This window comes from Kluyvera sp. Awk 3, assembly GCF_028069715.1.
GTDB lineage: Bacteria > Pseudomonadota > Gammaproteobacteria > Enterobacterales > Enterobacteriaceae > Kluyvera > Kluyvera georgiana_A.
Genome location: NZ_JANEWH010000001.1, coordinates 57,672 through 115,342, shown reverse-complemented (window position 1 = coordinate 115,342; position 57,671 = coordinate 57,672). Strand labels below are relative to the sequence as shown.

The following is a 57,671-nucleotide window of genomic DNA, read 5'->3' as shown; positions in this document are numbered from 1 at the left end:
CAGAAGCGCTCTGTACATCAAAGGTCGCGCCCGCGGAACCGCGAGAAGCCTGTGCGTCGCTGGCGTTCTTATCCAGACCAGCGGAAATCACGTTCAGCATTTCGGCGCTATAGCGCTGTAAAGAAGCGCGATCGGCCACCGGTTTGCCCGCCTGTTCCAGGTTAACCAGCTTCACCATCACCGCCTGCTGGTAGCCCTGAGGCTGCACGGAGATTTGATAGCGACCACGATACTGCTGGTCTTCATCAAGGCGATTCCACTCGACCCAGTCCGTCGTCAGCGTTTGGCTAGCATCATCACGTTTGGTGATGGTGTAGTTTTTCCCCTGAATTATGCTGACCACCTGCGGCCACAGAGAGCCGCTACGGCTATTTTCCACCAACAGCGTGGCGGTGTCGCCCGTAAACTGGGTACGCGCACCAGCGACCAGCGCCAACGGCTGAGCCGGCGGACGGATATCCAGCGCTTTACCGACGGCACCGCTGCCATTGGCGACAGGAATGTTGTAGTCGCCATTTTCGATCGGCAGGATCATGCCCGCAGGGGCGTGAAGTTCACTTAACGGCGTAGCGTCCAGATAGGACTCATCGCCGCTCACCTGGCGCTTATAACGCGAGTCGGAACTACAGGCCGCAAGCAGTAAAACCAGCGATACACCCGCAACCTTGGCCAGGCGCGACTTCTGTACTGAGTAAGCCATCAAATCTCCCTAAACTTTACAGCAAACCGGCATGCTTCAGTGCGGATGCCACCACGTCACGACCGTGGTCGGTAATCGGTGTCATCGGCAAGCGCATGGTGTCGGTCGCCACAAGCCCCAATTCCTTACATGCCCATTTCACCGGGATAGGATTGGGTTCGACAAATAATTTATTGTGCAGCGGCATCAAACGCTGGTTGATGATGCGCGCCTGCGCGAACTCTCCAGCTGCGGACAGTCTGCACATTTCCGCCATATCACGCGCCGCGACGTTCGCCGTTACCGAAATAACGCCTTGACCGCCGAGCTGCATGAAGTCCAGACCGGTTGCATCATCACCGCTGAGCAGGATGAAATCGTCTGAAACCAGCTCTTTGATCTGATGAACACGGCTTAAGTTCCCCGTGGCTTCCTTAATCGCGATAATATTTTTAATTTTCGCCAGGCGACCTACGGTTTCCGGCAGCATATCGCAGCCGGTACGGGACGGCACATTATACAGGATTTGCGGCAGGTCAGTATGCTCGGCAATCGCTTTAAAGTGCTGGAACAGACCTTCCTGAGTCGGACGGTTGTAGTATGGGGTAACGGTCAGGCAGCCAACGACGCCGCTGTCGTTGAAACGCTGGGTCAGGCTAATCGCCTCTGCGGTTGCATTTGCCCCCGTTCCTGCGATAACCGGAATACGGCCATCGGCCAGTTCCAGGGTAGTTAAGACCACATCGCCATGCTCTTCGTGGCTAAGCGTTGCTGACTCGCCGGTAGTCCCTACCGACACAATCGCCGAGGTTCCGTTGGCGACATGGTAATCAATCAGTTTTTTCAGGCTTGAACGGTCGACATTACCTTTTTCATCCATCGGCGTGACAAGCGCTACAATACTTCCCGTGAACATGGGCCATCCTCTGTGCTGACGTGCGGACATGAAACTCAATGGTACGTTTGGTACTGTAATAAAAGCAAGAGACTGAGGCCCTTCAGAATGTTGTATGCCGGTTTTTTTTATGCTTTCCTAGGGTATACCGCACCTTTTTAAAGGAAGAACAGGTTTGACAGCCTCATTACAACACTATCTGGTCATAACAGCCCTGGGCGCGGATCGCCCTGGCATTGTCAATACGATCACTCGTCACGTGAGCAGCTGCGGCTGTAATATCGAAGACAGTCGGTTGGCGATGCTGGGAGATGAATTCACTTTTATTATGCTGCTGTCCGGAACATGGAATGCGATTACGCTGATTGAGTCCACCTTACCGCTGAAAGGTGCGGAGCTGGACCTGCTGATCGTCATGAAACGAACCACCGCCAGCCCGCGTCCGGCCATGCCGGCTACCGTGTGGGTACAGGTGGAAGTTCCTGATTCACCGCATATTATCGAGCGTTTTACTGCCCTGTTTGACAGCTGGGAGATGAATATTGCCGAGCTGGTGTCGCGTACCCAACCGGGCTCCGATGAAGGGGCTGCGCAGTTGTTTATTCAAATTACCGCCCACAGCCCGGCTACGCAAAATGCATCAAATATTGAGCAAGCGTTCAAAGCCCTATGTACAGAATTGAAAGCGCAAGGCAGTATAAACGTGATTAATTATTCACAGCATGATGAACAGGATGGAGCTGAGTAATGAACCCACTGAAAGCCGGTGATATCGCACCGAAATTTAGTTTGCCCGATCAAGACGGCGAGCAAGTAAATTTGACCGACTTCCAGGGACAACGTGTTCTGGTCTATTTTTACCCGAAAGCGATGACCCCTGGCTGCACCGTGCAGGCATGCGGCCTTCGCGATAATATGGACGAGCTGAAAAAAGCCGGCGTTGAGGTTCTGGGTATCAGCACCGATAAACCGGAAAAACTCTCCCGCTTCTCTGAAAAAGAGCTGCTGAACTTCACCCTGCTTTCCGATGAAGATCACCAGGTCTGTGAACAATTTGGCATCTGGGGTGAGAAAACCTTCATGGGGAAAACCTATGACGGCATTCACCGCATCAGTTTCCTGATTGACGCCGACGGTAAAATTGAACACGTCTTCGATGATTTCAAGACCAGCAACCACCATGACGTGGTGCTGGGCTGGCTACAGGCTAACGCCTGATCGCCACCGCCTCACGGCGCCGGTTCTCCGGCGCCTTCTTTTTGTGAGAAAGCTCACATCGCATTTTCCCTTCCGACACTAGTGCCGAACCTTCGCCGCCCCCTTTCTCCCGACATCATCACTTTTGTTCGGCTCCAGGCGAGAAAAACACATATCACATTGATTTAAAACAACTTTAAAGATTGGCATTACTTATGCATTAGGCGATGCAGATTCCGCTTTTGTCTCAAGGAAATGTCATGAATCGCTTTGTGATTACCGACCCGCAATGGTGCATCGGGTGCAATACCTGTCTTGCCGCCTGCGCGGACGCGCATAAAACGCAGGGGCTACAACAGCATCCGCGGCTTGCCCTGACGCGTACCGCCACGCAGACCGCGCCCATTCTCTGTCGCCACTGCGAAGACGCGCCCTGCCAGCATGTCTGCCCGGTGAGCGCTATCAGCGTCGTTGATAGCGCCGTGCAGCTCAACGAGAGCCTGTGTATCGGCTGCAAACTTTGCGCGCTGGTCTGCCCGTTTGGCGCGATTACGCCCTCCGGCAGCCAGCCGGTAAGTACCCCAGCCCACTTTCAGCATCAGCCTGCTACGCCGCTGCACAATACGGTAGAAAGCGCGCCCGAGCTTCATCCTCTGCTGCGCTGGGATGTCGGTATCAAAGCCGTCGCCGTGAAGTGCGATCTTTGCTATTTCCTGCCCGCCGGTCCGGCCTGCGTACAGGCCTGCGCCACTCAGGCGCTGCACCTTGTCACCGAAGCGTCGTTACAGCAGCGGGCGAAACAACAGCAGCGGCTCGCGGCAGAGTCGCTCCCCTCCCTTTCCCCTCTCCAGGATCAACGTTAATGGATGCCCTACAACTCCTGTTATGTTCCCTGACGCTGTACGTGGCAGGCGGCCTGGCTTCATTGCTGCTTTCCAGCCGAGAAGCGCTGGCCATCAAGGCCGCGGGCATCCCGGCCCTGCTGGGCGGCCTGGCGGGCATCGCCAGCGCCGTTAGCCAGCTCAATGACGGCGCCACCCTTTTCTGGCGTGTATCAACCCCGTTTGAATTCGCCGACCTGAGCGTGCGGATGGACAGCCTCAGCGCGTTTATGGTGCTGGTTATCTCGCTGCTGGTCAGCGTCTGCGCACTCTATTCTCTGGCCTATATGCGTGAATACCTCGGAAAGGGGGCGGCGGCAATGGGGTTCTTTATGAACCTGTTTATCGCTTCAATGGTCGGCCTGCTGGTCATGGACAACGCGTTCTGGTTTATCGTGCTGTTCGAAATGATGTCCCTGGCCTCGTGGTTTTTAGTCATCGCCGAGCAAAACGACGAATCGCTGCACGCCGGGATGCTCTACTTTTTTATCGCCCACGCCGGTTCCGTCCTGATCATGATCGCCTTTTTCCTGCTCTGGCGAGAAAGCGGCAGTCTCGATTTCAGTAGCTTCCGCCCGCTGACGCTCTCCCCGGCGCTCTCTTCCGCGGTGTTCTTGCTGGCCTTTCTCGGCTTCGGCGCCAAGGCGGGAATGCTGCCGCTGCACAGCTGGCTGCCGCGCGCGCACCCGGCAGCGCCCTCGCACGCATCGGCATTGATGTCCGGCGTGATGGTGAAAATCGGTATTTTCGGCATGCTGAAAGTGGCGACCGACCTGCTGTCCCATAGCGGTATTTTGCTGTGGTGGGGGGTACTGGTGCTGGCTGTCGGCGCCATATCGGCGGTTATTGGCGTGCTGTACGCGCTGACCGAGCGCGACATAAAACGCCTGCTGGCGTGGAGTACGGTGGAAAATGTCGGCATTATCCTGCTCGGCGTCGGCGTCGGCCTGATCGGCCTGGCGCTGCGTCAGCCGGTACTTGCCGCCGTTGGCCTGCTGAGCGCGCTCTTTCATGTGCTCAACCACGCGCTGTTTAAAGGACTGCTGTTCCTCGGCGCCGGGGCGATTATCTGGCGGATGCACACTCGCGATATGGACCAGATGGGCGCACTGGCGAAGCGCATGCCGTGGACCGCGGGAGCATTCGCCATCGGCTGCCTGGCGATCTCCGCGATGCCGCCGCTGAACGGTTTTGTCAGCGAGTGGTATATCTATCAATCGCTGTTCGCCATGACCCATTTCAGCGATGTGGCGCTGCGCCTTGCCGGACCTGTCGCTATCGTCACGCTGGCGCTGGCCGGCGCGCTAGCGGCCATGTGCTTCGTCAATGTCTATGGCATCAGCTTCTGCGGCGCAGCGCGTAGCGAAGCGGCGGAACGGGCGCGCGAAGTTCCGTGGCCGATGGTCGCCGCCATGTTGATATTGGCCGCGCTTTGCGTCCTCAGCGGCGTCGGCGCGGTCTGGATTGCCCCCCAGATAATGCAGATTGTCGCCTCGCTTATTGCGACAGCCACGCCGCCCGCTGCGCAGGGCGCCGCGCTGATACCCGGCGGCTTGCACGATACCCTGCTGACGCCTTCGCTCATTCTTCTGCTACTTATCGCACTGCCCCTCATTCCCGGCGTGTTCTGGCTGATAAACCGCCCGAGCCGGGGCACGTTTCGTCGCGGCGGCGATGCGTGGGCCTGCGGTTACGGCTGGGAGAGCGCGATGGCGCCCTCAGCCAGCAGCGTTACCCAGCCGCTGCGGGTGATGTTCTCCACGCTTTATCAACTGCGTCAACGCTGCGATCCGGCCCCGACGATGTCTCGCGGACTGGCGCACGCAACGTCAGCGGCACGGCGCGCCGAGCCGTTCTGGGACGAGCGCATTATTCGCCCGACCGTTGGTCTGACGCAGCGGCTGGCGCTGATCGTTCAGCATCTTCAAAGCGGCGATTTCCGACTCTATTGCCTGTATGTGATCGCCGCGCTGCTGATCCTGCTACTGACCATTGGCGTCTGAGGATATGACGATGACCCACACTCTTTCCACCGGATACCTGCTGATTATGGCGCTGATTCAGGCGGTGATACTGTTGGCGCTCACGCCTTTTTTCACCGGCGTCTCGCGCCAGATTCGCGCCCGAATGCACTCCCGCCAGGGGCCCGGCATCTGGCAGGACTACCGGGATATCAGCAAGCTGCTGAAACGTCAGGAGGTTGCCCCCGCCTCTTCCGGGCTGATGTTCCGCCTGATGCCCTGGGTGCTGCTCAGCAGCATGCTGGTAGTGGCGACGACGTTGCCGCTTTTTGTCCGCGCCTCGCTTTTCACCGGCGGCGGCGACCTGATCACCCTGATTTACCTGCTGGCGCTATTTCGCTTTTTCTTCGCCCTCTCAGGGCTGGACACCGGCAGCCCGTTTGCCGGGCTCGGCGCCAGTCGCGAGTTAACGCTGGGCGTGCTGGTCGAACCGGTGCTCATCCTTGCCCTTCTGGTGCTGGCGTTGATCGCGGGCTCAACCCATATCGCCATCATCAGCAACGCGCTGGCAAACGGCTGGGTTTCGCCTGTCGCAACGCTGCTGGCGCTACTGGCCTGTGGGTTCGCCTGCTTTATCGAAATGGGCAAAATCCCCTTTGACGTCGCGGAAGCGGAGCAGGAGCTACAGGAAGGGCCGCTGACAGAATACTCCGGCGCCGGGCTGGCGCTGGTGAAGTGGGGGCTAGGGCTCAAACAGGTGGTGATGGCCTCGTTATTTATCGCCCTCTTTTTCCCCTTCGGCAGCGCCGTCACGCTCAGCGTCGGTAGCCTGTTGCTGTCGCTGGTCGTGACGCTGCTGAAGGTGCTGGTGCTGTTTGCGCTGGCCTCGGTGGTGGAAAACGCCCTTGCCCGCGGCCGCTTTTTGCTGACCCACCATCTGACCTGGCTCGGTTTTAGCCTGGCCGCACTGTCGTATGTTTTCTGGCTAACCGGTCTGTAAGGAGCACCGTTACACTATGGAAAATCTTGCTTTAACGACGCTGCTACTGCCGTTTATCGGCGCGCTGGTCGTGTCGTTGGCCCCGCAGAAGCAGGCAGCCAGGCTGGGCACGCTGTTTGCCGGGTTAGCGACCCTCGCGATGCTGGCGCTCAACGCCGCGTTTTATTGCAGCGGCAAAACGGCCACGCTAATTCCCCTCGCCAGCATTGGCGATACCGCGCTGTTCGGTTTCGTTATCGATCGCGTCAGCACGCTGATTCTGTTCGTCGTCGTGTTCCTCGGTCTGCTGGTCGCGCTGTACTCCACCGGCTACCTCACCGCGCAAAACCGCGAGCATCCGCACGATGGCGGCAATCGCTATTACGCCTTTCTGCTGATCTTTATCGGCGCGATGTCCGGGCTGGTGCTCTCGGCCACAATCCTCGGCCAGCTGCTGTTTTTTGAAATCACCGGCGGCTGTTCATGGGCGTTGATTAGCTACTACCAAAGCGAGAAGGCGCAGCGTTCGGCGCTAAAGGCGCTGCTGATTACCCATCTTGCTTCTCTGGGACTGTACCTTGCCGCCGCCACGCTGTTTTTACAAACCGGCACCTTTGCGCTCAGCGCCATGAGCCAGCTAGAGGGCGATGCTCGCTATCTGGTCTATGGCGGTATTCTGTTCGCCGCGTGGGGAAAATCAGCCCAACTGCCGCTCCAGGCGTGGCTGCCGGATGCAATGGAAGCGCCGACGCCGGTCAGCGCCTATCTGCACGCCGCGTCGATGGTTAAAGTGGGCGTCTACATTTTCGCCCGCGCCATTCTCGACGGCGGTAACGTGCCGACGGCGATCGGCTGGGTTGGCGTTATTATGGCGCTGGTCACGCTGATATACGGCTTCCTGATGTATCTACCGCAGCAGGATATGAAGCGGCTGCTGGCCTGGTCAACGATCACCCAGCTGGCCTACATTTTTCTGGCGCTATCGCTCTCCGTTTTCGGCTCCCCCCTCGCGTTCAGCGGCGGCATCGCCTACATCGTCAACCACGCCTTCGCCAAGAGTCTGTTTTTCCTCGTCGCTGGCGCGCTGAGCTATAGCTGCGGCACACGGCTGCTGCCTCGGCTGCGCGGGGTGCTCACCACTCTGCCGTTGGTTGGCGTCGGCTTCTGCGTGGCGGCGCTGGCGATAACCGGCGTGCCGCCGTTCAACGGTTTCTTTAGCAAATATCCGCTCCTCGCCGCCGGTTTTGCCCTCTCCAGCCAGCACTGGCTGCTGCTGCCCATCATGGTGCTGGCGCTGATCGAATCCGTGGCCAGCTTCGGCTGGCTGATCTACTGGTTTGGTCGGGTGGTGCCGGGCAAAGCGAGCGAAGAGGTCGTTCACGCCGCGCCCCTGCCGCTGTCGATGCGCCTGGTGCTGCTTGTTTTAATCGTGATGTCGCTGGTTTCCAGCGTCATCGCCGCCAGCTGGCTTCAATAAGGAGGTTAAAAATGACCGGAATATGGCTGACCAACAATCTGGCCGGGCTAATGATGTTGACCTCGCTGCTGGTGATCTGCGCGAAACCCTATCACCTCTCCTGCGCGCTATACGCCGTGCAATCGCTGGTGCTGGTAACCCTCTTTTTCACCCTGTCGCAGGTCTTCGCTGCCGAGCAGTTGATGATGTGGGCCTTCAGCGCCCTGCTTACCAAGGTGGTGCTGGTGCCGCTGATTATGGGCTATGCATTGCGAAAAATGGCGCCCGTACGCGCTGAACAGACACTTTTCAGCCCGGTGACGATGGCGCTGCTGGCGGCGCTGATCGTCTTACTGTGCGCTTTTGTCGTGCAGCCTGTTCGCCTGCCAATGGCCGCCGCGCTAAAACCGGCGCTGGCGGTGGCGCTGGGGCATTTTCTGCTGGGGCTGCTGTGCATCATCAGCCAGCGCAACATCCTGCGGCAGATTTTTGGCTACTGCCTGATGGAAAACGGCTCGCATCTGGTGCTGGCGCTGCTCGCCTGGCGCGCACCTGAGCTGGTGGAAATCGGTATTGCGACCGATGCCATTTTCGCCGTCGTGGTGATGGTGGTGCTGGCAAGAAAAATAGGGCGCACTCACGGCACGCTGGATGCCAACGACCTGACTGCGCTGAAGGGATAACAAATGAGTCACTCTGTCATGCTCACCTCGCTGCTGTTGACGCCGCTGGTTATTTCACTGCTCTGCTTCGCCTGCCGCTGGCTTGGCGACGGGCAACATCGGGCCGTCACCCTGCTGCATACCTCAGGCATCACGCTGCTGCTGGCGGTGTCGCAGCTCACGGTCGCCACCGCGCTCGACGAGGGAGAGATATTCTCCCCTTTGCGCTGGCTGCATATTGATAGTCTGAGCGGCCTGTTTCTCGCCATCCTTGGTATTATCGGCTTTCTGACCGGCCTGTACTCCATCGGCTATATGCGTCATGAAGTGGAACACGGCGAGATTTCGCCAGCCACGCTCTGCCACTACTACGGCTTTTTTCACCTGTTCCTGTTTACCATGCTGCTGGTCGTCACCAGCAATAACCTGATCGTGATGTGGGCGGCCATTGAGGCGACCACCCTGAGTTCAGCGTTTCTGGTGGGCATTTACGGCCAGCGTTCATCGCTGGAGGCGGCGTGGAAATACATCATTATTTGTACCGTCGGCGTCGCCTTTGGCCTGTTCGGTACCGTGCTGGTATATGCCAACGCCGTCAGCATCATGCCTGACCCGGAACAGTCGATTCTGTGGACGGAAGTGCTGAAACATGCCGCCAGCCTCGACCCCACGCTGATGCTGCTGGCCTTTGTCTTTATCCTCATCGGTTTTGGCACCAAAACCGGCCTCTTCCCGATGCACGCCTGGCTGCCGGATGCCCACAGCGAGGCGCCAAGCCCGGTCAGCGCCCTACTGTCGGCGGTGCTGCTGAACTGCGCGCTGCTGGTGCTGATTCGCTACTACATCCTGATTAGCCACGCGGTCGACAGCGGCCTTCCCGCCAGGCTGCTGCTGATCTTCGGCCTGCTGTCGGTGGCGGTTGCCGCGCTGTTTATCCTCGTCCAGCAGGATATGAAGCGACTGCTGGCCTATTCCAGCGTGGAAAACATGGGGCTTATCGTGGTGGCGCTGGGGATCGGCGGGCCGCTCGGCGTGCTGGCGGCACTGCTGCACACCCTCAACCACAGCCTGGCGAAAACGCTGCTGTTCTGCGGCTCGGGTAACGTGCTGCTGAAGTATGGCACCCGCAACCTCGACGTGGTGTGCGGGATGCTGAGAATTATGCCGCTCAGCGCCGTCTTGCTGGCCGGCGGCGCGCTCGGGCTGGGCGGGATGCCGCCGTTCAACATTTTCCTCAGCGAATTTATGACCGTTACCGCTGGGCTGGCTCGCGGCCACGTGGCGCTGACCATTGTGCTGCTCCTGTTGCTGACGCTGGTGCTGGCCGGGCTGATTCGCATGATCGCCCGCCTGCTGTTTGCTCGCCCGCCCGAGGCGGTGAGCCGGGGCGAATTAGGCTGGCAGACCACCGCACCAATGGTGCTGCTGCTTTTCATGATGCTGCTCATGGGCACCTGCATCCCACAGCCGGTTGCTCGCATGCTGGAGAACGCCTCGGCCATCGTCCTGTCGGGGTCGGCAGACAAACCCATTTCTCTTAGCCACTGGCAATCCCTTTTTCCCGCAACTACCGCATCTGCATCGGAGAGTAAAAGTGAACTATCTGGACAGCGTTAATGACTCGGCGCCGCGAGGCGAGGCTTACCTTGCGGCAGTCAAGCAGCAGTTTCCCGGCGCGGTGCTGGAGGCGGTGCGGCAGACCCACAACCAGCTGACCATCACGGTAAAAACCCACCAACTGCCAGAGGTCGTCCACTTTCTCTACTATCAACACGACGGCTGGCTGCCGGTGCTGTTCGGCAACGATGAGCGTGAGCTGAACGGTCACTATGCGGTCTATTACGCCCTGTCGATGGAGGGGGAAGAGAAGTGCTGGGTGGTAGTGAAAGCGCTGGTGGACGCGACCAGCCGCGAGTTTCCCTCGGTCACACCGCGCGTTCCCGCCGTCGTCTGGGGCGAGCGCGAGATCCGCGATATGTACGGGCTGATCCCGGTCGGTCTGCCGGACCAACGCCGTCTGGTGCTGCCGGACGACTGGCCGGAAGATATGCATCCGCTGCGGAAAGACGCCATGGACTACCGTCTGCGCCCGCAGACCACTGACGATGCGGAAAGCTATCCCTTTGTGAACGAGGGCGACCGCGACGCGCGTATTATTCCCATTGGCCCGCTGCACATAACCTCCGATGAACCAGGACACTTCCGTCTGTTCGTCGACGGCGAGCGGATTGTCGATGCCGACTATCGCCTGTTCTACGTCCATCGCGGCATGGAGAAGCTGGCGGAAACGCGCATGGGCTACAACGAAGTGACGTTTTTATCCGATCGCGTCTGCGGCATCTGCGGTTTCGCCCACAGCGTCGCTTACGCCAGTTCGGTGGAAAACGCGCTGGGGATTATCGTGCCGCCGCGGGCGCACGCTATCCGCTCAGTGCTGCTGGAGGTTGAACGCCTGCACAGCCATTTATTGAATCTAGGCCTCTCCTGCCACTTTGTCGGCTTTGATACCGGCTTTATGCAGTTTTTCCGCGTACGAGAAAAGTCGATGACCATGGCCGAACTACTCACCGGCTCGCGTAAAACCTACGGTCTGAACCTGATTGGCGGCGTACGCCGGGATATTCTCAAAGAGCAGCGTCTGCAAACGCTGAAGCTGGTGCGGGAAATGCGTGCTGAAGTGTCCGATCTGGTCGAGATCCTGCTGGCGACGCCCAATATGGCGCAGCGTACCCAGGGCGTCGGTATCCTCGACCGCCAGATAGCGCGCGATTACAGCCCGGTCGGGCCGTTGATCCGCGGCAGTGGCTTCGCGCGGGATTTGCGCTTCGATCACCCTTACGCCAACTACGGCAACCTGCCGAAAACCCTGTTCAGCATGGACAGCGGCGACGTTTTTGCCCGCGTCATGGTCAGGGTAAAAGAAACCTTCGATTCGCTGATGATGCTGGAGTTTGCCCTCGACAACCTGCCCAATACGCCGCTATTAACCGAAGGATTCAGCTATCGACCGCACGCCTTTGCCCTTGGCTACGTTGAGGCGCCGCGCGGCGAAGACGTGCACTGGAGCATGCTTGGCGATAACCAGAAGCTCTTCCGCTGGCGCTGCCGTGCCGCCACTTACGCCAACTGGCCGGTACTGCGTTACATGCTGCGCGGCAACACGGTCTCCGACGCACCGCTGATTATCGGCAGCCTCGACCCCTGCTACTCCTGCACCGATCGCGTCACGCTGGTCGATGTGCACAAGCGCAGGCAGACAACCGTGCCGTACAAAGATCTTGAGCGCTACGGGCGGGAACGTCGCCACTCACCGCTGAAGTAAGGACCGAATCGATGCTGAAATTACTCAAAACCATCGTAGGCACCGGCGAAGCAACGGTGAAATATCCCTTTGCCCCGCTGGAGGTGTGCCCCGGCTTTCGCGGGAAACCAGAGCTGAATGCGCAGCAGTGTATCGCCTGCGCCGCCTGCGTCACCGCCTGCCCGGCCAATGCACTGACGATGGAAACCGACACCCAAAGCGATACCCGCACCTGGCAGCTGTATCTGGGACGCTGCATTTACTGCGGACGCTGCGAGGAAGTCTGCCCGACGCACGCCATCCGACTGTCGGAAAACTTCGAACTCACGGTGCTGCGTAAAGACGATCTCTACACCCGCGCACGCTTTACGCTACAGCGCTGTCGCGTATGCCAACGGCCTTTCACGGTGGAAAAATCCATCGCGCTGGCGGTTGCGCTGCTGGTACAGCAGCAAAAAGATGCCGCCAACCTGTCGCTGCTGCGTCAGCAGTCGGCGGTTTGCCCCCAGTGCAAGCAACGTGCGGCCCTCGCCGGCTGCGATGGGCTCACACTCTCCTTTTCGAATAAGGAGCAACGATGAATACGCCACAGGTTGTACACCCGCATCATACCAGCCAGCCCCTGATTATTGACGAGCAGACGCAGGCGATGAAGCGCCTGCTGCTCAAGGATATCCGTCGCTCCGCCTACGTTTACCGGGTGGACTGCGGCGGCTGCAACGGCTGTGAGATTGAGATTTTTTCCGCCATTACGCCGCTGTTCGACGCCGAACGCTTCGGGATTAAGGTCGTCGCCTCTCCGCGTCATGCGGATATCCTGCTGTTCACCGGCGCCGTGACCCGTGCGATGCGGATGCCGGCATTACGCGCCTATCATGCTGCGCCCGATCGCAAAATCTGTATTTCCTACGGCGCGTGCGGGATCAGCGGCGGTATCTTTCACGATCTCTACTGCGTGTGGGGCGGCAGCGACACCATCGTACCCATAGATGTCTGGATCCCCGGCTGCCCGCCAACGCCGGCGGCCACTATCCACGGTTTCGCCGTCGCGCTGGGGCTGTTGCAGCAGAAGATCCACGCCGAGGAGTGCGTTAACGCGGCTGAACCCGCGCAGCTACGCCAGCCGTCGATAGCCAGCGCCCTGCGCATTGCCATCGAACGTGAAGCCCGGCGGCTGGCGGGCTATCGTCAGGGAACGGAAATCTGCAACGGACTGTTTAATACGCTACGCGAAGATCCCTCCGGCGAGTTGGTCGACATCTGGCTGCAGCAGGCTGACGATCCGCGCTTAAATGATATCGTCCATCAGCTTTTGCGCATTCTGGAGGCACAGCGTGGTTGAAGAAAAAGGCGAAATCGTCTTCTGGACGCTACGGCAAAAGTTTATCGACAGCAGCACCACGCTACCGGAGCAGCATCGTCAGGTGATGTACTACTCGCTGGCGATCGGCCATCACGTCGGCATCATTGACTGCCTGCGGGTGGCGCTACGCTGCCCGCTGGTCGAATACCGCAAATGGGCGCAGCAGCTGGCAGACGAACAGGCACAGCGCAAAATGCTGGGCGTATTGACGTTCGGTGAAATCATTATCGACGCCAGTCACCTCTCGCTGCTGCGGCACGCGCTGGCCCCGCTGGCTGACGATACCTCTTCCGAGCAGCAGGCATTCAGCAAAGACATGCTTTCACTGCTCGACGACATTGCCTATGAGCCCGCTATTTATCTGCTGGCCAGACATATTGCCTGACACGAGGCCATAGACGTGAAACAGATAACAATATAGTTAGCATGGTTATTATAAGCTCATTTTTTAGCCGCGACGCGCCCCTTGCGCCACACGCTACCAGTAAAAAGGATTGCGGATGACTCAGTTCGACGAGGCTAATATCGCCCCGCTTCCGGGTATGTCATTAAAAGAATCAGTGAATACGGTACTACAACATCTCCGCCAGCAGAGCGACAAAGCCTCGCTGCTGCGGGCGTTTATTCCTTTGCCCCCGCCGTTCAATCGGGTTCAGCTTATCGAGCTGCATTTTATTGATAGCGGCTTTTATTACCGCTGCTTTGATGATGGCAGCGTGGCCTGCAGCAGCCACGGCTGGCAGGGAGAGTGTAGCGACAGCTCGATTCATATGATTTTACTCAGCAACGCGCTGATGGCGGAGCTGCGCTTTATTCGCTGCGACGGCGGCCGGTATACGCCGCAGGATACACAACTCTTTTCATGGCTGGCGCGGCTGGCAAGGCCGGTGCTGGAAAATTTTCTGCAGCAGGAGATACTGCGCGCCAGCCTGCAAACGCTGGCCCAGGAGCGCGACCACCACCAGATTCTGGTCGATATCACCAACTCGGTGCTCTCGCATCTGGAGATGGAGGAGCTGGTGAGCGATGTGGCGCGAGAGATTCACCACTATTTTGGCATCAGCGCCATCGGGATCATTCTGCGTGACAACGGCAGGCCCGGAAAGCACAGCGTTCACTATACCGAGTTCTGCGAAGAGGGGCCGAGAAGCCAGCACTATATTTTGCAGGAGATGAGCCCGGTCCTCACTCAGGCAATGACGCAGAACCAACCGCAGCTGTATCAGCAGGATGACAGCAAGTGCTGGCAAAACGACCCGTTACTTTACGAAGCGGCTCATCGCGGCCTGAGTAACATTCTGGTGCTGCCACTCACCTTCGGCAACCACACGCCGGGCGTGCTGCTGCTCGCCCATGCCTCGACGACGCCGTTTGAACGCGAAAATGGCGCGTTGCTACAGCAGATTGCCGATCGCATCGCTATCGCAGTCGATAACGCCGATGCCTGGAGCAGCATGACCGCGCTGAAAGAGAGCCTCAAGCAAGAGAACAGCCAGCTGAGCGCGCAGCTGCTGTCGAGCATGGGCGTAGGCGATATTATTTACCAGAGCCAGGCGATGCACGACCTGTTGCAGCAGGTCGATATCGTCGCGCAAAGCGACAGTACGGTGCTGATTTGCGGCGAAACCGGGACGGGAAAAGAGATTATCGCCAGAGCGGTACATCAGCTCAGCAACCGTCACGATAAACCGCTGATCAAAATCAACTGCGCGGCAATTCCCGCCAGCCTGCTGGAGAGCGAGCTTTTCGGCTACGATAAAGGGGCGTTTACCGGCGCCATCAACACCCACAAGGGGCGGTTTGAAATCGCCGACGGCGGGACGCTGTTTCTGGATGAAATCGGCGATTTGCCGCTGGAGCTACAGCCTAAGCTGCTGCGGGTGCTGCAGGAACGAGAGATTGAGCGGTTGGGCGGCAGCCGCACCATCAACGTTAATGTCAGAGTGATTGCCGCCACCAACCGCGACCTCCGCCAGATGGTCGATAACCGCGAGTTCCGCGACGACCTCTTCTATCGTCTGAACGTCTTTCCTCTTGAGCTTCCGCCGCTGCGCGAGCGCCCGGAAGATATTCCGCTGCTGGCAAAATATTTTACCCGCAAGCTCGCCCTGCGCATGAACCGCACCATCGACAATATTTCGCCACAGACGCTCGAACAGCTGGTCTCCTATGACTGGCCCGGCAACGTGCGGGAGCTGGAGAACGTGATTGAGCGCGCCGTCTTACTGACGCGCGACACCACCCTGAACCTGCACCTGACTCAGCAATCAACGCGTCTGTTGCCAACGTTTAAGAACGTCGAACCGCCCGCGGTCAACCCGGTACAGCAAATGCTGCATCCCGGGCCGCCGGAAAACGACGACGAAGAGCGACGCGTTATTGTGCAGGCGCTACGGGAAAGCAACGGCATTGTCGCCGGGCCGCGAGGGGCGGCGAACAGGCTGGGGATGAAGCGCACCACGCTGCTCTCGCGCATGCAGCGTTTAGGTATCTCACCACGAGAAGTCTTATAGACAGGCAGGAAGCCCACCATGAAAAGTCGCCGTCATGACCTCCCGCACTCGCTACTGGCCGTCGCCAGCCGCGCCGGAATGGCACGGGCGGAACAGAGCCCGGCGCAGCGCTTTGTGCTGGCCGCCAGCGCCGGTATTTTTATCGCCATCGCCGCCGCGTTCTACGTTTCCCTCAGCCAGCAGCCCAACACGCTGGTCAGCGTACTGGCCAGCGGCCTGTGCTTCACGCTGAGTTTGATTCCGGTCGTACTGGGCGGCGCTGAACTGTTTCCGTCTATGCTCGCCACGACCGCCGCAGCCGCGGGTGGCTATATTAGCCCACGCGAAGCGCTCTGCAGCGGCCTGATTGTCTGCGCCGGAAATACGGGAGGCGTACTCTTTTTGGCCGCGCTCATGTGGTTTTCCGGTCTGTGCACGGGCGGCGACGGCCGCTGGGGGTTGCGGGTACTGCAAATATCGGCGCATCATCCGGGCGACACGTTTATCACCAACCTTGGGCTCGGGATGGTCGGCAATTTACTCTTATGCTTTGCCGTGACAATCAGCCACGCTTTCCATTCGTTGACGGATAAAATTCTCGCGATGCTGCTGCCGCTGAGCCTGTTTTCCGCCAGCGGCGCGGCACACGGTATGGTTAGCCTGTTTCTGCTACCGCTGGCCATCGCCGTTCAGTCTTTTGCTCCCGCCCGTTTCGGGTTGCTGAGCGGCAGCGATAACGCGCTCAGCGCAGGCTATTTACTGGCCGGGAATCTCTTCCCGCTGGTGTTGGGTAATCTGATCGGCGGCGGGTTGCTGCTGCTGGCGCTGGTTCGCCTGCAGCGGCATCATGCGTAACCGTATCAGCGCTGCTCGTCGGCTTTGTTGGTACTCAGACCGTCGGCGTCGTCATCCGCCACCAGCCCATCCGGCCAGGCGTGCACGACCGCTTTAATCAACGTGGCCAGCGGAATGGCGAAGAACACGCCCCAGAATCCCCACAGGCCGCCAAAAATCACCACCGAGAGAATGATCACCAGCGGATGCAGGTTCACCGCCTCAGAGAACAGCACCGGCACCAGCAGGTTGCCGTCCAGCCCCTGAATAATCAGGTAGACCGCAAACAGGCTCCAGAACTCGGTGCCGAGGCCAAACTGGAACAGCGCCACGCAGACGACCGGAATGGTCACCACAAATGCGCCGATATACGGAATCAGTACCGACACGCCCACCAGCACCGCCAGCAGCAGCGAGTAATTAAGGCCAAACATCAGGAACCCGAGCCACGTGGCGACGCCGACGACGATCATCTCCAGCACCTTGCCGCGAATGTAGTTAGTGATCTGCTGGTTCATCTCTTTCCACACCTGCCCCGCCAGCCCGCGGTTGCGCGGCAGCACGCGACGCACGGCGTTGAGCATCTGCTCCTTGTCTTTGACCAGGAAGAAGACCATCAGCGGCACCAGCACCAGATAGACCGCCAGCGTCAGCAGCCCCACCAGTGAGGCAACCGAGTATTTCACCACCGAGTCGCCCATGGTCAGCATGCGGGTGCGCATGTTTTCGGCCATGGCGTCGATAATCCCGGCATCCATCAATGCCGGATAGCGACGCGGCAGGGTGGCGGCAAAATCAGAGAGTTTGTTGAGCATGCCTGGCATATCGCGAATGAGGTATATCCCCTGCTGCCAGGCAATCGGCATCACCACGAAGGACATCAGCAGCAGGATGCCGACAAACAGCACCAGCACCACGCTGGTCGCCCAGGTGCGCGACCAGCCCAGGCGCTCCAGGCGAACCGTCGGCCATTCCAGCAGGTAAGCCAGCACTAGTGCAACCAGCAGCGGCGCCAGCAGGCCACTGAAGAAAAACAGAATGCAAAACCCGGCCACCAGGATGACCAGCAGCGCGATGGCCTCCGGGTCGCTGAACCGGCGGCGGTACCATTGCATCAACATCTCGAGCATAAATCTATTCCCTGAAGCCTATCGCGTTCATACAGAACATGAATTGTATCTAAGTGTCACAAAAAAGACTCCGCTTTTTATTTTTATCCCTGCAATCTGGTGATTATCGTTTTCAACCCGTGATCAGATAGATACACTGCCAAAGTAGCCCATAATGGAACGTAACATTATGCTGTTGGTCAAAACAGGCACATCCCACATTACAGGACAGAGGTTATGTTCAGGCAGTTGAAAAAAACGCTGTTGGCATCCCTTATTGCGACGCTCGCTTTCGGCCAGATTGCCCCCGCCTTCGCGGACACAACGGATAATCTGCCGGACATGGGTACATCCGCAGGAAGCACGCTCTCCATTGGTCAGGAGATGCAGATGGGGGATTACTATGTTCGACAACTGCGCGGAAGCGCGCCGCTGATTAACGATCCGCTGCTGGTGCAGTACATTAACTCACTGGGTATGCGGCTGGTCTCGCACGCTTTTTCCGTGCGCACCCCGTTCCATTTTTATCTGATCAATAACGACGACATTAACGCCTTCGCCTTCTTCGGCGGCAATGTCGTGCTGCACTCGGCGCTGTTCCGCTACTCAGATAACGAAAGCCAACTGGCGTCGGTCATGGCGCACGAAATCTCCCACGTCACCCAACGCCACCTGGCGCGCGCGATGGAAGATCAAAAACGCAATGCTCCGCTGACGTGGGTCGGCGCACTCGGTTCTATTCTGTTGGCGATGGCCAGCCCGCAGGCCGGGATGGCGGCGCTGAGCGGTACCTTAGCCGGCACCCAACAGGGCATGATCAGCTTTACCCGCCAGAACGAAGAAGAAGCCGACCGCATCGGTATTCAGGTACTTCAGCGCGCCGGCTTCGACCCGCAGGCCATGCCTGCATTTATGGAGAAGCTGCTCGATCAGTCACGCTACTCCTCACGTCCGCCGGAAATGCTGTTAACCCACCCCTTACCCGAGAGCCGTCTGTCCGATGCGCGTAACCGCGCCAACCAGATGCGTCCGGTGGTGGTACAGTCTTCCGCCGACTTCTACTTTGCTAAAGCGCGTACGCTTGGCATGTACAACAACGGGCAAAACCAGCTCGGCAGCGACCTGCTCGACAGCTGGTCGAAAGGCAACGTGCGCGAACAGCACGCCGCCCAGTACGGCCGCGCGCTGCTGGCCATGGAAGCCAAAAATTACGCCGAAGCCAGCAAGCTGCTCCAGCCGCTGCTCAGCGCCGACGGCCAAAACGCCTGGTTCCTGGATCTGGCCACCGATATCGACCTGGGCCAGAACAAAACCAACGAGGCAATTAGCCGGCTGAAAAATGCCCGCGAACTGCGCACTAACCCGGTCCTCCAGCTTAACCTGGCTAACGCCCTGTTAGAAGGCGGGCAAGCTGGCGAAGCGGCCACCATTCTTAACCGCTACACCTTTAATAACAAAGATGATACCAACGGCTGGGATCTGCTGGCCCAGGCGGAAGCGAAGCTCGGCAACCGCGACCAGGAGCTGGCCGCACGCGCCGAAAATATGGCGCTGGTCGGTCGGCTCGACCAGGCAATTTCCCTGTTGAGCGCCGCCAGCGCGCAGGTGAAATTACGCAGCCTGCAGCAGGCGCGCTACGATGCGCGCATCGACCAGCTGCGAGAACTGCAGGAACGCTTCCGCCCTTATCAGAAAATGTAACAGGAGAGACGATGACGGATTCGGTCACGATTTACCACAACCCGCGCTGCTCAAAGAGCCGCGAGACCTTGAGCCTGCTGAAAGATAACGGCATTGACCCTAACGTCGTGCTTTACCTCGACACGCCGCCAGACGCCGCAACCCTGGCTAAGCTGATTAAGATGCTTGGCCTCAGCAGCGCCCGCGAGCTGATGCGGCAGAAAGAAGATCTCTACAAATCGCTGAACCTCGCCGATAGCCAACTGAGCGAAGAGCAGCTTATCCAGGCGATGGTTGAGAACCCGAAGCTGATTGAGCGTCCTATTGTCGTCAAAAACGGCCAGGCGCGCATTGGCCGCCCGCCAGAGCAGGTGTTAGAGATTGTGGGCTAATTCGCCTTAAGGCCGCAGCGCTTCCAGAAAAGCCTGCGGCGTCATATTCCCCAGCTTTTTCTGTTGTTTCCCGCCGTTAAATAACCCACACAACCTGCACGCCAGCTCATCCGGCGTGTAGATGCTTGCCGCTGGAATAATCTCTGGCAGCGGTGAGGTTACCGTGACCGCCTGCCGTTTTTCGCCCGAGGGCATGACGCTGGCGTTTATTCCTCGCTCAGCCAGATGCTGGCGCAGCGTGGCGATATATGCATCATTCAGCCACTCGTCACTTTTAATCTCAACAGATTGGATATCACCCGGGAACTGCGCCAGCACCTCATCCAGCCAGTGAATCACCAGTGGCGACGACATCCCCGAATAGATCCGCGCCGTGCACCAACCGCTCACCGGCTCCTGCGCCCACAGCAGGTGATGATCGCCATCATCATCCATATGCAGCGACAACGCGCGGTAGTGCAGCGTTAGCGTCTGCGGCCGCATTCCCGCCTTGAGCGCCTTCTTACCCTGTAGCGCCTGTTCAGCCGTTTTCGAATAAGATGGCGCCAGATAACGACTAAGCGTCGCCCGTGACAGCGGAATGCCTAAACCTTCCACCACGATAAACAGCAGATCGTCCAACGGCGCGCTAAGAATTTCACGCAGGGCGTTAATCAATACAATCTGTTCTTGTCTCATCGCTTTGTGTACAACCTTTGGCGTCGTACTTCGATCTGCCGTCTGCTCGCGATTACGCCAACGGCGAACCGTCGTCACGGAAATACCCAGCTCAACTGCCAGTTCACGGTCACTTTTATTCGATTCCTGGAGATATTTGCGGATACGAGGCGTCGTCGTCGCATTAGCGTGCAGCTTAATTTCCATGGCACTCCTTAAAAAATAAGTAACTAATCATATGAGATTTATATGGGTTAAGTCGATGCATTGTGACCCGATTCACCTTTCTGCCTCCACCTTTCTCCGATAATCCCCTCGTCGTTTTCTATTACATAACACACACAATGTCCGTTAATCTTATACGGAGTTCACAATGAACAATGTTCTGGGATTTTTAGAAGAGAAATTGATGCCGATTGCGGCGAAAACCGCACAGCAACGTCATCTCGGCGCCATCCGCGGCGCATATGTTTCCTTTATGCCGTTCATTATCGTCGGCTCTATCCTGCTGGTTATCTCGTCGTTCCCGAATCAGAGCTATCAGCAGTTTATGTCCAGCACTTTTGGCGCCAGCTGGAGCGCCATTATCGAGATTCCGTTTAACGCGGTCTTCTCCACCATGTCGCTGTTTATTAGCTTCCTCGTTGCCTACCGTCTGGCGGAGCACTACGGCGATGACAAAATCTCCAGCGGCATCCTCGCGCTGGTGTGCTTCCTTATCCTGACACCGTTTATTAAGGTCGCCGAGAACGGCGGCATTACCGTGATGCCGGTAGAATGGATTGGCACCAAAGGGCTGTTCGTCGCCATGATTGGCTCGCTGCTATGGACGGAGCTGTTCTGCTGGCTGAAGCGCAAAAAGCTGGTGATCAAAATGCCCGAAGGGGTACCGCCCGCGGTGCAGGAATCATTTGCCGCGTTGATCCCCGCGCTGGTGGTGATGATTCTGGTGCTGGCTATCCGCATCGGCTTTGAAAACACCCACTACAACACCATTCACCAATTTATTTACGACGTCGTCGCCACCCCGGTTCGTCATTTCGGCACCTCCTACTTTGGCGCGCTGATGACGGTATTCAGCATCACGATTCTGTGGTCGGTGGGGATTAACTCCGGTTCCATGGTCAACGGCATCATCCGTCCGCTGTGGATGGAAAACCAGACCGACAACATCGCCGCCATTCAGGCGGGCGTCACGCCGCCGCATATTATTACCGAACAGTTCTTCGACATGATCTGGATGGGTGGCGCCGGAGCCACGCTGTCGCTGGTCATCGCAATGCTGATTTTCGCCCGCAGTAAAAACATGCGCGAAGTGGCGCGTCTGGGCGCGGGGGCTTCCATCTTTAATATCAATGAACCGGTGCTGTTTGGCCTGCCGGTGATCATGAACCCAATCATGCTGATTCCGTTCAACCTGGTACCGCTGGTGCTGGTGACCATCCAGTATCTGGCGATGAAAATCGGTGCGGTTGCGGTCACTACCGGGGTGTTTATCCCGTGGACGCTGCCGCCGGTCATCAGCGGATTTATCGTCACCGGGCATATTTCCGGCAGCGTGATGCAAATTATTAACCTGCTGATTGGCGCGATGCTGTACCTGCCGTTTATGCGCATCGTCGACAAGCAGTACCGCAATGCGGAAATCAGTGCCGTTGAGGAATCCGGCACGCTAGCAAAACAGGAGTAGCAAAGGATGTGGGGAATTATTGCAACCTGGCGCATGGCGCTGGAAGGCGTAGGCGAGTCAGCTTCTGCGCTGGCGGCTGGTAGCGCAGCAGCAACGTCCGTCGTGGATGCCGTGGTCGCGGTAGAGGATTTTCCGTTCTATAAATCGGTGGGCTATGGCGGCCTGCCCACCGAGAACGGCGAGGTTGAGCTGGACGCGGCCTGGATGGACGGCGACACCCTGGCCTTTGGAGCCGTAGGCAATCTGGTCGACATCGCCAACCCGGTTAAAGTCGCCCAGGCCCTGGGCCGCCAGCGCTATAACTCGCTGCTGGTCGGCCAGGGGGCGCGAGAATGGGCGCTGAGCCAGGGCTTCGCCGAGAAAAAAATGCTCACCGAACGCGCGATGCAGCACTACCGCAAGCGCTGTCGCGAAACGCTGGATAAAGGGTTAAGCCCCTACGATGGCCACGACACCGTCGGCGTGATTGCTCTCGATAAAAAAGGGTCAATGAGCGTCGCCACCTCGACCAGCGGCCTGTTTATGAAAAAGCGCGGGCGGATTGGCGACTCGCCAATTATCGGCTCTGGCTTCTACTGCGACAGTCAAATTGGCGCGGCTACCGCCACCGGCGTGGGCGAAGATCTCATGAAAGGCTGCACCAGCTATGAAATTGTTCGCCGTATGGAACAGGGAATGACGCCGCAGCAGGCGGCTGATTCCGTGGTTTACGAACTGGAAGATAAGCTGATGTCGCGCTTTGGCCGCGCGGGGGATCTCTCCGTGGTCTGTATGAACCGCAAAGGCGAGTTCGGTGCCGCGACCAACATCAAAACCTTCTCTTTCGTGGTCGCGACCGCTACCCAGCCGCTCACGGTGTTCCGCGCCGAACGCGTCAAAGAGAAAACCCATTATCAGCCGGTGGACGACGCCTGGATGCAGGCCTATGCCGATCGCATTCGCGCGCCCATTGAGGAGTAAACGATGATTCACTACCGATTAGTCACGGCGCTGCCCAGCGAACAGGAACAGTGTCATCTTATCACCAGACCCGATAGCCCCTTGCTCCAGCAGGATGCGCTACGTAATAACCCGCTGATTGCCGAGATGACGGCGCGCGCCGCTCAGGGAAAACTGGCGGATACCTGTTTCGGTTGCGGGCCGTTCGCCCGTATCACGCTGGTGCCGCAAAGCGCCTGGCAGGACAATCTGACCGATTCACTGCTCACTTTTCTGCGCCCGCTGTTTGCTTCACCGATGTGCCGCGAGGTACTGCTGGATTGCACGCAAATTCACGACACGGTACTGGCGAAAACCCTGCGCTTTCTGTTTAACCAGCAGCACCGGCTGACGGATCTCGGGCTGAAAACCACGGCGCAAAACGATACGCGTCTGACCCATATTCATGCCTACTGCCCGGATAGCGAACTGGCGCACCTTGAGCCGCTGTTTAAGCAACAGCAGGCCATCGCCAACGGGATGGCTGCCGCCCGCCGTCTGGCGGATATTCCCTCCGAGCAATGCACACCGCAGTTTGTGGTGGAAGAAGCGCAGCGCCTGTGCGCGGCCTTCCCAGCGTTGCACTGTGAGGTTTTGGATGAGCAAGCGATTATCGAGCAAGGTCTGGGTCTGCTGCACGCGGTAGGCAAAGGGGCCAGTCGTCCGCCGCGCCTGCTGGCGATTCACTATGAAGGGGCGAGCCATGGCCCGGTACGCAGCTACGTCGGCAAAGGCATCACCTTCGACACCGGCGGTCTGTGGCTGAAAGACGGCGCGGGCATGTATACGATGAAATACGACATGTGCGGCGCAGCCAACGTCCTGGGCTTGATGCTAAGCATCGCCGAGCTGGCGTTACCGGTGCGGGTGATGGGCGTGCTGGCGCTGGCGGAAAACGCTATCGGCCCGGACGCCATGCAGCCGGGTAGCGTGGCGCGCGCCTGCAACGGCATGACGGTGGAGATCAACAACACCGATGCCGAAGGCCGTCTGGTGCTCTCGGACGCCATTGCCTGGGCCAGCCAGCGCCATGCACAAACGCGTTATATCATCGACTTAGCCACCCTTACCGGCGCAGTAGTCAAAGCGCTGGGCTATGAGCTGAGCGGACTGATGACCCAGGATAAGGCACTGCGCTCAGCGTTAACCCTGGCCGGTGAACAGAGCGGTGATGAAGTGTGGTCGCTGCCGCTCGATGCGCGGTTGAAAAAGCAAACCGAGAGCGCGATTGCCGATCTGTGCAACACGCCGACCAACAACGCGGCGATCAGCGCTTCTGCCGCCTGGCTGCTGCATCACTTCTGTCCTGCGGATATTCCGTGGGCACATCTTGACGTCAGCGGGACGGCTCTGTGGCGTGAAGGCGGCAAAAGCGTGGCATCGGGCAGGCCAATTCCGCTGCTGATGCAGCATTTGCTCAACGATTTGTCCCTCAACAGTTAATCCCCCGCCCGGCCGAGCATCGCGACGCCGGGCATTTCCTTCTGATAAGCTCAGCTTAACTATCAGCTTTCTCTCCGAGCCGCACTGACATTGCGCCTACCGCTGATAACGTTTGTCATGAACGTTCAGTTTTTATATATAACACCATGTTTTTAAAAACTATTTAAACTGAGGTGACAGTTCAACTCACATCGGCAATTCTGCGTTTACACAACGAAAAAACCTGATGATAAGGAGCAAAATGAACTGGAATATTCAGAAATTCATTGTCTGCCCTGATACCGGGACCATGTATAGTCTGGCCGTCAGCGCCAAAAACCTACAGATGATTCTCTGGTGTAAAGGTGACTACTTTTTACGTCAGGGTTCGGTGATGGACAGCACGCCGTTTGGCATGGTTGTGAACGGGAAAGTCAGGAAAATTCAGGTGCTGCACGCGTTCCCGTATAGCCTTTCGCTGTGGGATTATTTCAAACAACGCACGCTTTGCCCCGGCAATGAAATGCCGGAGCTCCGGCGCTGTCCGCGCCAGACGGTATGCGCTTTCCAGCTTTGCCCTTACGGCGCGCAGGAAACCTAGAGTTTCAGAATTTCTTTTACAAACGGGATGGTCAGCTTACGCTGGGCGGTGATGGAGGCATGATCGAGCTGATCCAACGTCTGGAATAACGTTCGCATCTCCCTGTCCAGGCGCTTGAGCATAAAGCGGCAGACATCGTCCGGCATTTCAAAACCGCGCAGACGGGCACGCAGCTGCAAGGCCTGGAGCTTGTCTTCGTCCGAGAGCGGCTGCAGCTTGTAGATTTGCCCCCAATCAAGGCGCGAGGCGAGATCCGGCAGGCCCAAATTCAGCTGGCGCGGCGGACGATCGCCGGTGATCAGCAGGCGCGTATTGCCGGATTCCAGAATGCGGTTATACAGGTTGAAGATCGCCATCTCCCACGGTTCGTCTCCCGCCACGCACTCGATATTATCGATACAGACCAGCGAGAGCTGCTCCATTCCTTCCAGCACTTCCGGTACAAACCAGGTGCGTTTATCCAGCGGAACATAGCCAACCGCGTCGCCGCGCTGAGAGAGTTCGGCACAAGCCGCGTGCAGCAAATGGCTGCGCCCGGCGCCTTCGCGCGCCCAGATATAGATGTATCCGCTATGTTCCTGCCGCAGCACATTTTGCAGTGCGGCAAGTAAAGAAGGGTTATCGCCCGGGAAGAAACTGGCAAAGGTTTCGTCGTCGGGAAGATAAAGTGGCAAAGAGAGCTGTGCCGGTGCGTTCAGAGGAGACCTCAACATGGGCTTACGAAAAAACGTGAAGAGTTTACCACAGAAATAACGGATGAGAGAACCGGGCGGCGATCCCGCCCGGTTTGCGGATCAGGACTTCGCTTCGTCGCTGTCCGCGGCGTCCAGCACCACTTCTTCCGGGCGCAGTACGCTGATAAGTTTAAAGACCAGGCTCAGGCAGATACCGACGATCGTCGCCAGCGCCATACCTTTCAGCTCGGCCGCGCCAATGTGTACTTTCGCGCCGCTGACGCCAATGATCAGAATCACGGAGGTGAGGATCAGGTTCTGTGCTTTGCTGTAATCCACTTTCGATTCGATCAGCACGCGGATACCGGATGCGCCGATCACCCCGTACAGCAGCAGAGACACGCCACCCATCACCGGCAGCGGGATAATCTGAATGGCCGCCGCCAGCTTGCCGACGCAGGAGAGCAGAATCGCAATAATCGCCGCGCCGCCGATAACCCAGGTGCTGTACACGCGGGTAATCGCCATCACGCCAATGTTTTCACCGTAAGTGGTGTTCGGGGTAGAACCGAAGAAACCAGAAATCACCGTCGACAGACCGTTAGCAAACATTGAGCGATGCAGGCCCGGGTCGCGAATCAGATCTTTTTTGACGATGTTCGCCGTCACCACCAGGTGACCGACGTGCTCGGCAATCACCACCAGCGCCGCCGGTAAAATAGTGAAGATAGCGAACCATTCGAAACGCGGGGTATAGAAGGTTGGCAGCGCGAACCAGTGCGCCTGCGCAATCGGCGTGGTATCCACTACGCCCATCACGAAGGACAGCGCATAACCGACCAGCACGCCGATCAGAATCGGGATAATCGCCAGGAAGCCGCGGAACAGCACGGAGCCGAATACGGTCACGCCGAGCGTCACCAGGGAAATAATAATGGTTTTGGTATCCGCTGACTGGCCATCCGGCGGCAGCAGGCCTGCCATGTTGGCCGCTACGCCCGCCAGCTCAAGACCGATGACGGCAACGATTGCGCCCATCGCCGCCGGCGGGAACATCACGTCCAGCCAGCCGGTACCCGCTTTCTTCACAATGAAAGAGACCAGGCAGAACAACACGCCGCACATAATAAAGCCGCCCAACGCCACTTCATAACCTAGCGGCAGCAGCAGCAGCACCGGAGAAATAAAGGCAAAGCTCGAACCGAGGTAGGCCGGGATTTTCCCTTTACAGATAAAGAGGTACAGCAGCGTGCCGATGCCGTTGAACAGCAGCACGGTGGCCGGGTTAATGTGGAACAGCACGGGCACCAGCACGGTTGCGCCAAACATGGCGAATAAATGCTGCAAACTAAGCGGGATGGTCTGTAAAAGCGGTGGTCTCTCACTTACCCCAATTGCGCGGCGCGTCATTGTGTTTTCCTCTGTGTTATTAGTCTGGGTTTTTTATTCAAAAAAAAGCCGACTATCAAAGTCGGCTCTTTTTATTTTTTCGTTTACTTGGTACCAAAAATCTTATCGCCGGCATCGCCGAGGCCCGGGATGATGTATCCCTGCTCATTCAGCCCCTGGTCGATCGATGCGGTGTACAGCTCGATGTCCGGATGCGCTTTCTCCAGCGCCGCGATACCTTCCGGCGCAGCAACCAGCACCAGCACCTTGATGCTGGAGCAGCCCGCTTTTTTCAGCAGGTCGATAGTGGCGATAACGGAGCCGCCGGTCGCGAGCATCGGGTCAACGATCAGCGCCATACGCTCATCAATGTTGGAAACCAGCTTCTGGAAGTACGGCACCGGCTCCAGCGTCTCTTCGTCACGGTACATACCCACCACGCTGATACGCGCGCTTGGGACGTTTTCCAGTACGCCATCCATCATCCCCAAGCCTGCACGCAGGATTGGCACGACGGTAATTTTCTTACCTTTGATCTGGTCGATTTCTACCGGGCCGTTCCAGCCTTCGATAGTCACCTTTTCCGTTTCCAGACCGGCAGTGGCTTCATAAGTCAGCAGGCTACCGACTTCGGAGGCGAGTTCACGGAAGCGTTTGGTGCTAATGTCGTTCTCACGCATCAGGCCCAGCTTGTGTTTGACGAGTGGGTGTTTAACTTCCACAATCTTCATTCTCTTTCTCCTTTAGATGGGGCAGCCACAAAAAAAATCGCGGGATTATACCGCTTTTTTTCGGCTGCGCCATACCTATGATGATTGACCAGGATCAAGCAAAGCGGCGAATGGCGCATCTGTCAGTATAAGACAGGATAAAAATAAACCCCGACGAGCGGGGTTTTATTTTATCTATTCAGCGAGTTAAAGCTCGCTGCCGTTGGTTGCAATCACCTTTTGATACCAGGCAAAAGATTTTTTACGACTGCGCGCCAGCGTACCGTTGCCTTCGTTGTCTTTGTCGACATAGATAAAGCCATAGCGCTTTTTCATCTCGCCGGTGCCCGCGGATACCAGGTCGATACAGCCCCACGGGGTGTAGCCCATCAGATCCACGCCATCTTCCACGACCGCTTTTTTCATTTCAGCGATATGCGCGGAGAGATAGTCGATACGATACTGGTCGTTCACCGTACCGTCGCTCTCCAGCACGTCGATGGCGCCAAAGCCGTTCTCCACGATAAACAGCGGCAGCTGATAGTGATCGTAGAACCAGTTCAGCGAGTAGCGCAGGCCCACCGGGTCAATCTGCCAGCCCCAGTCGGACTTCTGCACGTACGGGTTGGAAACCAGGCTGGTGGTTTCGTCGTAGTCGAGCTGCGGGTTATCGTCGGTGGCCTTGGTGGCAAACGACATATAGTAGCTAAAGCCGATGTAGTCGACGCAGCCCTCAGTGAGCGCCTGACGGTCTTCATCGGTGATATCCAGCGCAAAACCGCGACGCTCGAAGTAGTTCAGCAGGTGCTGCGGATACTTACCGCGCACGTGCACGTCGGTAAACCAGTAGCGGCGATGCATGGCGTTCATTGCCATCATCATGTCGTTCGGCGCGCAGGTCAGCGGATAGATAGGACACATGGCGATCATGCAGCCAATTTGCAGCGCCGGGTTGATTTCACGCGCCGCCTTCACCGCCAGGGCGCTGGCCACCAGCTCGTAGTGTGCCGCCTGGTACATCACCGGCTCGCGATCCTCGCCCGGCTGGTACTTCAGGCCAGAGTTGGTAAACGGTGCGAAATCTTCGTGGTAGTTGGCCTGGTTGTTGATTTCATTAAACGTCATCCAGTACTTCACTTTGCGCTGGTAGCGGGTAAACACCACTTTGGCGAAGCGGACAAAGAAATCAATCAGCTTACGGTTGCGCCAGCCGCCGTACTCCGTGACGAGGTGATACGGCATCTCAAAGTGCGACAGCGTGATAACCGGCTCAATCCCCAGCTTCAGGCACTCATCGAACAGGTCGTCATAGAACTGCAGGCCCGCTTCGTTTGGTGTCAGCTCGTCGCCATTCGGGAAAATACGCGTCCAGGCGATAGAAGTACGGAAGCATTTATAGCCCATCTCAGCGAATAGCTTCAGGTCGTCTTTGTAGCGATGGTAAAAGTCGATGGCTTCATGGTTGGGGTAATTTTTCCCCGGCAGCACGCCGTCGGTAATTTCACGCGGCACGCCGTGCGCACCCGCCGTCATCACGTCCGCGACGCTTACCCCCTTGCCGCCCTCTTTCCAGCCGCCTTCCAGTTGATGTGCTGCGACCGCGCCGCCCCAGAGAAACCCAGCTTTAAATCCAGACATATCTTTCCCTCGTTAATCAGTAAGTTGTCGCTGCGAATAGTGCTGATTGAAATGGTAAACCGCGCCAATAAGCCCGGCGTCGTTGCCGTGGCTGACGGTATCGATGTAGTCGGCAATGCCAAACCAGGCAAGGTGCTCGCGCATCAGCGCCAGGAAACCGGGGCGTTCAACAATGCCGCCGCCGATGAGAATCGTCTGCGGGTCGAACAGGTTCACCAGGTTATAGAGGCCAGTGCCCAGGCCGTTGAAAAATTCGGCGACCAGGCGCTGACAGACGACATCGCCCGCGTCGAAGCGGTCGAAAATTTCCTCGCCGGTGACCTCTTCCAGCGTTTTGCCAAGATGCTGCGCATAGCGATAGCGAAGTACGCGCAGGGTACAGTTTTCGTTCATGGAGTAGCGGCGTACGTCGCGAGAACCGGGGCGTGAAGTTTGCATATAACCGAATTCGCCAGCGCGAAAACGCGCGCCGTGCACCAGCTGATTGTTGCAGAAAATGGCGCCGCCGATGCCGGTACCGATGGTCAGCACCAGAAAATCGGACAGTTCGGCCCCTTTGCCCTGCCAACGCTCGGCCAATAACACACAGTTGGCGTCATTTTCGATAGCGACGGGCAGCCCGGTGCGCTCCTCCAGCCAGTCTTTAATGGCAAAGTTGTCGAAGCGGCGAATCGCGCCGCCCATTTCGATATAGCCGGTATGCGGGTTAACGTAGCCAGGCGCGCTGATGGCGACGCCTTCACATTCGGGATGGGCGGTGATCCAGCCTGCTATCGCCGCGAGAATCTGCTCGCCATCGCTGTCAGTGATAGGCTGTTTTCCCTTTTCCAGCAGCTCGCCGCTGTCAGCGACTACCCCCATTTTTAACGCCGTACCCCCAATATCAAAGGCAGCAATTTTCATTCCATTCAATCCCTTCTGGCCATTTTCAGATCGCTTACCGGGCGCTATGCAACAAAAACAGAAACCGGTTTCATTACTATGATGTGGATTCATCAGAGAGGATGCAAGGACAAGGGTGTACCCGGTTTCATTTTCGTGAGCAGTATCATATTTGACCAATTTAATGATGGAATCGCAGCAAAATACGCAGGCGAAAAATTGGGTGCAGAATAGGCTCGCAAACGTTTGCCTGGACTGATAGAATTGCGCCGATTTTTCTTGCTATCGCAAATGCGTGGAGACTTGCAGTGACCGACAAAACCTCTCTCAGCTATAAAGATGCCGGTGTTGATATTGACGCAGGAAACGCTCTGGTTGACCGTATCAAAGGGGTGGTGAAGAAAACGCGCCGTCCGGAAGTGATGGGTGGACTAGGCGGTTTCGGTGCCTTGTGTGCGCTGCCGCAAAAATATCGTGAACCGGTGCTGGTGTCTGGCACTGACGGCGTTGGCACGAAGTTACGTTTAGCGATGGATTTAAAACGTCATGACACCATCGGCATTGACCTGGTCGCCATGTGCGTCAACGACCTGGTGGTTCAGGGCGCCGAGCCGCTGTTCTTCCTCGACTATTACGCCACCGGCAAGCTGGACGTCGACACGGCGGCAAGCGTGATCAACGGCATCGCCGAAGGCTGCCTGCAGTCAGGCTGTGCGCTGGTCGGCGGTGAAACCGCTGAAATGCCGGGCATGTACCACGGCGAAGATTACGACGTAGCGGGTTTCTGCGTGGGCGTGGTCGAAAAATCTGAAATCATCGACGGCAGCAAAGTCACCGATGGCGACGTGCTGATCGCGCTGGGCTCCAGCGGCCCGCACTCCAACGGCTACTCGCTGGTGCGCAAAATTGTCGAAGTCAGCGGCTGCAACCCGGACACCACCATGCTGGAAGGCAAAACCCTGGCCGACCATCTGCTGGCACCGACCCGCATTTACGTGAAATCCATTCTTGAGCTGATTGCGAACGTCGACGTTCACGCCATCGCCCACCTGACCGGCGGCGGCTTCTGGGAAAACATCCCGCGCGTACTGCCGGACAACACCCAGGCGGTGATCGACGAGTCCTCCTGGCAGTGGCCTGCGGTGTTCAACTGGATGCAGGATGCCGGTAACGTTAGCCGTCATGAAATGTACCGCACCTTTAACTGCGGCGTCGGCATGGTGATCGCCCTGGCGGCGGATCAGGCCGATAAAGCCATCGCCCTGATGAACGAAAAAGGTGAAAACGCGTGGAAAATCGGCTATATCAAAGCCACGGATTCCGAACAGCGTGTGGTCATCGAGTAAATGAAAAATATCGTGGTGCTGATTTCCGGCAACGGCAGCAACTTACAGGCCATCATTGATGCCTGTGAGCAGAAAAGGATTCATGGCACCATCCGGGCAGTATTCAGCAATAAGGCCGACGCCTTCGGCCTTGAGCGCGCACGCTCTGCGGGTATTCCTCAGCATGCCCTGTCTGCCAGCCAGTTCGCCAGCCGCGAGGCGTTCGACCGCGAGCTGATGCACGAAATTGACGCCTACGCGCCGGATGTCGTGGTGCTGGCGGGGTACATGCGCATCCTGAGCGCTGAATTCGTACAGCACTATCGGGGCAAACTGCTCAACATCCACCCTTCCCTGCTGCCGAAATATCCCGGCCTGAACACCCATCGTCAGGCGCTGGATAACGGCGATGCGGAACACGGCACTTCCGTGCACTTCGTGACCGAAGAGCTGGACGGTGGGCCGGTCATATTGCAGGCCAAGGTACCGGTTTTTGACGGTGATGACGAAGCGGAAATCACTTCACGCGTGCAGGTTCAGGAACATGCTATCTACCCGCTGGTGGTGGGCTGGTTCCTCGATGGCCGCCTGAAGATGCAGGATAATCACGCCTGGCTTGATGGCGTACAGCTGCCGCCCGCGGGCTACGCGGCGGAAGAGTGATATCACGTCGATACGCACAATGAGGGGGCCTTTATGGCCCTCTTTTTTATGCCTTTTTATCCGTACCACTGGTACGAAGAAAGGCTAAAAAAAGCTTACATATCAAAACGGATAGCGAATAATTTCTTAGGCAAAACCGGATAACTGTCATACTAAGATGACACAGTTGGACATAACCCGGCAAAGCTAGCAATATAAACAGTGAGACGACTTTGCCGCGTCCCGTGAATTAACCGGAGTGTGAGTAGTAATGGGTCAGGAAAAACTGTACATCGAAAAAGAACTGAGCTGGTTGTCCTTCAACGAGCGCGTCCTTCAGGAAGCGGCAGATAAAAGCAACCCGCTGATTGAGCGCATGCGTTTTCTGGGGATCTACTCCAACAACCTCGACGAATTTTATAAGGTCCGCTTTGCGGAACTGAAGCGTCGCATCATCATCAGCGAAGAACAGGGCGTGACCACACATTCCCGCCACCTGCTGAGTAAAATCCAGGCCCGGGTGCTGAAAGCCGACCAGGAGTTCGATGGACTGTACAACGAACTGCTGCTGGAGATGGCGCGAAACCAGATCTTCCTGATTAACGAACGCCAGCTGTCCGTCAACCAACAGGGCTGGCTGCGTCACTACTTTAAGCAGCACCTGCGCCAGCACATCACGCCGATTCTGCTGAACCGCGAAACCGACCTGGTGCAGTTCCTGAAAGACGATTACACCTATCTGGCGGTGGAAATTATCCGTGGCGAAGAGATCAACTACGCGCTGCTGGAAATTCCTTCTGATAAGGTTCCGCGCTTCGTTAATCTGCCGCCGGAGACGCCACGTCGCCGCAAACCAATGATTCTGCTGGATAACATCCTGCGCTATTGCCTTGACGACATCTTCAAAGGCTTCTTCGACTACGATGCTCTCAACGCCTACTCGATGAAAATGACCCGTGATGCCGAGTACGATCTGGTGCACGAAATGGAATCGAGCCTGATGGAGCTGATGTCTTCCAGCCTCAAGCAGCGTCTCACCGCCGAACCGGTGCGCTTTGTTTATCAGCGCGACATGCCGGATGCGATGGTCGAAATGCTGCGCAAAAAGCTGACCATCTCCCGCTACGACTCAATCGTGCCGGGCGGCCGCTACCACAACTTTAAGGACTTTATCGGCTTCCCGAACGTCGGTAAGGCCAACCTGGTCAACAAACCACTGCCGCGCCTGCGTCACCTGTGGTTCGATAAGTTCCGCAACGGCTTTGACGCCATTCGCGAGCGCGATGTGCTGCTCTATTATCCGTACCACACGTTTGAACACGTGCTCGAACTGCTGCGTCAGGCCTCCTTCGACCCGAGCGTGCTGGCGATCAAAATCAACATCTATCGCGTGGCGAAAGATTCGCGCATCATCGATGCGATGATTCACGCCGCGCACAACGGTAAGAAAGTGACGGTGGTGGTGGAGCTACAGGCGCGCTTCGATGAAGAGGCCAACATCCACTGGGCGAAGCGGCTCACCGAAGCGGGCGTACATGTCATCTTCTCCGCGCCGGGGCTGAAAATTCACGCCAAACTGTTCCTCATCTCGCGTAAAGAAGGCGATGATGTGGTGCGTTACGCCCACATCGGCACCGGTAACTTTAACGAGAAAACCGCGCGTATTTACACCGACTACTCGCTGCTGACCGCCGACGCGCGTATCACCAACGAAGTGCGCCGGGTGTTTAACTTTATTGAGAACCCCTATCGTCCGGTGAGCTTCGACTATCTGCTGGTATCCCCGCAGAACTCGCGCCGCCTGTTGTACGAAATGATCGACCGCGAGATCGCCAACGCCCAGAACGGTATCGCAGCCGGGATCACCCTCAAGCTCAACAATCTGGTGGATAAAGGCCTGGTCGATCGCCTGTATGCGGCCTCCAGTTCGGGCGTACAGGTCAATCTGCTGATTCGCGGCATGTGTTCTTTGATTCCTGAATTAGAGGGGATCAGCGAAAATATTCGTGTGATCAGCATCGTTGATCGTTTCCTTGAGCACGACAGGATCTATATTTTTGAGAACGGCGGCGATAAACGCGTTTATCTCTCCTCCGCGGACTGGATGACCCGTAATATTGATTACCGTATTGAAGTGGCGACGCCGCTGCTCGATCCGCGTCTCAAACAACGGATCCTCGATATTATCGATATTCTGTTTAGCGACACGGTGAAAGCCCGCTTTATTGATAAAGAACTGAGTAATCGCTATGTTCCGCGCGGCAACCGCCGTAAGGTCCGCTCGCAGCAGGCGATTTACGATTACATCAAATCACTTGAACAACCTGACTAACCTATGCCAATAAAAAGCAAAGCACCCCGGCCGCAGGAGTTTGCGGCGGTTGATCTTGGTTCGAACAGTTTTCACATGGTCATTGCGCGCGTCGTCGACGGAGCAATGCAGATCATCGGCCGCCTGAAACAGCGCGTTCATCTGGCTGACGGTCTGGATGAGAACAACATGCTGAGCGAAGAGGCCATGGAACGCGGGTTAAGCTGCCTGTCGCTGTTTGCCGAGCGACTACAAGGCTTCTCCCCTTCCAGCGTCTGTATCGTGGGCACGCACTCGTTACGTCAGGCCGCCAACTCGACCGAGTTTCTCAAGCGCGCGGAAAAAGTGATCCCCTACCCGATTGAAATCATCTCCGGGAATGAAGAAGCCCGTTTGATTTTCATGGGCGTAGAGCACACACAGCCGGAGAAAGGCCGCAAGCTGGTCATCGACATCGGCGGCGGCTCAACGGAGCTGGTGATTGGCGAAGATTTCGAACCCAAGCTGGTGGAAAGCCGTCGTATGGGGTGCGTGAGTTTCGGCCAGCAGTTCTTCCTGGCGGGCACCATCAACCGCGAGAACTTCCAGCGCGCCCGTATGGCGGCAGTGCAAAAGCTGGAAACGCTGGCGTGGCAGTTCCGTATCCAGGGCTGGAGCGTGGCGATGGGCGCTTCCGGCACCATTAAGGCCGCGCATGAAGTGCTGCTGGGGATGGGCGAAAAAGACGGTTTCATCACCCCTGAGCGCCTGGAGAAGCTGGTGGAGGAAGTGCTGAAGTATAAGAACTTCAGCAGCCTGAGCCTGCCGGGACTTTCCGAAGAACGTAAAGGCGTGTTTGTGCCGGGGCTGGCGATTCTTTGTGGGGTGTTCGACGCGCTGGCCATTAAAGAGCTACGTCTGTCTGACGGCGCGCTGCGTGAAGGCGTGCTGTATGAGATGGAAGGCCGCTTCCGCCATCAGGACGTGCGTAGCCGCACCGCGCAAAGCCTGGCAAACCAGTACAATATCGACCGCGAGCAGGCCCAGCGCGTACTCGAAACCACGATGCAAATGTACGATCAGTGGCTGGAGCAAAACCCGAAGCTGGGAAACCCACAGCTGAACGCGCTGCTGAAATGGGCATCGATGCTGCACGAAGTGGGGCTGAATATTAATCACAGCGGCATGCATCGCCACTCCGCCTACATTCTGCAAAATAGCGATCTACCGGGGTTCAATCAGGAGCAGCAGTACTTGATGGCGACGTTGGTACGCTTCCATCGTAAAGCCATCAAGCTCGACGAATTGCCGCGCTTTACCCTGTTCAAGAAGAAGCAGTTCCTGCCGATGATCCAGCTGCTACGCCTGGGCGTGCTGCTGAACAACCAGCGTCAGGCAACCACCACGCCGCCGACGCTGAAGCTCACGACCGAAGCCAACCACTGGACGCTCTGCTTCCCGCACGACTGGTTTACTCAGAACGCGCTGGTGCTGCTCGATTTGGAAAAAGAGCAGGAATACTGGGAGAGCGTCACCGGCTGGTTGTTAAAAATCACCGAGGAGCGTGCGCCCGACGAAGTTGTCGCGGCCTGATTCGCTGCTTTTGCACTCCACTGCCGCCAGCTCCTCAAGGGGAGCTGGCCTACCAATGCTATAACCCTGCAAGTAATCAATACCCAACGCAATCGCCGCCTGACGAATCTCTTCGTTCTCCACATATTCCGCCACCACGCGCATTTTCTTCATCCGCGCCAGATGGCAGATCGATGCCACAATCTGATAGTCCATACTGCTGGTAGCAATATTGCGGATAAAGCTGCCGTCAATTTTGAGGATATCAGCGCTGATATGCTTAAGCCTGGCGTAGCTGGCGTAACCGGTACCAAAATCATCTATCGCCACCCGACAGCCCAGTTCCTGCAACTCTCGCAGCGTGCGACGCGCCTGCTCAACGTTGACCAATGAATGACTTTCCGTAATTTCAAAGACCAACTGCCAGGCTTCGATGCCATGCTCTTCCAGCAATAGCGCGACCTGTTTGGAAAAGCCTAGCCCGCTTGCCGTTGATGGCGCCAGGTTCAGCGCCAGCCGCATACCCGGGTTGGTCGCCCGGCGGCTGGCCATAAAGCGCAGCGTATTTTCCAGTACCCACAGGTCGATACGCGAGGCCATACCAAATTCGTGGGCGACTGGCAGGAACAGCGTTGGCGAGATCAACTCATCATCATCATCGCCCAACATACGCAACAGCACTTCGTGATAATCATCGCCGCGAATGCCGACGATCGGCTGCGCCATCAGGCGGAAACGGTCGTTCTCCAGCGCCTGCTGAACGCGGACCATCATGGCGATTTTGTCCTTCAACTCCTGCTGTAAATGCTGCGCGCCGCGCCGCTGGAGGTTTTCCGGGCGGTCGGTCACCAGCGACAGCTCGGCCACCGTATTCAGCTCGCCCAGCATCAGCGAAAGGTGTGATACTGGCGATTGAATGTAGCAGTAGCTGAGGCCAATCTGCGGCTGTAACGGCATGCCGTTCCAGCTATAGCGGAACATCTTCAGACGCGCATAGAGATCTTCAATGCGCTCTTTGTAGGATTCCGTATGCAGCAGTACGGCGAGGTCGCTACCGGTCAGCTGGTACACCCCTTCACCAGGACGCAGCACCTCGCTCAGGTACTCCGCCAGATTCTGCTTGTAGTTGATACGCAGCATAATACCGTAGTGCCGCGTGAGTACTTCGAGGTCCGGCATACGCAGGAAACACAGTACCGACCATGGAGTCTTGCCGATTGCCCGATTCAAGGCGCGCATGTTGGGCAGATTGACCACGGGATCGATAAAGGCCATCCGTCGCACCCGCTCGTGAATGGCCCGCTGACGGCTTGAGAGCATGGCCATATAAGCAATGATAAACGAGAACACCAGAAAGCTGGACGAGGTAATTGCCAGCTGTACGCTGTAACCTGCGGTGTGTGGCACGTAGTGATAGTGGTAGTGAATCGCCACAATCAGCAGCAGCGTCCAGACCACCGAAATAAAGCGGTAGCCGAAGCGCATCGATCCCCACAGCATAATGGGCAGCAGCAAAGAGATTGTATAGTTGGTGCTGAAAATGGTGCTGCCGCTGTCCAGCGGCTTCATCAGCAAGGAGAAAATCCCCAGCAAGAAGCCGCTCCATACTATCATTTCCGGCCACTTCACTTTTGGGTCAAAGTCCCGGCGCACCTGCGAAATAAAGGAGCGAATATAGTATGGGTTGCGGATTAATCTAATCAGCAAATAACATAACGGCACGCCGGTCAGGTAGCCCATCAGCAGCGACTGGTAGTTGATCAAATTGCGCTGGGTGAGCGGCGAGGTCCATTGTACATCGCTGAAACTCGGGTAAATACCGATATACAGCGTAAATTGGAGCAGCAACATAAACAGCGTGGCCGGGACAAACATCTGCCAGAACAACCGCTGCGCCATGAGTCGCGTGTCGCCATGCGACACCATTTTGCGCCCGCTGTTGAAGTACTGATAGCCGCCCCATGCCACCAGCGTAGGGATCAGAAACTGCAGCGTAATGCCTATTTCTTCAACCATATGCAGATCGCGCGTGAGATAGCAGCCAATACCAACCATCAGCCCAGGCAACGCTTTCCAGCCGAAAAACAGCATCATACACAGCAGAAACGGCATCGGCAGATAATAAAGGTAGGTCTTGCCGCCGCCAACATAAGTGTACGTATTAGCAAGTCTAATTATTGGTAAGATCAGGAGTGGCAATATCAGCGGAAGACCCCACCAGCAATCGCGATATTGCTTATATATTTTACAGAAATTCATAGATGCTCTATAGATACCCCAAATCCTGCTGGGTATTTTCAGACAGGCATCCAACCTGGCTTAAACGTCCGCGAAAGAAGGCAATGCGCGGGTATAGCGAGAATTTTAGTTATCAGCTACGAATGAAGTTTGATGTGAGTCAAGAAACCGCGTACATAAAAACAATAATTTCGTTTTCTATGCCGTTTATCTAATTATTAATTTATCTTTGTGAATACGTATAATATCTTATATAACATTAATTAATGTTTTGTCTGACGGATTTTTACATTCACCTCAATTGACCCGTGCGTCACTCTGTGCCTTAATGTACACATCGCCCGTCTATGGGTATTGCTAAAGGACCCCTTTGTGAGCCAGGTTACCAGCCTACGAAAACGACACCGATTTAACAGTCGAATGACCCGGATCGTACTGCTTATCAGTTTCCTCTTCTTCTTCGGACGCTTCGTCTACTCCTCCATCGGTGCGTGGCATCACCACCAGGACAAAAAAGAATCCCAGCAGAGCAGCCTGTCGCAACAGACGCCCCCCGCACAACCCGACGACCGTTAATCCCCCGAAAGATTCCTTACCGAATGGCTAAGCATCTCGTTTAACCATCCGGTAAGGGATCTACATGTCAGCCCACCATATGTCGTAAAGTGGATAAAAAACGTTTCCCGCACGAATACACAAAATTTTCTTTTCGCTTCGCCGCACCATTCGCGCTGTTTTTTTATAGTCTTGATAAATGGGCAGAAAAAAGACAATAACTGCGCAAATAATCGCTAACCCATCCACCTTGGATATATGAAAACAAATATATAGATATTTTATATATCTTCATTTGATTTTTTCGCCATTATTTTTAACCAGGCAGGGCTTGTGATGATCGGTTTTACCTTATTTCCAAAAATAAAAAATGCTGTTGAATGGATGGCTGGCCACAGCGATGCGGTTATTCAATTTGGCTGGAATGTTGTTGCCGCTATTATCCTGTTGTTCGTGGGCAAAGCCATCTCACGCCTGCTTTCTCGCGGGCTGGAGAAGCTGCTGCTCAAACGTAAAGTCGATATCACCATTGTCCAGTTTTTCACCGCGCTGGTACGCTACATCACGCTGGCTTTCTTTGTCGTGGCCGCGCTGGGCCGCGTGGGGATTGAAACCTCATCGATCATCGCCGTCATCGGCGCTGCGGGGCTGGCTGTAGGTCTGGCGCTTCAGGGCTCGCTCTCCAACTTTGCCGCGGGCGTGCTGCTGGTTTCCCTGCGCCCTTTCCGCGCCGGCGAAGTGGTACAGATTGGCGCCATGACCGGCAAAGTAGAGAAGGTGCACATTTTCTCCACCACGCTGCTGACCGGCGATAGCAAAGAAGTGGTGATCCCCAACGGCAAGATTATCGCTGATAACATTATCAACTACTCCCGTCACCCGTTCCGCCGTATCGACCTGGTGATTGGCGTGGGTTACCAGAGCCGCATTGCCGACGTGAAGCGCGTGATTAATCAGCTGATTGAAAAAGACTCGCGAATTGACCGCCAGCGCGGCGTCACCGTCCGTCTGGGAGAGCTGGGCGCCTCATCACTGAACTTTTATGTGCGAGTGTGGGTACGCAATGCCGAGTACTGGAATACCTACTACGACCTGCTCGAAAATATCAAAGAGGCGCTGGACGCCAATCACATCGATCTGCCTTATCCACAGATGGATATTCGCGTTGAGAATGTGACCGCGCCAGCGCACCCGCAGCTACAGCTGGTTGATTAATCCCGAGGGCACGAGGGTGCCCTTTGCAACAGCTTCACTAATTCAGCAATCCCTTTGCTGAGGATCTTATCCTGGCGCATCACCACCGCCAGTTGGCGGTGCAAAAGTGGCGCCAGCGAACTGACGTGCAGCCCTTCACGATCGCGGGGCGCCTCAACCGCCATACGCGGAATAATACTGTAGCCCAGCCCGGCGGCCACCATGCGCTTTATCGCTTCAATACTGCCCAGCTGCATCACCGGCCGGGCTTCTACGCCTGCGCGTTGGAACCAGCCGTCAATCAGACTACGCGTGCCGCTTCCTTGCTCGAATGCGATAAGCGGTAGCGCCCGCAACCCGGCAGGCGTTGCCGTTGGCGTCCGTTGCGCCGCGGCAATAATCAGCACAAACTCTTCTCGTTGAGCCGCCATGACCTCCAGACTACGCCCGCTAGCGGGCAAGGTGACCAGCCCCAAATCGAGCCGATTCTCTTCTATGGCCCGCACGATATCCGGCGTATTGCCAGTGGTCACCCCGACCGTCAGCAGCGGGTAACGCTCACGCAGTTCTTGCAGCATCGGCGGCAACAGATGAATGCACGCCGTAGCCCCGGTGCCCAACGAAATCTCACCGCTCACCTGCTCGCTGCATTCGTTTACCGACTGCACGGCTTCATTCACCGCCTGTTCAATCCGCTCGCCGTGCAGCAGCAACGCCATTCCTGCCGCCGTCGCCTTCACGCCGCGCCCGGTACGCTCAATCAACCTTGCCTGTAAGAACTGTTCAAGCTGACGTACCTGAAGACTTACCGCCGGCTGAGAGATACCCAGCACGTCAGCCGCCGCCGAAAAGCTGCCGCGCTGCACCACCAGGCGGAAGGTTGCCAGATATCCCAGATTCAGGGTCGTCATGCAAAGTTTCTCTTATCAGGGTCATAAACGGAGGGCTCTGCCAGCACAATAGCGTGAGCGTTATGCTGCCAGCAACTGCATAACTGACGAGAATATAATGAAAACACCTGCCGCCCCTCTTTCTGTCACCCTTGCCGCTGGAGGCAACCAGTTGATTAACTGGGGAATCTCGTTTTACATGCCTGGCACCTTCGCCCGCGCGATTATGCAAGATACCGGCTGGGCAGCGACGCATATCTATTTCGGCCTGACGCTGGCCATGCTGGTCATGGCGCTACTGTCGCCATGGGTCGCCCGCCTGCTGGCACATTTTGGCGGCCAGCGTGTGGTGATCGGCGGCACAATGCTGATTGCCATAGGCTGTCTTTTGATGTCTCTCATCCACACTTTGCCGGGATGGTACTGCGCCTGGATACTGACCGGCGTCGGCATGCGGCTGGCCCTGTACGACGGTCTGTTTGCCGCGCTGGTGAACCTTTACGGCCAGCGAGCCAGAGCGACCATTTCCCGCGTCACCTTATCCGGCGGGCTAGCCTCCGCGCTCTTCTGGCCGCTGGGCAGTGCATTACTCACGCTAATCGACTGGCGACATGCGCTGCTGGTGTACAGTCTGCTCGGGTTTCTGAGCGCTCTGATTCTCATCCCAATGCCTAACCAAAAACTGCCGCCAGTGAGCCCGCGCAGCCCCAGCGCAGTCCTCTCCCGCGACGTTCATATTAGCTGGCTTTACGCCGCACTGATTGCCATCGTGACCTTTATCTCTAATGGCACCTCTACGCATCTACCGGAGTTTATCGCCGCCCACGGTCTCCCCATCGCCGTGGGTATTCTGTGGGGAGTCGGGCAGACCGGGGCGCGCTTTCTTGAAGTCGCCTCCGGCTCCGTATTAACCCCTATCAGACTGACGCTGCTCACGGTCTTTTTCATACCGCTGTGCTTTGCATTGGGTATCAGCAGCACACATATTGGCTGGGCGGCCGGAGGATTTGTCCTCGGGTACGGCGCCATCAACGGTTTGACCACGGTATTCAAAGCCACGTTGCCACTTCAACTGTTCGCCGCTGAAGACTATGCCCGCCGCACTGGCGTATTGCTGATCCCCGCCCAACTGCTGGCCGCCGCCTCGCCGTTTGCCTACGCCTGGCTCAATCAGACGCTGGGTATGCAGGGAAGCCTTACCGTATCCGCAGCCCTTGCCGTCATAGCCGCTGGGCTGGCGGTGACCATTGCGCTGTGCCAGACTGCTCGCATAACAAAAAACAACGATCAACACGCTTCACGACAAGGATAACCCCCATGCACCTGCAAACCGAACGCCTGATCCTCCGCCCGGTGGCGATCACAGACCTTGACGCGCTTTTCCGTATTTATGGCGATCCGGCGACCAACACTTTTAATCCCGCGGGCCCACATCCGGATATCGAACATTCTCACCGCATCCTGACGGGGTGGCTTGAACATCGCGACGCTCACGGCTTCGGCAACTGGGCGTTCAGCCTGCGGGAGACACCCGAACAGATCATCGGTTTTGGCGGGCTGCGCATTGTCGAATATCCTTTCGGCGCGGTGAATAACCTGGGCTACCGCTTTGCTCCCGAGGCGTGGGGCAAAGGGTTGGCGACAGAATTTGCCCTCGCGGCGGTGGAGTATGCGTTTACGACGTTAAAACTTGATGAGGTCGTCGGTATTGTGCGCAAGAATCATCTGGCATCACAGAAAGTATTGCTGAAGTGCGGAATGAGGCTGGTCAGAGAAATTAACGATGTGCCGGGGGCGGAGCCAAGTTTGCAGTATCGGCGCAGACGTGACGAAGCGGCATAAAAAAACCCTCTGCCAGGCAGAGGGTTTTGCACGCTAACGGAGAGGGAAAATTATTCCCACTCGATCGTGGCTGGCGGCTTACCGCTGATGTCATACACCACGCGGGAAATACCGTTCACTTCGTTGATGATGCGGTTAGAGACGCGGCCTAAGAAATCGTACGGCAGGTGTGCCCAGTGCGCGGTCATAAAGTCGATGGTTTCCACAGCACGCAGGGAAACAACCCAGTCGTACTTACGGCCATCGCCCATTACGCCAACGGAGCGAACCGGCAGGAACACGGTGAACGCCTGGCTCACTTTGTTGTACAGGTCAGCTTTGTGCAGCTCTTCGATGAAGATAGCGTCCGCACGACGCAGCAGGTCGCAGTACTCTTTCTTCACTTCGCCCAGCACACGCACGCCCAGACCCGGGCCCGGGAACGGGTGACGGTACAGCATGTCGTACGGCAGGCCCAGTTCCAGACCGATCTTACGCACTTCGTCTTTGAACAGCTCACGCAGCGGCTCAACCAGACCCATCTTCATCTCTTTCGGCAGGCCGCCCACGTTGTGGTGAGATTTGATAACGTGTGCTTTACCGGTGGCAGACGCCGCAGATTCGATCACGTCAGGGTAGATAGTGCCCTGCGCCAGCCATTTCACGTCTTCCAGCTTCAGCGCTTCTTCGTCGAACACTTCCACGAACACGCGGCCGATAATCTTGCGTTTCGCTTCCGGATCGTTCTCGCCTTTCAGCGCGTCCAGGAAGCGCTGCTCGCCTTCCACGTGAACGATGTTCAGACCGAAGTGGTCGCCGAACATGTCCATCACCTGCTGTGCTTCGTTGAGACGCAGCAGACCGTTATCGACGAAGACGCAGGTCAGGTTTTTACCGATAGCGCGGTGCAGCAGCATCGCGGTGACGGAAGAGTCCACGCCGCCAGACAGGCCCAGGATGACTTTGTCTTCGCCAACTTGTTCACGAATACGCGCAACGGCGTCGTCGATGATTTTAGCCGGGGTCCACAGGGCTTCACACTGGCAGATATCGCGTACGAAGCGCTCCAGCATGCGCATGCCCTGACGGGTGTGGGTCACTTCCGGGTGGAACTGCACGCCGTAGAAGCGTTTTTCTTCGTGCGCCATAATGGCGAACGGGCAGGTCTCGGTGCTGGCAACGGTGACAAAACCTTCCGGGATCGCGGTCACTTTATCGCCGTGACTCATCCACACGTCCAGCAGCGGTTTGCCTTCTGCGGTCAGAGAATCTTCGATACCGCGAATCAGCGCGCTGTCGGTCTGCACTTCAACCTGGGCGTAACCGAACTCACGCTCGTTAGAACCTTCAACATGACCACCTAACTGCATCGCCATGGTCTGCATGCCGTAGCAGACGCCGAATACCGGTACACCGGCGTTAAATACGTACTCAGGCGCACGCGGGCTGTTTGCTTCGGTGGTGCTTTCCGGGCCGCCGGAGAGGATGATGCCGCTCGGGTTGAACTCACGGATTTGTGCTTCAGTAACATCCCATGCCCACAGTTCACAGTAGACGCCCAGTTCGCGGACGCGACGCGCGACCAGCTGGGTATACTGCGATCCGAAATCGAGGATGAGAATGCGATGTTTATGAATATTGTCTGTCATTTGACGATAATTCCGAGGCAAGTGAAACAATAACAAAACGCCCGGTTTAAAACCGGGCGCGGAAACTTATCAGGAGCCCATGCGATAGTTCGGGGACTCTTTGGTGATGGTCACGTCGTGAACGTGGCTTTCCTGGATACCCGCACCGCTGATACGCACGAATTCAGCCTTCGTACGCAGCAGGTCGATGGTACCACAACCGGTCAGACCCATACAGGAGCGCAGGCCGCCCATCTGCTGGTGAATGATCTCTTTCAGGCGGCCTTTATACGCTACGCGACCTTCGATACCTTCCGGCACCAGTTTGTCAGCGGCGTTATCGCTCTGGAAGTAACGGTCGGAGGAGCCTTTGGACATCGCGCCCAGAGAACCCATACCACGGTAGGATTTGTAAGAACGGCCCTGGTAGAGTTCAATTTCGCCCGGGGATTCTTCAGTACCTGCCAGCATAGAGCCCACCATGACGGCAGCGGCGCCAGCGGCAATCGCTTTAGCGATATCACCGGAGAAACGGATACCGCCGTCAGCGATAACCGGAATACCGGTGCCTTCCAGCGCTTCAACCGCGTCGGAAACGGCGGTGATCTGCGGAACGCCCACGCCGGTCACGATACGAGTCGTACAGATGGAGCCAGGGCCGATACCCACTTTCACCGCGCTGCAACCGGCTTCCGCCAGTGCGCGAGCGCCAGCGCCAGTGGCGACGTTACCGCCGATGATTTGCAGGTCAGGATATTTCGCACGGGTTTCACGGATACGCTGCAGCACGCCTTCAGAGTGACCGTGAGAGGAGTCAATCAGCAGGACGTCAACGCCCGCGGCAACCAGCGCATCAACACGCTCTTCGTTGCCCGCGCCCGCGCCCACTGCGGCCCCAACGCGCAGACGACCTTTCTCATCTTTACACGCGTTCGGTTTACGTTCGGCTTTTTTGAAGTCTTTAACGGTGATCATGCCCAGCAGGTGGAAGCTATCGTCAACCACCAGCGCTTTTTCGACGCGACGTTCGTGCATTTTGGCGAACACCACATCACGCGCTTCGCCTTCGCGAACGGTCACCAGACGATCTTTCGGAGTCATATAGACGCTCACCGGCTGGCTCAGGTCGGTGACGAAACGCACGTCACGGCCGGTGATGATACCTACCAGTTCATTGTCTTCGGTCACAACCGGATAGCCCGCGAAGCCGTTGCGCTCGGTCAGCTCTTTCACTTCTGCCAAAGTGGTGGTTGGCAGAACGGTCTGCGGGTCGGTTACCACGCCGGATTCGTGTTTTTTCACGCGGCGAACTTCTTCCGCCTGGCGCTCGATAGACATGTTTTTGTGGATAAAACCAATGCCGCCTTCCTGTGCCAGGGCAATCGCCAGGCGCGCTTCAGTCACGGTGTCCATTGCCGCAGAGAGCATAGGAATGTTCAGACGAATGGTTTTGGTCAGCTGAGTGCTAAGGTCAGCCGTGTTCGGCAGAACGGTAGAATGAGCGGGAACGAGGAGGACGTCGTCAAACGTCAGGGCTTCTTTTGCGATACGTAGCATGGGCAATATCTCACCTGGGAGGTTATTAAATATTGCCGCGGCATTATACAGAGCGTAAGCGATTGCATCCACACTTTTTTGCAAAAAATGCTTGCGATCGCCCTCTGGCAGGTTACTATCGACTGAATAACCTGCTGATTTAGAATTTGATCCCGCTCACATGTTATCCTCACAAAGCCCCGCAATTTTTACCGTTAGCCGCCTTAACCAGTCGGTGCGTCTGCTGCTCGAAAAAGAGATGGGCCAGGTGTGGATTAGCGGCGAGATCTCCAACTTTACCCAGCCCTCTTCCGGCCACTGGTACTTCACCTTAAAAGACGATAATGCCCAGGTGCGCTGCGCGATGTTCCGCAACAGCAACCGCCGGGTGACGTTCCGCCCGCAGCACGGACAACAGGTACTGGTGCGCGCCAACATCACGCTGTATGAGCCGCGCGGCGACTACCAGATTATCGTCGAGAGCATGCAGCCTGCGGGCGAAGGGCTGTTGCAGCAAAAATATGAACAGCTTAAAGCCAAACTGCAGGCGGAAGGGTTGTTCGATCAGCAATACAAGCAGCCGCTGCCCTCCCCGGCCCACTGCGTCGGGGTGATTACCTCAAAAACCGGCGCGGCGCTGCACGATATTCTCCACGTTCTTAAACGCCGCGATCCCTCGCTGCCGGTGGTGATTTACCCCACCGCGGTACAGGGCGACGATGCGCCGGGGCAGATTGTGCGCGCCATTGAGCTGGCCAACACCCGCGGCGAGTGCGACGTATTAATCGTCGGGCGCGGCGGTGGCTCGCTGGAAGATTTGTGGAGCTTTAACGACGAACGCGTGGCGCGCGCTATTTTTGCCAGCCGCATTCCGGTGGTCAGCGCCGTCGGCCACGAAACCGACGTCACTATCGCCGATTTTGTCGGCGACCTGCGAGCCCCCACGCCATCGGCGGCGGCGGAGATCGTCAGCCGTAATCAGCAGGAGCTGCTGCGTCAGATTCAGTCCGCCCAGCAGCGTTTGGGCATGGCGATGGACTACTACCTCGCCAACCGTAGCCGTCGTTTTACTCAGATGTTCCATCGCCTGCAGCAGCAGCATCCGCAGCTGCGTCTGGCGCGCCAGCAAACCTCGCTGGAACGGCTGCGTCAGCGCATGAACAGCGCGCTGGAAAGCCAGATCAAACAGGCCAATCAGCGCCAGCAGCGCATGCTACAACGTCTGAACCAGCAGAATCCGCAACCGCGTATTCATCGCGCCCAGTCGCGTATCCAGCAACTGGAATATCGCCTGGCCGAAACCATTCGCGCACGCCTCAGCGAACAGCGCGAACGCTTTGGCAATGCGGTCACGCATCTGGAAGCCGTCAGCCCGCTGGCGACGCTGGCGCGCGGCTATAGCGTCACCACCGCCAGCGATGGCAAGGTATTGAAACAGGCGAAGCAGGCAAAAGCCGGAGAAATGCTGACGACCCGGCTGGCAGACGGCTGGGTCGAGAGTGAAATTAAAACAGTGACGCCGATGAAAAAAACGCGCTCACGGAAAAAAGCCGTTTAATCGTTCAGCATAACCGGGCCTACAGGCCCGGTATCCTCTCGCTTATTCCCCCGCAGGCACCCACTCAACCCGCTTTTTCGAGATCATCCCATGGCCGTTCTGGCAGAAGAAATCCACCGCGCCGCAGGCTTTTAACACTTCCAGCGGCTTATGGCACTCGGGGCAGCGTGGCTCGAGGGTAAAGGTTTTATCACAGTGCGCGCAGTGCGCCTGTTGGCCCTGCACCTCCAGCGAGGCCTGACAGGTTGGGCAGATGAATTCCATGGCGACTCCTTAACATCGTATTGTGCCGCCATTTTATCACGTCTCAGTGCGTTCCACGTAACCGCTGCTGAATCTGCAACAGCGCCTCGACCTCGCCAATGCGCCGCGCCGTGAGCTTCGCCACTTCCTGCGGCGCACGGGAATACAAACTTTGCGCGCCCAGAATCTGATCGCCCAGACAGTGGGCATAAATTGCGCCGCGACGGGTCCAGCCGAGTACGGAATCGCCACAAATCAGCTCAACGCGCTCGCCCTCGGGGCCACGGTTCTGGCTTATCACTCGCCCGTCGCGCAAGGAAATACGGATGCCCTTGCGCTCGACGCCCGGCCCGGCGTATTTATTCAGCCATAGGTTGACCGCAATACCGCCAAGCGTGCCAATCAGATGTGCCTCGCCCTCTGCCGTTTCGGTATCGCCCAGCGCAATGGGCTGCCCTAAGCGGTCCTTAACCCGTTCAGCCCGCAGCACAATGTCATCGCTGCCGCCGAGATAGCGCACCGTCTCACGCATCATCGCCAGTACGTGGGTACCGATATCGACAATGACACCGTCCGGGTGGCGCAACTGGCGGGTATCCGGTTCCCCGGTAGCAAAATTCAGCGCGACAGGTTCACCCGCGGCGTTATAGCCACTCGGCTCAAGCAGAAAACCGTCGATGCTGACAATCTCGTCCAGCGCGGTGACCACCGGGCGGTCAATTACCGCGCCATCTTCAGGTTGCCAGCGGTCATCCATTCGGCCCTGTGCCAGACACAATACGCCGTCCCGGGCCATCCAGTGATCCAGCGCCAGCACGCGCCGAGCGTTATCCGGCACCGAAAGCAGCTGGCGCAGCGCGGTAAGCTGGTCCAGCGTGGCGGCAATCGGCTTTTCTACCACAATCCGCGGAATCGGCGAACGCAGCGCTTGTTCAAGTACCGGCAAATGCGCCAGCGAAACGGTGGTAATAAACAGCGTGTCGATGGGCTGCGCCAGCAGTGCGGCAAGGGATTTAAAGGTCGTTACGCCCGGCAGCACCCGCAGCGGATTGCTGTCATAGCCGCAAATCGAGCTCACTGGCAGCGACAGCGCCTTTAGCGCAGGTAAATAGGCGGTTTCAACCACCGACCCGAGGCCGATAAAACCAATATTCATAACATTCGACTCATGCAGAAAAACAATACGGCGGGCATTATGCGTGAAGCGCCATCACAGAAACGTGTCCGCGATGGCGTATTGCGGTTAGCGCACCGCGCGCAGACGGTCGAAACCAGCCGCCAGATCGGTTTTTAAATCATCCATATCTTCCAGCCCCATCTGGATGCGCAGCGTCAGGCCGCCAGGCTGCCAGCTGGTCGCGGTGCGGTAATCGGCGCAGTTGAACGGAATAATCAGGCTTTCAAAACCGCCCCACGAATAGCCCATGGCGAAAATGCGCATATGATCCAACATATTCGCCACCCCCGCTTTGGTAAATTCGGGCTTCAGCACCAGCGAAAACAGCCCGGATGAGCCGGTAAAATCACGCTTCCAGATCTCGTGCCCCGGGCACTCCGGCAGCGCCGGGTGCAGTACCCTCAGCACTTCCGGACGCGCCTGTAGCCAATGCGCCATCTCCAGACCGCGCTGTTCAGCCTCTTTCAGGCGCAGATGCATCGTGCGCAGCCCGCGCAGGGCCAGGAAGCAGTCTTCCGCGCCGGGCAGCATGGCCATCAGATCGTAGGTTTTACGCAATCGCGGCCACCAGGCGTCATTAGCTGACACCAGCCCCATCAGCAGGTCAGAATGGCCGCCGAGATATTTGGTCCCCGCCTCGAGCGAGAGGTCGCAACCGTGCTCGTGGGCACGGAAGAAAATCGGCGTCGCCCAGGTATTGTCGATAATGGTGGCGATCCCCTGTTTTTTCGCCGCCTGGGTCATCGCCGGAACATCCTGAATCTCAAAGCTCTGCGAGCCGGGGGACTCAAGGAACAGCGTGGTGGTGTTCGCGCGAAAAAGCGAGGCTATCTCCGCGCCAATCAGCGGGTCGTAATAGGTGGTCTCAATACCCATTTTGGCCAGCATACCGGCGCAGAAATTGCGAGTCGGTCGGTAAACGCTATCAGGCATCAGCAGATGATCGCCCGCTTTCAGCGTTGTCAGCAGGGCCAGCGAAATCGCCCCCAGCCCGGACGGTGACAGTACGGTCCCGGCGGCACCGGCCAGCACGCTCCAGGCGTTCTCGAGACTGGCGATGGTCGGCGTACCCATTGTGCCGTAGTTAAATTCGGCGCGATTATGTTCAAGATCGTCAACCGTCGGAAAGACTACCGTAGAGCCGCGATAAATCGGCGCATTCACAAACCCTGCCTGCCGGGAAGTATCCCGGCCTAGCTGGGTAATTTGCGTGCTGATATTAAAATCGGATGGAGAATGATGACCCATAATTTACCTCGTACCTTTCAGCGGCCTTGCCGACGAGAAATCGTGCTATTCATTGCCCCATTGATTGAGGAATTCCGCAATATCATCAATGCGCTGTTCTTTAATGCCCGCCTCAGCGGCCATCTCTTTTTGCGCGTCTTCGCTGATTTCTTCGTTGTTCATTAAACGGGTAATCAGCAGCTGGAAATAGTGTGCCAGCGCATCACGCTCGGCGTCATTCACCGCCTGCGCGGCTTCGGTCGAGTATTCATCGACGATGTCATAAAATTTCAGCGGGATTTCGTGCGTCATAGACAGCTCCTGGAATAAAGACTGGCAAAACGGTGACTATCCTACGTTACGCGCTATCAGGTCAACGTGCGTTTTCATACGGGCGGCAAATTACTCAACAATCACCTTCACTTTCGGTTTAGACAGCAGAATTTTAATCAACTCAGTGAATTTCACCGGTTTATAAAAGTAGTATCCCTGCTGGAACGTAATGTCATTTTTGTTGAGATAGTCGAGTTGTTCTTTGGTTTCGACGCCTTCAGCCACAATACTCAGCGAAAGCTTGCGGGCTAGATCCAGCACGCAGTCCAGAATGCGCGTCGAATCCGGATCGGCATTGACCCGTGCGACAAAACTTTGGTCGATCTTTATATAATCAATATGTAGATCATGAAGATAAGACAATCCCGAATAGCCGGTACCGAAATCATCCAGCGCAATCACAAAACCGTTTTCGTGCAGGGTATTCAACGTTTGTACCAAATCTTCATCCACGTGCAGCGGCTCGCGTTCCGTCACTTCAAGCACCAGGTTGAGATCCTTGCGGTGGAAACTGTCTTTAAAGCGCAGGCACTCGTCGACAAAGTCCGGCTTGGCGATATGCGACGCGCTAAAGTTAATACCGACATGAAAACCCTCCGGCAGTTTGCTTTCGATGGCGTTCATATTGTCCACGACCTGCGCCATCAGGCTACGCGTCAGCGGCACAATCAGCCCCGATTTTTCCGCCACCGGAATAAACGACGCCGGGGAAATATAGCCCGCGCGCGGGTGTTTCCAGCGGGCAAGCACTTCAACGCCGCGCAGCGTCCCCTCCCTACCGTTCACCACCATCTGGTAAAAAGGAACGATTTCACCGTTGGCTATCGCCCGGCGCAGCATCTCTTCCGGCGTCATCTCTTTGTTCAGGTATTTACCCAGCACATAGGCCGTGACAATTGAGATAACACCAAGAAAAAGCAGGATGCCTAATCCGCGGGTGATCATGCGCTGTAGGCTAAATAACGGCGGCTGATTGTAGACAATACTGAAGGGATATTTTGTCGAGCTGATTTGCCCGCTATAGCGAGCGTTTCCGCTCACCACGTCGCCGGACATGCCAATCGTCGACTCCCCTACCCGTAAGGCAAAATGCACGCCCTTCAGAGGGACATTCAGCGCGCCGCGAATATGCTGGTCGCTAATGGTGACCAGGATGCGACTGGCGGTTAACTGAGTGCTATAGATAAGAATTGGCTGCCCATTCGACGTCTCGCGTGCAGGTGCCAGCAGCAAATTACGCGCCTCCATCGGCGGAATTTGTGACAGTAAAATACGGTTACCCGGTAGCGATGAACACCAGATCGCGCCATTCTTAACAATAACAATCGTGCGCAAATGTGGCTGCAATGCCGCTTCAGTACCGAGCTGATATTGCCCCTCCGGATTACATCCTTTATTCGCAATATCGGTGGCCACGCGGGTCGCCCGGAAAGCTTCATCGAGAATAAGGTTAATATTATTGGCGGCATATCGGGCGCCGCCAAGACTTTCCGCGCGAGAGGAATACCAAAGCTGGGTATTCAAAATAAAAACACCGGCCAGAAACAGGCACACGGCGGCAATGACAGGAAGAAGCGCGCTACGCATTATCATATCCTGGGCGAAGAGATTTATTTTTAGCTGTGGATAGTGAGTCGCGTAAATACGCGAATAAAGAAAGGATGGTCGAGAGAAGCAGAAATCGCCATTAGACCAATAACATTTTGCCATTTCCCTTGCCGGGAAAAAGGCACCCCGGCGACACCGGAGTACCTTGAGAAGCTTACTCCAGTGCCAGCAGCGCGAAGCTCGCCAGCCAGTGGCCGCCGCTGTAGTGGCTGCCCACCACGTGCTCAACGCTGGCCGCCAGATGGCGCGCCACGGCGTCGCCCAGCGCTTGCTGCGCCGCATGGTCTTGCGGCAAAGCGCGGGCGATATGTTTCATACACCAGGCGCGGCTGAGGTTCAGGCCGTCAAGATGGGCAATTTTCGGGTCGGTACGGTCGCTCACTTCCGCCGGGTTCATCAGTGCCGACACCGACGCCACGTCCGGCAGGAAGGCATCAAACCACGCCGGGAAGTTCCTCGCGACTTTGCTCATCAGCAGCGCTTCGGTCAACGCGCCGGAAATATACTCGTCACCGCCCGGTTCATAATGCGCCGGGTACTGCGTGTCGGCCACATAGAAGCGGTTAGCGGCGTCGAGAATCGCCCCCTCAAGCGTCTTATCGGACAGCGCGCGGGCGTAGTCCAGCCCCAGCGCCAGTGCGAAAGCGGTGTTGTAGTGCGTGCCCACGCGAATCGGGTAGGTCAGCTTGCTGAGATAATCGATAAGGCGGGTACGGATATCCTGTGTCAGCGGTTCGAGCGTCGCAAACCAACGCGCGGCCTGCGGCAGAGAGGCGTGTTTCAGCTCCTGCGCCAACGCCAGCAGCCAGCCGTAGCCGTAAGGACGCTCAAACGACGCGCGGAACGGCGCGGTGAAATAGGCCAGCTCCTGCGCCACATTTTCCTCGGTGAAATGCTCGTCAAACAGCGCGATGATTTCATCGCGGCACGGCAGATCCGGGTAAAGGCGCACGCAGCGCAGCAGTAGCCAGTAGCCGTGTACCGCCGAGTGCCAGTCGAAGCAGCCATAAAAAATCGGGTGCAGCGTACGGGGCGGCAGCACATCGCCATCATCATTCAGCAGATGCATGATGTGGTTTGGATATTCCTGGCGCAAATAGGTCAAGGGCATACGGGCGAAAGCGTCAGCCTGATGTTGCGTTAATTCCATAACAGCTCCTGAAAAAGTCACCGCGCTTAGCGAAACACGAGGAAGTACATTAAAAAGACGTTCACCACCAGCAGCGGCAGCGCCGTGGGGATCTGAACCTTAATCACCTGATACTTATCTTTCAGCTCAAGCAGCGCAGCGGGCACAATATTGAAGTTGGCGGCCATCGGCGTCATCAGCGTGCCGCAGTAGCCGGCATACATCCCAATCGCCAGCAGCGGCGCCGGGTTGCCGTGGTGAAGATGGATCAGGAACGGCAGCGCAATACCGGCGCTGAGTACCGGGAAGGCGGCAAAGGCGTTGCCCATGATCATGGTAAACAGCGCCATACCGACGCAGTAAATCACCACCAGCATGAAGCGGTTATCCGGGTTCACAAACAGGCTCACCACCTTCTGCACCGATTCGCCGGTATCCGCGACCACAAATACGCCGCCCAGCATGGCGAGCATCTGCGGCAGAATCACCGCCCAGCCAATGGTGTCCACCAGACGGCGAGACTGACGAATGGCATGCAGCGGCGTGCCACGCGTCAACCACCAGCCGGTCAGAATGGCCGCCACACAGGCCACGCACAGCGCCGCCAGCGTCAGTTGCTTCTGGTCAAGCAGATACACGCCGCCAATCGATACGCCTTTCAGGAACAGCGTGCCGATGACCGTCACTACTGGAATCATTAATGCAGGCAGGAATAACCAATTTTTCAGTCGGTTAGACGAGGCAACACGTTCGCTGTCGCTCGACATTTTGTATTCGCCTTTGCCAACCAGCCCACAGCCCGCCAGCAGCGCTATGACAATCACCGCCCCGCCGATAATGCGATAAGCCAGCGATTTCCCCAGTTCCTGGACCATCAGATCGCCAAACAGGAAAATCCCGCCGAACAGGAACCAGAACAGCGCGGTGGTAAAACGTTTCGGGTTGCCGCGATCGCGCAGCGTCATGATAACCAGCAGCATCACGACAAAACCGATCAGGTAATAAACGCGATTGATGGTGATAAGTGTACTCATGGCGTCACCGCCTTCGAGCCTTGGGCGTTGCGCCACGCCATCACGTCACGGCGAATGCTGGCGTCCAGACGCAGCAGGCGAATCATGTGGATAATCAGCGCGGAAATGGCCGTCGGAATAGCCCACAGGCCAATATGCAGCGGTTCAATCCCGCTAATCCCGTTCTCTTTGAGGAAGGCGTCAATCAACAGCACCGCGCCGAAGGCGATAAAAATATCTTCGCCGAAAAAGACGGCAATATTGTCGCAGGCGGCGGCGTGCGCTTTGATTTTATCGCGGATGTGCTGCGGCAGTTCGCCGTATTCATTCAACGCCGCCCCTTCCGCCATCGGCGCCAGCAGCGGGCGTACCGTCTGTGCATGACCGCCCAGTGACATCAGGCCCAGCGCGGCCGTCCCCTCACGCGCCACAAAGTAGAGCATCAGAATACGCGCCGAGGTGGCGCTGGCGATTTTAGCCACCCACGCCTGCGCGCGCTCCTTCAGACCGTAGTATTCCAGCAGGCCAATCACCGGCAGAATCAGAATGAAAGTCGCCAGTGAGCGGCTATTCACAAACTTTTCGCCAAAGGTTTCCAGCAGCATGCCGAAATCCATGCCAACCAGCAGTCCTGTCGCCAGACCGGCGACAACGACCACCAGCAGCGGGTTAAAGCGCAGCGCAAAGCCAATCACCACCACCGGAATCCCGATAAGCGGCATCAGTGTCGTACCGTCCATAAACGTTTACCCTATCCAAAGTGTGCGTTGCACGCCGAAGGCTCTTTTTTATCGCGTCACCTCAAGGTGAAGCGTGCGGCATTGCGGCGAACGATGTTGTGTTGTGTCATCAGACCGCGTAAATCTACGTATGCGTCATCGGTCTGTGCTAAAAATCTATATCTGAACGCGGATAACATGTAAACAATTTATCAATAAAACGTTCTTATATTATCTCGTTTCATTTACATTCTTTGCGAATAGTCACAATTGCGTAAGGACAGTTATGACCTCGAAAAAAACAGCTACACCTGCCACAAACGACGATATCAACGAAAGCCGGATCGTCTCCTCACGCCATCTGATCTCCGAGCGCTGCGCGGAATTATCGGAGCTGGAGTACGCCCTGATCATGACCAGTAACGCCTTCAACAAATGGATGGTGCGCTGTATGACCGCGGCGGGCGAGCCGGATATGGGGGCGTTTGATGTGTCGCTTTTGCATCACGTGAACCATCGCAATCGCAAGAAGAAGCTGGCGGATATCTGCTTTGTGCTGAACGTGGAAGACACCCACGTGGTGACCTATGCGCTGAAAAAACTGGTCAAAGCGGGCTACGTCACCAGTGAGAAAGTGGGTAAGGAGCTCTATTTCTACACTACGGAAGAAGGGAAAGCGCTGTGCATGAAATACCGCGACGTGCGGGAAGCGTGTTTGATTTCGATTCAGGTGGAGAGCGGTATTCCGGGACATTCGATTGGCGAGACCGCCCAGTTGCTGCGGACCATCTCGTCGCTGTATGACACCGCCGCACGGGCTGCGGCGTCGCTGTAGCAAGGCGCTCGCCGGAGACGGACGACGAGCGCAGGAAACTCAGTCGGCGCGTACGGCAATCTGCCGGGCGTCGAACGCATCGCGCAGCCGACGAGCGAATGCCAACGCCTGCGCGCCGTCACCGTGCAGACACACCGTCTGGGCATTCACCTTTGCCCAGACGCCATCACGGCTCATTACCCGGCCATTCAGCACCATTTCCAGCGTACGGGCTACCGCCTCATCCTCATCGTGAATCAGCGCGCCAGCCTCGCTACGCGGTACCAACGAGCCGTCCGCCAGATAGCCGCGATCGGCAAACACCTCTTCCCGAGTGGTCAGCCCATGAAGTATACCTGCGCGAATGAGCTCGCTACCGGCTAACCCCACCAGGATAAGAGACGGTTCAACATTGTGCACCGCTCTGGCGATAGCATCCGCCAGCAGCGGCTCTTTCGCCGCCTGGTTGTACAGCATGCCGTGAGGTTTAACGTGCGTTAGCGCACCGCCTTCGGCGCGGGCGATCGCCGCCAGCGCGCCAATCTGATACAGCGTCTGCGCATAGACCACGTCAGGCGGTAGCTGCATCGCAGTACGGCCAAAGTTTTCCCGGTCGGGGAAACTCGGGTGTGCGCCGATAGCCACACCGTGTTTCAGCGCCAGCAACACGCTCTGGCGCATGGTCTGCGCGTCCCCGGCATGGAATCCACAGGCTATGTTGGCCGACGTAATCAGCGGCATCAGCGCGCTGTCGTTCTCACAGCCTTCGCCGAGATCGGCGTTTAAATCAATCTTCATCGTTCAATCGCCATTCCAGTTGTTCAAAGTAACGCTGCTGCTGAGCGCGCGCGGCTAGCGCCTCTTCCAGCGTGCAGAGGTCAAAGTGTACCGTTTCACCGAGCCGGATTTGCGCCAGGTTGTACATGTCCGCCTCAATCACGCAGGCAATGCGCGGGTAACCGCCGGTGGTCTGCGCGTCGTTCATCAGTACAATCGGTTGGCCGTTGTGCGGCACCTGTACCACGCCGGGCAGCAGACCGTGGGAGAACATCTCGCGAGATTCCGTACGCTCCAGCACCTGGCCCTGCATACGGTAGCCCATGCGATTGCTCTGCGGGCTGAGCTTCCATGGCGCGCGCCAGAAGGACTCATGCGCGGCGGCGGAAAACTCATGGTACTCCGGCCCCGGTAAAGCGCGTACGCGGTTGCCCCACAGCAACTGACGCACGCCGCGACGCTGACGGAAGTCACGCGTTGCCGGGCGCAGCGGCAGGCGATCGCCCTCTTGCAGGCTTCGCCCCTCAAAGCCGCCGAATCCGGCCTTTAAATCGGTGCTGTAAGAACCCATCATGCAAGGCACATCGAAACCGCCAGCCACCGCCAGATAGCTGCGCATCCCACGTTTTGGCAGCGCCAGTTTGAGGCGCTGGCCCGCGCGCACCGGCCAACGCCAGCCGGACCACACCGGCTGACCGTCGAGCGTGGCCGCGCAGTCCGCGCCCGCGAGAGCAAACCAGCCGTCGCGATGAAAAACCAAATCACACTGCCCCAGCGTAATTTCCAGTACGGCGCTGTCGGCGGCGTTACCGACCAGCAGATTAGCGATGCGCAATGCCGCAGAATCCATCGCCCCGCAG

General features: G+C 57.2%; 52 protein-coding genes and 1 pseudogene (2 of these 53 cut by a window edge). 30 read left to right on the top strand and 23 right to left on the bottom strand.

Going from position 1 to position 57,671, the window contains the following annotated elements; all coding sequences use genetic code 11:
- Both bamC and dapA read right to left on the bottom strand, forming a co-directional pair.
- A protein-coding gene (gene bamC, locus NNN71_RS00515; RefSeq protein WP_064543637.1) for an outer membrane protein assembly factor BamC crosses the window boundary here: on the bottom strand, positions 1-700 show its 5' portion. The gene continues 332 nt to the left of window position 1, outside the view; the window shows 700 of its 1,032 coding nt (coding positions 1-700); the start codon lies at positions 698-700; its stop codon lies off the left edge, out of view.
- A 16-nt stretch (positions 701-716) separates the two neighbouring features.
- On the bottom strand, positions 717-1,595 hold the full coding sequence (gene dapA / locus NNN71_RS00510) for a 4-hydroxy-tetrahydrodipicolinate synthase (protein WP_163446591.1): 879 nt from the start codon (positions 1,593-1,595) through the stop codon (positions 717-719).
- 154 nt (positions 1,596-1,749) lie between these two features.
- On the opposite strand from dapA, the gene NNN71_RS00505 reads away from it, so the two are divergent.
- The 14 genes from NNN71_RS00505 to NNN71_RS00440 all read left to right on the top strand — a co-directional run bounded on the left by NNN71_RS00505 (position 1,750) and on the right by NNN71_RS00440 (position 16,721).
- Positions 1,750-2,322 carry a glycine cleavage system transcriptional repressor gene (locus NNN71_RS00505; RefSeq protein WP_065355889.1) on the top strand — a complete coding sequence of 191 codons (573 nt, stop codon included), beginning with the start codon at positions 1,750-1,752 and terminating at the stop codon, positions 2,320-2,322.
- Positions 2,322-2,792, top strand: coding sequence for a thioredoxin-dependent thiol peroxidase (gene bcp, locus NNN71_RS00500; protein ID WP_064543632.1), 471 nt, complete (start codon positions 2,322-2,324; stop codon positions 2,790-2,792). The genes NNN71_RS00505 and bcp overlap by 1 nt, the downstream gene beginning before the upstream one ends.
- A 239-nt stretch (positions 2,793-3,031) precedes the next feature.
- Positions 3,032-3,634 (top strand): 4Fe-4S dicluster domain-containing protein, encoded by a 603-nt coding sequence (locus NNN71_RS00495; protein ID WP_271457655.1) that lies wholly within the window; start codon positions 3,032-3,034, stop codon positions 3,632-3,634.
- A complete protein-coding gene (gene hyfB, locus NNN71_RS00490; protein WP_271457654.1) occupies positions 3,634-5,655 on the top strand; it encodes a hydrogenase 4 subunit B in 2,022 nt (673 codons plus the stop codon). Before NNN71_RS00495 ends, hyfB begins: the two co-directional genes overlap by 1 nt.
- Before the next feature lie 10 nt (positions 5,656-5,665).
- Positions 5,666-6,613 carry a respiratory chain complex I subunit 1 family protein gene (locus NNN71_RS00485; RefSeq protein ID WP_271457653.1) on the top strand — a complete coding sequence of 316 codons (948 nt, stop codon included), beginning with the start codon at positions 5,666-5,668 and terminating at the stop codon, positions 6,611-6,613.
- 16 nt (positions 6,614-6,629) lie between these two features.
- A complete protein-coding gene (locus tag NNN71_RS00480; protein WP_271457652.1) occupies positions 6,630-8,069 on the top strand; it encodes a hydrogenase 4 subunit D in 1,440 nt (479 codons plus the stop codon).
- An 11-nt stretch (positions 8,070-8,080) separates the two neighbouring features.
- Entirely contained in the window at positions 8,081-8,731 is a 651-nt protein-coding gene (hyfE, locus tag NNN71_RS00475) for a hydrogenase 4 membrane subunit (RefSeq protein ID WP_249022916.1), read from the top strand.
- Positions 8,732-8,734: 3 nt separating this feature from the next.
- Entirely contained in the window at positions 8,735-10,327 is a 1,593-nt protein-coding gene (locus NNN71_RS00470) for a hydrogenase 4 subunit F (protein ID WP_271457651.1), read from the top strand.
- Complete coding sequence (locus tag NNN71_RS00465; RefSeq protein WP_271457676.1) at positions 10,314-12,032, top strand: hydrogenase large subunit; 1,719 nt, start codon at positions 10,314-10,316, stop codon at positions 12,030-12,032. Before NNN71_RS00470 ends, NNN71_RS00465 begins: the two co-directional genes overlap by 14 nt.
- A gap of 11 nt (positions 12,033-12,043) precedes the next feature.
- Positions 12,044-12,592, top strand: a complete 549-nt coding sequence (hyfH, locus tag NNN71_RS00460; protein WP_271457650.1) for a hydrogenase 4 subunit H — start codon at positions 12,044-12,046, stop codon at positions 12,590-12,592.
- Positions 12,589-13,353, top strand: a complete 765-nt coding sequence (locus NNN71_RS00455; protein ID WP_271457649.1) for an NADH-quinone oxidoreductase subunit B family protein — start codon at positions 12,589-12,591, stop codon at positions 13,351-13,353. The genes hyfH and NNN71_RS00455 overlap by 4 nt, the downstream gene beginning before the upstream one ends.
- A complete protein-coding gene (locus tag NNN71_RS00450; protein WP_271457648.1) occupies positions 13,346-13,759 on the top strand; it encodes a formate hydrogenlyase maturation HycH family protein in 414 nt (137 codons plus the stop codon). Before NNN71_RS00455 ends, NNN71_RS00450 begins: the two co-directional genes overlap by 8 nt.
- 115 nt (positions 13,760-13,874) lie before the next feature.
- Positions 13,875-15,887: a sigma-54-dependent Fis family transcriptional regulator gene (locus NNN71_RS00445; RefSeq protein WP_271457647.1), complete on the top strand. Its 2,013-nt coding sequence runs from the start codon at positions 13,875-13,877 to the stop codon at positions 15,885-15,887.
- 18 nt (positions 15,888-15,905) lie between these two features.
- Positions 15,906-16,721, top strand: a complete 816-nt coding sequence (locus NNN71_RS00440; protein ID WP_271457646.1) for a formate/nitrite transporter family protein — start codon at positions 15,906-15,908, stop codon at positions 16,719-16,721.
- 5 nt (positions 16,722-16,726) lie between these two features.
- Here the strand turns inward: NNN71_RS00440 and NNN71_RS00435 are convergent, their stop codons facing one another.
- The gene (locus tag NNN71_RS00435; RefSeq protein WP_163446578.1) at positions 16,727-17,830 is read right to left on the bottom strand and encodes an AI-2E family transporter; all 1,104 of its coding nucleotides are present in this window, start codon (positions 17,828-17,830) and stop codon (positions 16,727-16,729) included.
- 216 nt (positions 17,831-18,046) lie between these two features.
- Here NNN71_RS00435 and bepA point away from each other — a divergent pair, with 216 nt between their 5' ends.
- Positions 18,047-19,510, top strand: a complete 1,464-nt coding sequence (gene bepA / locus NNN71_RS00430; protein WP_163446577.1) for a beta-barrel assembly-enhancing protease — start codon at positions 18,047-18,049, stop codon at positions 19,508-19,510.
- Between the two features lie 11 nt (positions 19,511-19,521).
- The gene (gene arsC / locus NNN71_RS00425) at positions 19,522-19,881 is read left to right on the top strand and encodes an arsenate reductase (glutaredoxin) (protein WP_065355891.1); all 360 of its coding nucleotides are present in this window, start codon (positions 19,522-19,524) and stop codon (positions 19,879-19,881) included.
- A gap of 6 nt (positions 19,882-19,887) precedes the next feature.
- Here arsC and NNN71_RS00420 read toward each other — a convergent pair whose 3' ends face one another.
- The gene (locus tag NNN71_RS00420; protein ID WP_271457645.1) at positions 19,888-20,745 is read right to left on the bottom strand and encodes an XRE family transcriptional regulator; all 858 of its coding nucleotides are present in this window, start codon (positions 20,743-20,745) and stop codon (positions 19,888-19,890) included.
- 166 nt (positions 20,746-20,911) lie between these two features.
- Between NNN71_RS00420 and celB the strand changes: the two genes are divergently transcribed.
- The 4 genes from celB to NNN71_RS00400 all read left to right on the top strand — a co-directional run bounded on the left by celB (position 20,912) and on the right by NNN71_RS00400 (position 25,229).
- Positions 20,912-22,228, top strand: coding sequence for a PTS cellobiose transporter subunit IIC (gene celB, locus NNN71_RS00415; RefSeq protein ID WP_163446574.1), 1,317 nt, complete (start codon positions 20,912-20,914; stop codon positions 22,226-22,228).
- A gap of 6 nt (positions 22,229-22,234) precedes the next feature.
- Positions 22,235-23,188 carry a N(4)-(beta-N-acetylglucosaminyl)-L-asparaginase gene (locus tag NNN71_RS00410; RefSeq protein WP_065355894.1) on the top strand — a complete coding sequence of 318 codons (954 nt, stop codon included), beginning with the start codon at positions 22,235-22,237 and terminating at the stop codon, positions 23,186-23,188.
- A 3-nt stretch (positions 23,189-23,191) separates the two neighbouring features.
- Positions 23,192-24,649, top strand: a complete 1,458-nt coding sequence (locus tag NNN71_RS00405; RefSeq protein ID WP_271457644.1) for a leucyl aminopeptidase family protein — start codon at positions 23,192-23,194, stop codon at positions 24,647-24,649.
- 241 nt (positions 24,650-24,890) lie between these two features.
- Positions 24,891-25,229: an anti-adapter protein iraM gene (locus tag NNN71_RS00400; RefSeq protein WP_065355895.1), complete on the top strand. Its 339-nt coding sequence runs from the start codon at positions 24,891-24,893 to the stop codon at positions 25,227-25,229.
- Here NNN71_RS00400 and NNN71_RS00395 read toward each other — a convergent pair.
- From NNN71_RS00395 to bglK, 5 genes are all read right to left on the bottom strand, one after another.
- Positions 25,226-25,927: a DnaA inactivator Hda gene (locus NNN71_RS00395; protein WP_074398749.1), complete on the bottom strand. Its 702-nt coding sequence runs from the start codon at positions 25,925-25,927 to the stop codon at positions 25,226-25,228. The two genes, NNN71_RS00400 and NNN71_RS00395, sit on opposite strands and share 4 nt — an antisense overlap.
- A gap of 96 nt (positions 25,928-26,023) precedes the next feature.
- The gene (uraA, locus tag NNN71_RS00390; protein WP_064543614.1) at positions 26,024-27,313 is read right to left on the bottom strand and encodes a uracil permease; all 1,290 of its coding nucleotides are present in this window, start codon (positions 27,311-27,313) and stop codon (positions 26,024-26,026) included.
- An 83-nt stretch (positions 27,314-27,396) separates the two neighbouring features.
- Positions 27,397-28,023, bottom strand: a complete 627-nt coding sequence (gene upp, locus NNN71_RS00385) for a uracil phosphoribosyltransferase (protein WP_064543612.1) — start codon at positions 28,021-28,023, stop codon at positions 27,397-27,399.
- Between the two features lie 186 nt (positions 28,024-28,209).
- Entirely contained in the window at positions 28,210-29,640 is a 1,431-nt protein-coding gene (locus NNN71_RS00380) for a 6-phospho-beta-glucosidase (RefSeq protein ID WP_271457643.1), read from the bottom strand.
- A gap of 12 nt (positions 29,641-29,652) precedes the next feature.
- Positions 29,653-30,543, bottom strand: a complete 891-nt coding sequence (bglK, locus tag NNN71_RS00375) for a beta-glucoside kinase BglK (protein WP_163446570.1) — start codon at positions 30,541-30,543, stop codon at positions 29,653-29,655.
- A 287-nt stretch (positions 30,544-30,830) separates the two neighbouring features.
- On the opposite strand from bglK, the gene purM reads away from it, so the two are divergent.
- From purM to ppx, 4 genes are all read left to right on the top strand, one after another.
- Positions 30,831-31,868, top strand: coding sequence for a phosphoribosylformylglycinamidine cyclo-ligase (gene purM, locus NNN71_RS00370; RefSeq protein ID WP_271457642.1), 1,038 nt, complete (start codon positions 30,831-30,833; stop codon positions 31,866-31,868).
- A complete protein-coding gene (gene purN, locus NNN71_RS00365; protein WP_163446568.1) occupies positions 31,869-32,510 on the top strand; it encodes a phosphoribosylglycinamide formyltransferase in 642 nt (213 codons plus the stop codon).
- A gap of 250 nt (positions 32,511-32,760) precedes the next feature.
- A complete protein-coding gene (ppk1, locus tag NNN71_RS00360) occupies positions 32,761-34,821 on the top strand; it encodes a polyphosphate kinase 1 (protein WP_163446567.1) in 2,061 nt (686 codons plus the stop codon).
- A gap of 3 nt (positions 34,822-34,824) precedes the next feature.
- A complete protein-coding gene (gene ppx / locus NNN71_RS00355) occupies positions 34,825-36,372 on the top strand; it encodes an exopolyphosphatase (RefSeq protein WP_271457641.1) in 1,548 nt (515 codons plus the stop codon).
- On the opposite strand, the gene NNN71_RS00350 is transcribed toward ppx, so the two are convergent.
- Positions 36,325-38,610: an EAL domain-containing protein gene (locus tag NNN71_RS00350; protein ID WP_271457640.1), complete on the bottom strand. Its 2,286-nt coding sequence runs from the start codon at positions 38,608-38,610 to the stop codon at positions 36,325-36,327. The genes ppx and NNN71_RS00350 overlap by 48 nt on opposite strands.
- A 351-nt stretch (positions 38,611-38,961) precedes the next feature.
- Between NNN71_RS00350 and NNN71_RS00345 the strand changes: the two genes are divergently transcribed.
- Together NNN71_RS00345 and mscS are read left to right on the top strand one after the other, a co-directional pair.
- Positions 38,962-39,165: a YfgG family protein gene (locus tag NNN71_RS00345; protein WP_167575254.1), complete on the top strand. Its 204-nt coding sequence runs from the start codon at positions 38,962-38,964 to the stop codon at positions 39,163-39,165.
- A 315-nt stretch (positions 39,166-39,480) separates the two neighbouring features.
- Positions 39,481-40,359, top strand: coding sequence for a small-conductance mechanosensitive channel MscS (gene mscS / locus NNN71_RS00340; protein WP_271457639.1), 879 nt, complete (start codon positions 39,481-39,483; stop codon positions 40,357-40,359).
- Here mscS and NNN71_RS00335 read toward each other — a convergent pair.
- Positions 40,356-41,274, bottom strand: a pseudogene (locus tag NNN71_RS00335) (LysR family transcriptional regulator). The gene mscS and the pseudogene NNN71_RS00335 overlap by 4 nt on opposite strands.
- A 72-nt stretch (positions 41,275-41,346) precedes the next feature.
- Here NNN71_RS00335 and NNN71_RS00330 point away from each other — a divergent pair.
- Both NNN71_RS00330 and NNN71_RS00325 read left to right on the top strand, forming a co-directional pair.
- Complete coding sequence (locus NNN71_RS00330) at positions 41,347-42,540, top strand: MFS transporter (protein WP_271457638.1); 1,194 nt, start codon at positions 41,347-41,349, stop codon at positions 42,538-42,540.
- Between the two features lie 5 nt (positions 42,541-42,545).
- The gene (locus NNN71_RS00325) at positions 42,546-43,070 is read left to right on the top strand and encodes a GNAT family N-acetyltransferase (RefSeq protein ID WP_271457637.1); all 525 of its coding nucleotides are present in this window, start codon (positions 42,546-42,548) and stop codon (positions 43,068-43,070) included.
- 50 nt (positions 43,071-43,120) lie between these two features.
- Here the strand turns inward: NNN71_RS00325 and guaA are convergent, their stop codons facing one another.
- Together guaA and guaB are read right to left on the bottom strand one after the other, a co-directional pair.
- On the bottom strand, positions 43,121-44,698 hold the full coding sequence (guaA, locus tag NNN71_RS00320) for a glutamine-hydrolyzing GMP synthase (protein WP_163446560.1): 1,578 nt from the start codon (positions 44,696-44,698) through the stop codon (positions 43,121-43,123).
- Positions 44,699-44,767: 69 nt separating this feature from the next.
- Entirely contained in the window at positions 44,768-46,234 is a 1,467-nt protein-coding gene (gene guaB, locus NNN71_RS00315; protein ID WP_064543580.1) for an IMP dehydrogenase, read from the bottom strand.
- Between the two features lie 160 nt (positions 46,235-46,394).
- Here guaB and xseA point away from each other — a divergent pair, with 160 nt between their 5' ends.
- Positions 46,395-47,771 carry an exodeoxyribonuclease VII large subunit gene (gene xseA, locus NNN71_RS00310; RefSeq protein WP_271457636.1) on the top strand — a complete coding sequence of 459 codons (1,377 nt, stop codon included), beginning with the start codon at positions 46,395-46,397 and terminating at the stop codon, positions 47,769-47,771.
- 42 nt (positions 47,772-47,813) lie between these two features.
- Here xseA and NNN71_RS00305 read toward each other — a convergent pair whose 3' ends face one another.
- From NNN71_RS00305 to NNN71_RS00270, 8 genes are all read right to left on the bottom strand, one after another.
- On the bottom strand, positions 47,814-48,035 hold the full coding sequence (locus NNN71_RS00305) for a zinc ribbon domain-containing protein (protein WP_163446558.1): 222 nt from the start codon (positions 48,033-48,035) through the stop codon (positions 47,814-47,816).
- 43 nt (positions 48,036-48,078) lie between these two features.
- Positions 48,079-49,170, bottom strand: coding sequence for a Gfo/Idh/MocA family oxidoreductase (locus NNN71_RS00300; protein WP_271457635.1), 1,092 nt, complete (start codon positions 49,168-49,170; stop codon positions 48,079-48,081).
- A gap of 87 nt (positions 49,171-49,257) precedes the next feature.
- Entirely contained in the window at positions 49,258-50,439 is a 1,182-nt protein-coding gene (metC, locus tag NNN71_RS00295) for a cystathionine beta-lyase (RefSeq protein WP_163446556.1), read from the bottom strand.
- Between the two features lie 45 nt (positions 50,440-50,484).
- The gene (locus NNN71_RS00290; RefSeq protein WP_163446555.1) at positions 50,485-50,730 is read right to left on the bottom strand and encodes a YmjA family protein; all 246 of its coding nucleotides are present in this window, start codon (positions 50,728-50,730) and stop codon (positions 50,485-50,487) included.
- A 90-nt stretch (positions 50,731-50,820) separates the two neighbouring features.
- Positions 50,821-52,338 carry an EAL domain-containing protein gene (locus tag NNN71_RS00285; protein ID WP_271457634.1) on the bottom strand — a complete coding sequence of 506 codons (1,518 nt, stop codon included), beginning with the start codon at positions 52,336-52,338 and terminating at the stop codon, positions 50,821-50,823.
- 175 nt (positions 52,339-52,513) lie between these two features.
- Positions 52,514-53,509 carry a DUF2891 domain-containing protein gene (locus tag NNN71_RS00280; protein WP_271457633.1) on the bottom strand — a complete coding sequence of 332 codons (996 nt, stop codon included), beginning with the start codon at positions 53,507-53,509 and terminating at the stop codon, positions 52,514-52,516.
- A gap of 26 nt (positions 53,510-53,535) precedes the next feature.
- Entirely contained in the window at positions 53,536-54,522 is a 987-nt protein-coding gene (locus tag NNN71_RS00275) for a DUF979 domain-containing protein (RefSeq protein WP_163446552.1), read from the bottom strand.
- Positions 54,519-55,241: a DUF969 domain-containing protein gene (locus NNN71_RS00270; protein WP_249022901.1), complete on the bottom strand. Its 723-nt coding sequence runs from the start codon at positions 55,239-55,241 to the stop codon at positions 54,519-54,521. Before NNN71_RS00270 ends, NNN71_RS00275 begins: the two co-directional genes overlap by 4 nt.
- Positions 55,242-55,506: 265 nt before the next feature.
- Between NNN71_RS00270 and NNN71_RS00265 the strand changes: the two genes are divergently transcribed.
- A complete protein-coding gene (locus tag NNN71_RS00265; protein WP_163446550.1) occupies positions 55,507-56,055 on the top strand; it encodes a winged helix DNA-binding protein in 549 nt (182 codons plus the stop codon).
- A 39-nt stretch (positions 56,056-56,094) separates the two neighbouring features.
- Here NNN71_RS00265 and pxpA read toward each other — a convergent pair whose 3' ends face one another.
- Both pxpA and pxpC read right to left on the bottom strand, forming a co-directional pair.
- On the bottom strand, positions 56,095-56,832 hold the full coding sequence (gene pxpA, locus NNN71_RS00260; RefSeq protein ID WP_271457632.1) for a 5-oxoprolinase subunit PxpA: 738 nt from the start codon (positions 56,830-56,832) through the stop codon (positions 56,095-56,097).
- On the bottom strand, positions 56,822-57,671 hold the 3' portion of the coding sequence (gene pxpC / locus NNN71_RS00255) for a 5-oxoprolinase subunit PxpC (RefSeq protein ID WP_167575244.1). Its footprint extends 83 nt past the window's final position; only the last 850 of its 933 coding nucleotides appear in the window; its start codon lies off the right edge, out of view; it ends in the stop codon at positions 56,822-56,824. Before pxpC ends, pxpA begins: the two co-directional genes overlap by 11 nt.

Excerpts from the sequence above, each read along its gene's own strand:
- NNN71_RS00275 (WP_163446552.1), bottom strand. The coding sequence starts at position 54,522 with ATGAGTACACTTATCACCATCAATCGCGTTTATTACCTGATCGGTTTT.
- NNN71_RS00380 (WP_271457643.1), bottom strand. The coding sequence starts at position 29,640 with ATGTCTGGATTTAAAGCTGGGTTTCTCTGGGGCGGCGCGGTCGCAGCA.
- upp (WP_064543612.1), bottom strand. The coding sequence starts at position 28,023 with ATGAAGATTGTGGAAGTTAAACACCCACTCGTCAAACACAAGCTGGGC.
- NNN71_RS00400 (WP_065355895.1), top strand. The coding sequence starts at position 24,891 with ATGAACTGGAATATTCAGAAATTCATTGTCTGCCCTGATACCGGGACC.
- bepA (WP_163446577.1), top strand. The coding sequence starts at position 18,047 with ATGTTCAGGCAGTTGAAAAAAACGCTGTTGGCATCCCTTATTGCGACG.
- NNN71_RS00305 (WP_163446558.1), bottom strand. The coding sequence starts at position 48,035 with ATGGAATTCATCTGCCCAACCTGTCAGGCCTCGCTGGAGGTGCAGGGC.
- mscS (WP_271457639.1), top strand. The coding sequence starts at position 39,481 with ATGATCGGTTTTACCTTATTTCCAAAAATAAAAAATGCTGTTGAATGG.
- metC (WP_163446556.1), bottom strand. The coding sequence starts at position 50,439 with ATGGGTCATCATTCTCCATCCGATTTTAATATCAGCACGCAAATTACC.
- NNN71_RS00285 (WP_271457634.1), bottom strand. The coding sequence starts at position 52,338 with ATGCGTAGCGCGCTTCTTCCTGTCATTGCCGCCGTGTGCCTGTTTCTG.
- NNN71_RS00330 (WP_271457638.1), top strand. The coding sequence starts at position 41,347 with ATGAAAACACCTGCCGCCCCTCTTTCTGTCACCCTTGCCGCTGGAGGC.
- NNN71_RS00300 (WP_271457635.1), bottom strand. The coding sequence starts at position 49,170 with ATGAATATTGGTTTTATCGGCCTCGGGTCGGTGGTTGAAACCGCCTAT.
- xseA (WP_271457636.1), top strand. The coding sequence starts at position 46,395 with ATGTTATCCTCACAAAGCCCCGCAATTTTTACCGTTAGCCGCCTTAAC.
- NNN71_RS00325 (WP_271457637.1), top strand. The coding sequence starts at position 42,546 with ATGCACCTGCAAACCGAACGCCTGATCCTCCGCCCGGTGGCGATCACA.
- hyfE (WP_249022916.1), top strand. The coding sequence starts at position 8,081 with ATGACCGGAATATGGCTGACCAACAATCTGGCCGGGCTAATGATGTTG.
- bglK (WP_163446570.1), bottom strand. The coding sequence starts at position 30,543 with ATGAAAATTGCTGCCTTTGATATTGGGGGTACGGCGTTAAAAATGGGG.
- NNN71_RS00495 (WP_271457655.1), top strand. The coding sequence starts at position 3,032 with ATGAATCGCTTTGTGATTACCGACCCGCAATGGTGCATCGGGTGCAAT.
- NNN71_RS00405 (WP_271457644.1), top strand. The coding sequence starts at position 23,192 with ATGATTCACTACCGATTAGTCACGGCGCTGCCCAGCGAACAGGAACAG.
- dapA (WP_163446591.1), bottom strand. The coding sequence starts at position 1,595 with ATGTTCACGGGAAGTATTGTAGCGCTTGTCACGCCGATGGATGAAAAA.
- pxpA (WP_271457632.1), bottom strand. The coding sequence starts at position 56,832 with ATGAAGATTGATTTAAACGCCGATCTCGGCGAAGGCTGTGAGAACGAC.
- NNN71_RS00440 (WP_271457646.1), top strand. The coding sequence starts at position 15,906 with ATGAAAAGTCGCCGTCATGACCTCCCGCACTCGCTACTGGCCGTCGCC.
- celB (WP_163446574.1), top strand. The coding sequence starts at position 20,912 with ATGAACAATGTTCTGGGATTTTTAGAAGAGAAATTGATGCCGATTGCG.
- NNN71_RS00290 (WP_163446555.1), bottom strand. The coding sequence starts at position 50,730 with ATGACGCACGAAATCCCGCTGAAATTTTATGACATCGTCGATGAATAC.
- purN (WP_163446568.1), top strand. The coding sequence starts at position 31,869 with ATGAAAAATATCGTGGTGCTGATTTCCGGCAACGGCAGCAACTTACAG.
- NNN71_RS00265 (WP_163446550.1), top strand. The coding sequence starts at position 55,507 with ATGACCTCGAAAAAAACAGCTACACCTGCCACAAACGACGATATCAAC.
- NNN71_RS00410 (WP_065355894.1), top strand. The coding sequence starts at position 22,235 with ATGTGGGGAATTATTGCAACCTGGCGCATGGCGCTGGAAGGCGTAGGC.
- ppx (WP_271457641.1), top strand. The coding sequence starts at position 34,825 with ATGCCAATAAAAAGCAAAGCACCCCGGCCGCAGGAGTTTGCGGCGGTT.
- bcp (WP_064543632.1), top strand. The coding sequence starts at position 2,322 with ATGAACCCACTGAAAGCCGGTGATATCGCACCGAAATTTAGTTTGCCC.
- NNN71_RS00420 (WP_271457645.1), bottom strand. The coding sequence starts at position 20,745 with ATGGAAATTAAGCTGCACGCTAATGCGACGACGACGCCTCGTATCCGC.
- NNN71_RS00485 (WP_271457653.1), top strand. The coding sequence starts at position 5,666 with ATGACCCACACTCTTTCCACCGGATACCTGCTGATTATGGCGCTGATT.
- ppk1 (WP_163446567.1), top strand. The coding sequence starts at position 32,761 with ATGGGTCAGGAAAAACTGTACATCGAAAAAGAACTGAGCTGGTTGTCC.
- guaA (WP_163446560.1), bottom strand. The coding sequence starts at position 44,698 with ATGACAGACAATATTCATAAACATCGCATTCTCATCCTCGATTTCGGA.
- NNN71_RS00435 (WP_163446578.1), bottom strand. The coding sequence starts at position 17,830 with ATGCTCGAGATGTTGATGCAATGGTACCGCCGCCGGTTCAGCGACCCG.
- hyfH (WP_271457650.1), top strand. The coding sequence starts at position 12,044 with ATGCTGAAATTACTCAAAACCATCGTAGGCACCGGCGAAGCAACGGTG.
- NNN71_RS00480 (WP_271457652.1), top strand. The coding sequence starts at position 6,630 with ATGGAAAATCTTGCTTTAACGACGCTGCTACTGCCGTTTATCGGCGCG.
- NNN71_RS00270 (WP_249022901.1), bottom strand. The coding sequence starts at position 55,241 with ATGGACGGTACGACACTGATGCCGCTTATCGGGATTCCGGTGGTGGTG.
- NNN71_RS00445 (WP_271457647.1), top strand. The coding sequence starts at position 13,875 with ATGACTCAGTTCGACGAGGCTAATATCGCCCCGCTTCCGGGTATGTCA.
- uraA (WP_064543614.1), bottom strand. The coding sequence starts at position 27,313 with ATGACGCGCCGCGCAATTGGGGTAAGTGAGAGACCACCGCTTTTACAG.
- NNN71_RS00470 (WP_271457651.1), top strand. The coding sequence starts at position 8,735 with ATGAGTCACTCTGTCATGCTCACCTCGCTGCTGTTGACGCCGCTGGTT.
- arsC (WP_065355891.1), top strand. The coding sequence starts at position 19,522 with ATGACGGATTCGGTCACGATTTACCACAACCCGCGCTGCTCAAAGAGC.
- guaB (WP_064543580.1), bottom strand. The coding sequence starts at position 46,234 with ATGCTACGTATCGCAAAAGAAGCCCTGACGTTTGACGACGTCCTCCTC.
- NNN71_RS00350 (WP_271457640.1), bottom strand. The coding sequence starts at position 38,610 with ATGAATTTCTGTAAAATATATAAGCAATATCGCGATTGCTGGTGGGGT.
- NNN71_RS00455 (WP_271457649.1), top strand. The coding sequence starts at position 12,589 with ATGAATACGCCACAGGTTGTACACCCGCATCATACCAGCCAGCCCCTG.
- NNN71_RS00280 (WP_271457633.1), bottom strand. The coding sequence starts at position 53,509 with ATGGAATTAACGCAACATCAGGCTGACGCTTTCGCCCGTATGCCCTTG.
- hyfB (WP_271457654.1), top strand. The coding sequence starts at position 3,634 with ATGGATGCCCTACAACTCCTGTTATGTTCCCTGACGCTGTACGTGGCA.